This is a genomic window from Stenotrophomonas sp. OVS01A (assembly GCF_019969775.1).
In the GTDB taxonomy this organism is placed as follows: Bacteria; Pseudomonadota; Gammaproteobacteria; order Xanthomonadales; family Xanthomonadaceae; genus Stenotrophomonas; species Stenotrophomonas indicatrix.
Window position 1 is genome coordinate 54,381 of sequence record NZ_JAHXYV010000009.1, and the last position, 52,743, is coordinate 107,123.

A 52,743-nucleotide genomic window follows, 5' to 3' on the forward strand; every position below is an offset into this window, starting at 1 on the left:
ACGGGGCGAGAATAGGCAGCGCATAGCGCTCCGTCGCAAACAACAGGTACCCGGCCATCATGTCCTCCACGACCGCTCCCATCGAACGGCCTCGCATCTCGGCCTGCATTATCGCGTTCAACGAGGCCGGGCGCATCGGCGACTGCTTGGCCTCGCTGGCCTTCTGCGATGAGATCGTGGTGGTGGACTCGCAGTCCACCGATGCCACGGTGGCCATCGCCGAGGCGGCCGGCGCCCGCGTGCTGCAGCGTCCGTTCGATGGCTTCCGCAGCCAGAAGGCGTTCTGCGTCGAGCAGGCCACCCACCACTGGGTGCTGTGCCTGGACGCCGACGAGCGCATCAGCCCGGAACTGCGCACGGCCATCGAGCAGGCCCGCGACGGCGGCTTTGCAGGTCATGCGGGTTACCGCTTCGCCCGCCTGTCGGAGTACTTCGGCAGGTTCCTGCGCCACGGCAATGCCTATCCGGATCGGGTGCTGCGCCTGTTCGACCGCCGCCACGGCGGTTGGCGCGGCAAGCGCGAGATCCATGAGGCAGCCAGTGTCGATGGCACGGTCGGCACCCTGCGCGGGGACCTCATCCACTTCCCCTACCGCTCGCTGCAGCAGCAGCTGGCCAAGACCGAGAAGTACGCACGGATGATGGCCGAACACGAGTTCGCGCGCGGCAAGCGGGCCACCCTCGGCAAGCTGGTGCTGGCCCCGGCCTGGCGGTTCTGGCGCGGCTTCCTGTTCCGTGGCGGCTTCCGCGACGGCTGGCATGGCCTGGTGTATGCCTACGTGCGCGCCAACTACGTACGTCAGAAGACCATCATGCTGTGGATGCTGGGCAATGGTCAGGCTGTGTCCGATCCGCCCAACCCCTGAGTGCGGAGCCGAGCGTGGCTGAACGCTACCGGGCGTTCTTTGCCCGGTGCCGGGCACCTTCCACGATCGACAGGCCGGTCAGCAGGCCGACGATGGTGACGTAGAAGCTTGCGGTCATCTGATGCGCGAACATCGACTGGGTCAGGCCGCACAGGATGTAGGACACCACCACCATCACACCGGCGGCGGCAGGGCCACGGAAGGTAGCGTGTCCACTGCGCCGGTGCAGGCGCAGGAACACCCAGAGTGGCACCCCGTATACCGCCAGCAGCAGCAACATGCCCGGCAGGCCCTGGGTGGCCGACCATTCGGCCAGATCGTTGTGCGCATGGCGCAGGTGGCAGCGGATTTCCTGCGGATTCTCGCGGCAGGCCGGCACACGCTTCATGGCCCTGTCGAAGTGGCCGATGCCCACCCCGGTCAGTGGATGGTCGAGGAAGGTCTCCCACGCCACCTGCAGGCGCTCGACGCGCGCCCCGGCCGAAGAGTCGCTGTCACCCTGCTCCATGCGCTGCACATCGCTGTGCAGTTCGGACAACCGCACCTGGTGGCGCAGTTCGGGCACCGACAGCAGCAGGGTCGCGCCGATGGCCAGCATGCCGGCAAGCACTGAAAGACGCGCCGCGCCGGTGCGCCAGCGCAGGCTCAGTGCCAGCACCACCAGCAGCGCCAGCAGGGCCGCGAACACGCCCCGGCTTCCGGTCAGGATGATGGTTCCGCAGCCGGCGGCCATTCCGACGATCACCAACGACCAGCGCCGCGACGGCCGGCAGAACACCAGCAGCACCATCAGCATCATCACGATGTCGGCGAGCACGATCGCGTTGGTGAACAGTTCGGCGCGTGCCGCACCCTGGAACACCTGCAGCGCCGAAAGCACGAAGGTGCCCACCAGTCCGGCCAACGCACCGCGCCACAGCCAGCGCATGTCCGGGCGCAGCGCACACACCCACAGTGCGATCCACGGGATGACCAGGAAGCGGGATCGATTGTCGACATCGCGCAAGCCCTGTTCGAACAGCGCGACCGACACGATGGCCATCACCAGCACCGCCAGCATCAGCCAGCTGAGGACCTTGATCGGCTGCTTGTCCATACGCCGGGCCTGCCACAGCAGGCCGGGCACCATCGCCGTGCTGACCAGCAGCAGCAGCGCGTAGGGCAACAGGTTGATCGGGATCGTCAGCACCAGTGCCGGCATGCAGAACAGGCCGATCTGCGCCAGCCAGTGCGCCGCGCGCGGGCGCCTGCCTGCGGGGACGCCCAGCGGATCGCCGATCGTGGATTCCAGGTTGTGCTGTGAAGCTGCCACGTCGAAAAAGTTCGCTGCAATCCGGCGGAATGAACGGGATCACCGGCACGGCCAATCCCACGCTGACGTTTTACTGCCTTTGCTGTCGCTTGGGCAGTCTGGACAAGCACGGGCCAGGATGGTTATTCCTCACGTTGCAGCCGTCGTTCACGTTCGCGTTCCTCCGCGCTGGCCACGCAGCGGCCCTGCACGGCAGCAGCCGGTACCAGCCACCAGCGGCGGCGGTTGGCGATCCCGGCCAACTCGGCGTGGTTGCGGTCGATGCAGGGCAACAGCGCGTCTTCGTGGACCAGCAACCAGCGCCGCCGGGGCGCCAACTGCTGCCATTCCACGGCCGCAGCCAGCTGCGCATCCCAAGGCTCGTTGAAACCGAAGGTGGCTGCCGGGCGGTCGGCCATCAGCAGATTCTGCTCTTTCCAGGCCACCAGTCCCAGCTCCGCATCGGCGCCGATACGCTGGCCGGTGTGCCGCATCAGGCCGCGGGCGGAACTTGAATCATTCAGCAGCGGATAGCCGATCAGGCTGTACAGCACCCACACCGCAGTGAGAGTCGAAACCAGCGCCAGTTGACGGCGGCCGCGCCCGAACAGCAGCAGGCTGGCCATACCCCAGCCGCCCATCGCCATCGCCGCCCAGGCCAGGGCGTTCATTTCGCCATTGCCGATGCCCCGCGTCTGCATCAGCCGCACTTCGAAGCCGGGTTTGCCCAGCAGGGCAGACAACCCGGCGGCCAACGTGCCCAGCGACAGCAGCAGGGTGAACGCCCCCAGCAGCCATTGCGCGTCACGCCGGCGCAGCAGCCCCGGCAGCAACGGCGCCAGCGCCAGGCAGAACATCGGCAGCGCCGGCAGGATGTAGACGTCGCGCTTGCCATTGGGGATCGAGAAGAACAACACGATCAGCGCCCACCAGCCCAGCAGCAACAGATAGCGTGCGTCCCGGCGCTGCAGCCGGCGCCGCCAGGCGGGGATCGCCCACGGCACCGCCAGGAAGGCCGGAATCCACATCGACGGCATGGTGCCCAGGAAGTACCACCAAGGCTGGTGGTGGTCCCACGATTGCGCATAGCGCTTGGCGGTCTGCCGGAACAGGATGTCGTCCATGTAGGCCAGGTATTCGCCGGAACGGGTGGCCAGCGCGGTCATCACCATGGGCACCAGCCACAGCGCGATGGCCAGCACGAATGCCAGCGGTGCCAGCCAGAAGCGCAGGTCGCGCGCATGCAGCCGCACCCGTGGCCAGTGCAGGGCCGAGCCGATCACCGCTGGCACGATCATCAGCAGCGCGATCACGCCCACGCCCTTGGTGATCACCCCGATGCCGGCAAAGAACCAGCCCAGCCACCACCAGCGCCAGGCAGGCCCCAGCAACAGGTGGCGAAGCAGGCCATAGTTGGCCAGGGTGATGAACAACACCACCAGCGGGTCGATCTGCGCCTTCTTCGACTGGAAGGTGAACTGCAGGGCGAACAGCAGCGCCCAGCCAGCGTACAGGCCGACCTGGCGTGTCCACAGGCGCCGCCCGAGGTCGACCACGCACCACAGCGTGCCCAGTGCAGCGATCAGCGAAGGCAGCAGGAACGCCACGCGCCAGTTGCCGATCACGCTGTACAGCGTGGCCTGCCACCACATCAGCATCGGCGGCTTGTCCGAGTACAGCTCCAGCCCACGGTGCGGGAACAGCCAGTCGCCGCTGTCCACCATCTGCTTGGCGACCAGGGCGAAGCGCGGTTCGTCCGAGGGCCAGGGATCGCGTAGTCCCAGCCCGGCACCCAACACCAACAGGGCCATCACAACGAACAGCCACGTCTGGCGTGACGCACGGGTTTTCAGCATGGGGGCTCGGACAGCGGTTGGGTCAGCCCTTTTTTAGCAGACGCGCGTAGAAAAATCCGTCAGCATCGTTTTCACCGGGCAGGCGCTGGCGAGCAATACCGTCACAATCCAGACCAAATGCGTCATCCAGCGCGACCGCTTCCGCATCCGCGTGCCATTTCAGGAAGCCCTTTACCTGATCGACGTTTTCCGCGCGCAGGATCGAGCAGGTGGCATACAGCAGCACACCGCCGGGGCGCAGCATCGACCAGCAGGCTTCCAGCAACCGGGCCTGGATGCCGACCAGCGCATCGATGTCTTCCGCACGGCGATGGAACATCACGTCCGGTTGCCGGCGGATGACGCCGGTGGCCGAGCACGGTGCGTCCAGCAGGATCGCGTCGAACGGAACGCCGTCCCACCATGCCCCCGGATCGCTGGCATCGGCCACCAGGACCTGGGCGCCTTCGCCCACACCGGTGCGGGCGAACGTATCCCTGGCGCGCGCCAGACGACGGGCATCGATATCCAGCGCCAGCAATTGCAGGCTGGGGTCACGCTCGAGCAGGTGCGCCGACTTGCCGCCCGGGGCGGCACAGGCGTCGAGCACGCGGCTGCCTGCCGGCGGCGCCAGCGCGTCGGCTGCACACTGCGCCGACAGATCCTGCACCGACAGCAGGCCTTCGCCGAAACCGGGCAGCTGGTTCACCGGAACCGGCACGGCCAGTCGCAGCGCATCAGCGCTCAGCGCGCTGGCTTCGGCGGCAATGCCCGCCTCGGCCAGGGCCGCCATCATCTTGTCGCGCCCGCCCTGCTGGCGGTTGGCACGCAGCCACAGCGGCGCTGGCTGCAGGCTGGCGGCGAAGATCGCCTCGGCCTGTGCTGGCCAGTCGTGCTCGACGGCCTCGGCCAGCCACGCCGGAAATGCGTCGCGCGCCGGTTGTTCGGGGAAGCCTTCGCGCTGGGCCCGTCGCAGGATCGCATTGACCAGGCCAGCCTGGCGTTCGCGGCCAAGTGCGCGTGCAGCATCGACCGTCGCCGACAGCGCCGCATGGGCAGGCAGTTCCAGCACATCCAGCTGGGCGAAGCCCACCATCAGCAACGTGCGCAGGTCGGCATCGCGTGCGGACAGCGGCTTCTGCATCCATCCCTGCAGGGCGGCGTCATAGGTGCTGCGACGACGCAGCACCGCAAAGCACAACGCTTCAAGCAGCGCGCGGTCGCGGGTGTCGGACAGCTTCGGCAGCGCCCAGGCCAGTTCCGCCTTGAGCGAACGACCGCGGGTGAACACCTGCGCCAGCACGCGCGCAGCCAGCATCCGGGTGGCCGCGCCCGGCGCCGCCTTGGCGATGGAAAAATCGTTTGCCTTGCTCACCCGTCAAACCCCCACGCGCAGATCACGGCGCGCATTGAGGTAGTCGGCAGCGGTAATTGCCTTGCCGCCTTCGCGCTGCAGCACGCGCAGGCGCAACGCGCCCTGCCCGCAGGCGATGTCGATGCCCTCGCGGCCCGCGGCCAGCACCGTGCCCGGCGCCTGGCCATGCGTCACATCCAGCGCCACCGCGCCGTGGATGCGCACGCGCTCACCGGCCAGCAGTGCCTCGGCAATCGGCCACGGATTAAATGCACGCACCGTGCGCGCCAACGCTTCTGCGTCCTGCGCCCAGTCAAGTTTTGCCTCGGCCTTGTCCAGCTTGTGCGCGTATGTCACGCCCTGCTCCGGCTGCGGCCGTGCGATCGGCTTGATGCCGGCGCGCAGCAGGCCCAGCCCATCGGACAGCACCTGCGCGCCGAGCTCGGCCAGCTTGTCGTGCAGCTGGCCACCGGTATCGGTAGCGGCGATCGGCAGCTCCTGGTGCAGCAGCACCGGGCCCGTATCCAGGCCGGCTTCCATCTGCATCAGGCAGATGCCGGTCTTGCTGTCACCGGCCTGGATGGCGCGCTGGATCGGTGCGGCGCCACGCCAGCGCGGCAGCAGCGAACCATGCACGTTCCAGCAACCGTGGGTCGGAATGGTCAGCACCGCCTTGGGCAGGATCAGGCCATAGGCCACCACCACCATCAGGTCCGGCTGCAGGTCACGCAGCTGCTGCTGGGCCGCTTCGTCCTTCAGCGTTTCCGGCTGGTACACGGGGATGCCACGGGCGACCGCTTCCAGCTTGACCGGCGAAGGTGCCAGCCCACGGCCGCGACCGGCTGGGCGATCGGGTTGGGTATAGACAGCCACCACCTCGTGATGACGCGCGGCCGCGCGCAGCGACGACACCGCGAATTCCGGCGTACCGGCAAAGACAATCCTCATGGCAACCCCACTTGCAGGATGAAATCGTGCAGGAAAAAAAACGGCGCCGTCGGCCGGCGCCATGCAGCCCGCGCGTCACGCGCAGGCGCGGGCGCGGGCCACCCCGAAGGGCGGCCCGGAGCAGCGATCACGCCACGTGCTTGCGCTGCTTGGCCAGCTTCTTGCGGACCATCTCGCGCTTCAGCGGCGACAGGTAATCGATGAACAGCTTGCCGTCCAGATGGTCCATCTCGTGCTGCACGCAGACCGCCAGCAGGCCGTCGGTGGTCAACTCCTGCGGCTGCCCCTGGCGATCCAGGAACTTGACGGTGATGGTGTCGGCACGGGTCACGTCGGCGAAGATGCCGGGCACCGACAGGCAGCCTTCCTGGTACACCTGGCCCCCGTCCTTGGCGACGATTTCCGGGTTGATGAAGACGCGCGGCTCGTTCTTTTCTTCGCTCACGTCGATGACCATGAAGCGCTGGTGCACGTCCACCTGGCTGGCAGCCAGGCCGATGCCCGGGGCGTCGTACATGGTCTCGAACATGTTGTCGAGCAGCTCCTGGAACGCCGGCGTGGTCACTTCGGCGGCATCGATCAACGCAGCCTTGGTACGCAGGCGCGGATCGGGGAACTCAAGGATGGGGAGTAAAGCCATGGCAGTTTCCGGGGTTGGGGCCGGGGTACGCCGGCATACGTCGCAGATTCTAGCTCCAACGCTTGCCTTGCGCCCCGGTTTCTGGACTATAGTGCGCGAACCTGTTGGGGAATCAGGGCTTCACACCTATGTTGCTTCGTTTTCGTACGGTCGTCGCCGCGGCGATGCTGACCGTGGCTGCCTATGCTACCGCCGTGGAAGTGAATGGCGGGCACCCGGACACCTATGTGGTCCGCAAAGGGGACACCCTGTGGGACATCGCAGGACGATTCCTGCAGAAACCATGGCTGTGGCCGGAGATATGGCAGGCCAATCCGCAGGTCGCCAATCCACACCTGATCTATCCCGGTGACGTCCTCAGCCTGGCCTACCTGGACCGCGTGACGGCCCAGCCCGGCCCGCGCCAGGAAGCCCCGGTAACCGGCGTGCCGCTGGCCCAGGTCGAGCCGTTCCTGAAGCAGCTCAGCGTGGTCGACAGCATCGAACAGCTGCCCTATGTGGTCGGCCTGGAAGACAACCGCCTGCGCGCCACCGGTGGGCAGACCGCCTATGTGCGCCTGGCCGACGCCCAGGTCGGGCAGCGCTGGGCCGTGGTCCGCCCGACCGTGCGCTACGCCCAACCCAAGCCCACCGAGGACCTGACCGCCAACGGCGACGTCACCCCGGGCAGCGGCAATCTCTGGAAGGCCTTCAGCGCGCCCAACCACCGCCGCGGCGTGCTGGGTTATGAGCTGGCACAGGTCGGCACCGGCACCATCACCCAGGTGGCCGGCGGCAAGACCGAAGCGTCGACCCTGGCGCTGGACAACGCCAGCGGCGGCCGTGAAGTACGTGCAGGCGACCGTCTGGTGCCGGTCGAGGCCACGCCGTACGACCTGCAGTTCTTCCCGCATGTGCCCGCCGCCGGCGTGGAAGGCGTGGATGTACGCGTGCTGGCAGTCACCGACATGTTCAGCACCGGCGGTCCGCGCGATGTGATCGCGATTTCCGCTGGCCGCGCCCAGGGCGTGGACAACGGCACCGTGTTCTCGCTGTGGCGCCACGGCAGCCACGTGGCGCACCGGATGAAGTTCCCGGGGTCCTCGCGCATGGACGACTCGGTCAGCACGGGCGCCGGCCGGGTCAGCCTGCCGGATGAGTACGCCGCGCATGCCATGGTCTTCCGCACCTTCGACAACGTCAGCTATGCGTTGGTGATGCAGGGCGTGAAGCCGGTGCGTGTGGGCTACAGCGCGCTGCATCCGGACGCGAAATGATCCGGCGCCGGGCCCCGCCCGGCCTCGGCAGGGAGTGCCGGCCGCATCGGCCGGCAACCTCCGGGATACCCTGACAGCAATACGCGAAGGCGCCCTAGGGCGCCTTTGTTGCGTGAGGCCGATAGTCGGGGGATGACTGAGCATGGACATGAGGCGCTGCTGCGCCTGTTGATCGCGGCTGGTTCCCTGGCACCCAGGCGCGCGCTGCTGCAGACCACCGGCAATGCGGATGCAGCGTTGGCGCTCGGTGTTGCAGGCTGGCGGGCCCACGGCTGCACGGCGGAACAATGCGCTGCGCTGGAGCGTCCCGACACCCGCGCCCTCGCGCTTGCGCAGCGCTGGCTGCAGCAGCCTGATCATCATCTGCTGGCCTGCAACGATCCAGCCTTCCCGCCCCTCCTGCTTGATGCACCCAATCCGCCCCTGGCGCTGTTCGTTGCCGGCGATCCGGCCATCGCCTGGCGTCCTGCGGTGGCCCTGGTCGGCAGCCGTTCACCCACCCCCGCCGGCCGTGCCCTGGCCGCCCGGTTTGCCACCTGCTTCGTCGAGGCCGGGCTGGCGGTGACCAGTGGATTGGCGGCAGGCATCGATGCAGCCGCCCACCAGGCGGCACTGGACGCGGGCGGCTGCACCCTCGCGGTGATAGGCACTGGCCCGGACCGCGCCTATCCCACCAGCCATGCCCGCCTGCAGGCAAGAATCGCCACCGACGGCGCGGTGCTCAGCGAGTACCTGCCAGGTACGCCCGCACGGCCGGGTCACTTCCCCGCGCGCAACCGGCTGGTGGCCGGGTTGGCCCTGGCCACGGTGGTGGTCGAGGCCGCACAACGCTCGGGCGCCCTGATCACCGCCCGGCTGGCAGCCGAAGCCGGCCGCGAGGTCTGCGCGATACCCGGTTCGGTGCTCAATCCGCGTGCCGCTGGCTGCCACCGGCTCATCCGTGAAGGGGTTGCCCTGGTCGAACGGCCCGAAGAAGTGCTGGAACTGCTGGCCCCGGCACTGCGTCACCAGCTTCCGGGCTTGCAAACCCGGCTTGCCACCCCCACTGAACAGGCAGCGCCGGCGGACCTGCCGGCATGCTGGGCGAACGACGCTGACTACCAGCGCTTGTGGCGGGTGCTGGAGCACGACCCAATCAGTATGGATTCACTGATCACGCAGTGTGGATTGACGGCGTCGGAGGTGTCCTCCATGCTGCTGGCCATGGAACTTGCGGGGATCGTGGTGTGCGTACACGGCCGCTACTGTCGACGTCCCTAGTTTCTTCACCTCCACAGCGTCGCGCGACGCAGGCCGAGGGGCAATGAAAGAGAGCATCCTGGATGTACTGTTGTACCTGTTTGAACACTATTTCAGCGAAGATGCGGACCTGATCCGTGACCGCGACTCACTGCAGAATGGCCTGATCCAGGCCGGTTTCAGCCCCACTGAGATCAACAAGGCATTCGAATGGCTCGATGCCCTGGCAGCGCAGCGCCCAAGCGCGGCCCAGGCCCGGGTCGATGGCCCGGTGCGCATCTATCACGGCCCGGAGCTGGACAAGCTTGACGTGGAGTGCCGTGGTTTCCTGCTGTACCTGGAACAGCACGGCATCCTCGATGCCGGCCAGCGCGAGCTGGTGCTGGACCGGGCGATGGCCCTGGACCAGGACGAACTGGACCTGGACGACCTGAAATGGGTCGTGCTGATGGTGCTGTTCAACCAGCCCGGCGCCGAGGCGGCCTACGCCTGGATGGAAACGCAGATGTTCGTGGACGAGCCAGAACCCCTGCACTGACCGTACACTTGGGGACCGTGCGCATTCAGGAGCGTCCCCGTGAGTGAGTGGTTCCATGCCGAAGGCAACCGCCAGCAAGGCCCGTTGCCCTCGGAACAGTTGATCGAGCTGTTCCGCAGCAACCAGATCACCCTGGACACCCTCGTATGGCGCGACGGCTTGCCGCAATGGCAGCCGTTGCGCAACGTGGTCGACGAACTGGGCCTGATCGTGCCCGCCGTTGATGCAGCCGCCACGGCACCACCGCCGCCGCCTGCCGCCCCTCTGCCGCCCACCCTTCCCCCCGCCTCTCCGTACGCGACCACGCCGATGGACGCTGCCCCGGTCGCGAAGAAGGGCCTGTCCGGCTGCGCGTTGACCGCCATCATCGGCGGCGTCGCACTGCTGGTGGTGGTGCCGATCCTGGCCATCCTGGCCGCGATCGCCCTGCCGGCCTACAACGACTACACCATCAAGGCCAAGGTCGCCGGCGCGGTCACCGTGCTGCAGCCGCTGAAGGACAAGGTCCAGCACTTCGCCGATGACCAGGGCCGCTGCCCGGGCGCCAACGACGCCGGCTTCCCGGCGGCGGACGAATTCGCAGGCCAGGGCCTGTCGGCCGTGCATATCGGCCGCTTCAACAATGGCCACTGCGGCATCGAAGCGACGCTGGCGGTTCCCGGCAAGAGCCAGGATGGCGACCTGCTCTGGCTCGAATACGACCGCGACAGCGGGCGCTGGGAATGCAGCGGCGAAAGCGACGACAAGTATCTGCCCACGCAATGCCGCGGCTGAGCCGCGCACCGGGCAACCCACCAAGGACGACCCAACAGGGGACATGCAATGACTGAGTGGTACTACGCCGAAGGACAGCAACGCCAGGGACCGCTGGAGGTCACCGAGATCCGCCAGCGCTTCCAGCGTGGCCAGTTGAACCTGGACACCCTGGTCTGGCGCGAAGGCATGGGGCAGTGGGCGCCGCTGCGGCAGATGGTGGAAGAGCTGGGCCTGCAGACCCTGGCCGATGCCAGCACGTCCACCGCCACCGGTGGCTTCGACCTGCGCAACGACTACGCCGCGATCGACAACGGCACCGCGCCCCTGCCGGGCACCGGCGCCCTCAGCAGCTCGCCGTACACCGCACCCGGTGCAGGTGGCAGTGACTACTCGCAGCCGGTGCAGGGCGGCGAGGTGGTCTATGCCGGCTTCTGGAAGCGCTTTGCCGCCTACCTGATCGACTACTTCGTCCTGCTGATTCCCAGCGGCGTGGTCGGTGGCGTGCTGGGCTTCGTGCTCGGCGCGGGCATGGGCGCTGCCGGCAGCGGCGAAACAGCGGTTGAAGTGGTCACCCAGCTGATCAGTGGCCTGGCCGGCCTGTTCATCGCCGCCGCTTACTACGGCTGGTTCCATGCCTCCCGCGGCGGTGCCACCCTCGGCAAGATGGCCATCGGCATCAAGGTCGTGCGCGGCAATGGCGATCGCCTGACCCTGGGCCGCAGCATCGGCCGCTATTTCGCCACCATCCTCAGTGGCCTGACACTGTGCATCGGCTACCTGATGGCCGCCTTCACCGAGCGCAAGCAGGGCCTGCATGACCTGATCTGCGACACCGTGGTGGTCGACCGCTGGGCCTATACCGACCAGCCGCAGCTGCAGCGCCGCGAGATGGGCACGGTGACCATCGTGATCCTGGTGCTGGGCGGCCTGCTGATGCTGGCCGGTTTCGCCGCGATCATCTTCGCCGTCGGCGTCATCGCCAACATGGCGTCGTGATCGCGGATCGAGGGCCAATGCGCCGTCGCGGACGGCCATCCTCACGCCCCCCTGCTTGACAATGGCAGGCCGGGCGTGATTCCTCTAATAAGGTGAAACCTGAACGCCCGGCACAGTCCCGGGCGTTCAGTTTATTGATTTGCCCGTGGCCGCTTCACTAATGCGGCCGTTTGCTCCACCCTAGCGGCCCTTCCCCGCGGCTTACCCACAGACCCTGCTGCCATGCCCAAGCACCTGCTCATCGTTGAATCGCCGGCCAAAGCCAAGACGATCAACAAATACCTCGGCAAGGACTACACGGTCCTGGCCTCGTATGGGCACGTGCGTGACCTGATCCCGAAGGAAGGCGCGGTTGACCCGGACAACGGGTTCGCCATGCATTACGACGTGATCGAGAAGAACGAAAAGCATGTCGATGCGATCGCCAAGGCCGCAAAGGGCGCCGACGACATCCTGCTGGCGACCGATCCGGATCGCGAGGGTGAAGCGATCAGCTGGCATATCGCCGAGATCCTGAAGGAGCGTGGGCTGGTCAAGGACAAGCCGATGCAGCGCGTGGTGTTCACCGAGATCACCCCGCGCGCGATCAAGGAAGCGATCAGCCAGCCGCGCGAGATCGCCAGCGACCTGGTCGATGCCCAGCAGGCGCGCCGCGCGCTGGACTACCTGGTCGGTTTCAACCTGTCGCCGGTGTTGTGGCGCAAGGTCCAGCGCGGCCTGTCCGCAGGCCGCGTGCAGAGCCCGGCGCTGCGCATGATCGTCGAGCGCGAGGAAGAGATCGAAGCCTTCATCGCCCGCGAGTACTGGTCGATCGCCGCCGAGTGCGCGCACCCCTCGCAGCATTTCAACGCCAAGCTGGTCAAGCTGGACGGGCAGAAGTTCGAGCAGTTCACCGTCACCGACGGCGACACCGCCGAGGCCGCCCGCCTGCGCATCCAGCAGGCCGCACAGGGCGCCCTGCATGTCACCGACGTGGCCAGCAAGGAGCGCAAGCGCCGCCCCGCGCCGCCGTTCACCACCTCCACGCTGCAGCAGGAAGCCTCGCGCAAGCTCGGTTTCACCACGCGCAAGACCATGCAGGTCGCGCAGAAGCTGTACGAAGGCGTGGACATCGGCGGCGACGAAGGCACGGTCGGCCTGATCTCGTACATGCGTACCGACTCGGTGAACCTGTCACAGGACGCGCTGGCCGAAATCCGCGACGTGATTGCCCGTGATTACGGCATCGCCTCGCTGCCCGACCAGCCCAACACCTACCAGACCAAGTCCAAGAACGCCCAGGAAGCGCACGAAGCGGTGCGCCCGACCTCGGCACTGCGCACCCCGTCCCAGGTCGCGCGGTTCCTGACCGACGACGAGCGCAAGCTGTACGAGCTGATCTGGAAGCGTGCAGTGGCCTGCCAGATGATCCCGGCAACGCTCAACACCGTCAGCGTGGACCTGTCGGCCGGCAGCGAACATGTGTTCCGCGCCAGCGGCACCACGGTGGTCGTACCCGGCTTCCTGGCCGTGTACGAGGAAGGCAAGGACAGCAAGAGCGCCGAGGATGACGATGAAGGCCGCAAGCTGCCGGCGATGAAGCCGGGCGACCGCGTGCCGCTGGAGCGCATCGTGGCCGACCAGCACTTCACCCAGCCGCCGCCGCGCTTCACCGAAGCGGCGCTGGTGAAGGCGCTGGAAGAGTACGGCATCGGTCGTCCTTCGACCTACGCCTCGATCATCCAGACCCTGCTGTTCCGCAAGTACGTGGAAATGGAAGGCCGCAGCTTCCGCCCGTCCGACGTCGGCCGTGCGGTGTCCAAGTTCCTGTCCAGCCACTTCACCCAGTACGTCGACTACGACTTCACCGCCAAGCTGGAGGACGAGCTCGATGCCGTCTCGCGTGGCGAGGAAGAGTGGATTCCGCTGATGTCGCGCTTCTGGGGACCGTTCAAGGAACTGGTCGAAGACAAGAAGGAATCGGTCGACCGTGCCGAGGCCAGTGGTGCGCGCGAACTGGGTACCGACCCGAAGACCGGCAAGCCGGTCAGCGTGCGCCTGGGCCGGTTCGGGCCGTACGCGGCCATCGGCAGCACCGCCGAGGATGCCGAGGACAAGCCCAAGTTCGCTTCGCTGCGGCCGGGCCAGTCGATGCACACCATTTCCCTGGAAGACGCGCTGGAGCTGTTCCTGATGCCGCGCGCGCTGGGTGAGGACAAGGGCGAGGACGTCAGCGTCGGCATCGGCCGCTTCGGCCCGTTCGCCAAGCGCGGCAGCACCTACGCCTCGCTGAAGAAGGAAGACGACCCGTACACCATCGACCTGGCCCGCGCCGTGTTCCTGATCGAAGAGAAGGAAGAAATCGCGCGCAACCGGATCATCAAGGAGTTCGAGGGCAGCGACATCCAGGTGCTGAACGGTCGTTTCGGCCCGTACATCAGCGACGGCAAGATGAACGGCAAGATCCCCAAGGATCGTGAACCGGCATCGCTGACCCTGGCCGAGGTGCAGCAGTTGATGGAAGAAACCGGCAAGCCGGTGCGCAAGGGCTTTGGCGCCAAGAAGGCCGCCGCCAAGAAGGCACCGGCAAAGAAGGCGGCAGTGAAGAAGGAAGCCGCGCCGAAGAAGGCTGCTGCCAAGAAGGCGCCGGCCAAGAAGGCGGCTGCGAAGAAGGCCGTGGCCAAGAAGGCACCGGCAAAGAAGGCCGTCAAGAAGGCGGCCAAGTAGATCCACGCCATGCGTGGATGATCTGCCAAGGTGAGCGGACCCACGGTCCGCCCCCACCGCTCCACCCGCTCTGCACGCAGCGGGGGGATAATGAAGGCCCACGCCGGGCCCGGTCGCCGCCATGAAAGAACTCACACTGGACACCGCAGTCGCCACGCTCCGCAGTGGCGGGGTGATTGCCTACCCGACCGAAGCGGTCTGGGGCCTGGGTTGCGATCCTGCGCACGAGGCAGCGGTGCACACGCTGCTGCGACTGAAGCAGCGCCCGATCGAGAAAGGCATGATCCTGGTGGCCGCTGACCTGTCGCAGCTGCAGGGCTGGGTGCGCCTGCAGGCGCTGCCCGATGCACGCCAGCGCGCAGTGCTCGCCAGCTGGCCCGGCGCCAACACCTGGATCCTGCCCGCCGGTACCCGCGCGCCCGGCTGGATCACCGGCGAACACAGCGGCATCGCGGTACGCATCAGCGCCCACCCGCTGGTCGCAGCGCTGTGCCAGGCCTGGGGAGGCCCCCTGGTATCAACCAGCGCCAACCTTGCCGGCGAGCCCCCCGCGCGCAGCCGCGAAGAACTGGACCCACGCCTGCTGCGCCTGCTCGACGGCATCCTCGATGGGCAGACCGGCGGCCTGGCCCAACCCACGCCGATCCGCGACGCGCTCAGTGGCAACGTACTGCGCTCCTGACAGGTCCATTGCGTCGGTGTTGCCGATCGCGCACGCTGCGCCCATGACCCTGCTGCGCCCTGTCCTGTCTCTGGCTCTGCTGCTGTCGTTGCCGGCCCTTGCCGCCGACGACGTGCGGGTCTACCGCTGCGTCGGCAGCAATGGTGCTGTCGCGCTGCAGGACAAGCCCTGCACGGCCGGCCGCCAGCAAGTGCGCGACCTGCAACGGCCGCGCGACCCGCCGCCACGGGTGGTCAGCACCGAGGCCGTGCCGCCCGCACCGGTGCAGACGCCAGCGATGCGCGAGCGCGAGGTGCGCCATGTCTACATCCAGCCGCCACAGCCGATGTACGAATGCGTGAGTGAAGACGGCGACCGCTACACCAGCGACAACAACGAAGGGAATCCGCGCTGGGTGCCGCTGTGGACCACGGTCTGGTACCCGCATGGTCATCCTGGCGGTGCGTACCCCGGACCGCATCCGGGGCCGCGTCCGGCCGGCAGCGGCAACACCATCGGTACCCCCATCGGCGGCGGGCCTGCGGTGTATCGCCCGCCGTCAGTGGGCGTCGGTGTCAACGTGCCTGCCGGCAACATCCTGGTGCGCGATACCTGCCACGCCCTGCCCCCGCAGGAAGTGTGCGCACGCCTGCGTGATCGTCGCTGGGAACTGGACCGGCGTTACAACAGCGCGCTGCAGAGCGAGCGCACCGCGATCAGCAAGGAGCAGCGTGGCATCGACGCGCGGCTGGCGCAGGACTGCGGCGGCTGAGCCCTGTGCTGGGGACGGTACCCCCGCTTTGGTAGACGCCCACCTTGGTGGGCGCTGGCAAACAGCGGTGCCAACCAAGGTTGGCAACTACCGGGGCATCTGAGCCCCGCGCTGGGGGCCATGCCCCCGCTTTGGTAGATGCCCACCTTGGTGGGCACTGGCAAACAACGGTGCCAACCAAGGTTGGCAACTACCGGGGCATGGGCACTGCCAACCAAGGTTGGCAACTACCCGGGCATGGACCACCGCTGTAGGCTGCTCGCATGAGAAGACTGATCTGGCTGGCCATGGCCCTGTTGCCCGGCAACGCGTTGGCCGACGACATGGTGATCTACCGCTGCATGGGCAGCAGCGATGTTCCTACGTTGCAGCGCACCCCCTGCCCCGCCGGCACCCGCCAGCAGATCCAGCGCGTCCCTGCGCCAGCCGCCGCAGCACCCGCTGCGCCGGTGCAGAACAGCCCCACTCCGCCGCCTGCAGCGATGCCGTCCGTGGACGTCGCCGCCGAGCCTGCCGCGACGCAGCCACGTGAGGGCCGAACGATCATGGAAGCACGCATGGTCGAGCACGAAGGCGGCGACGCCATACTCGACAGCGCGGTGCTGCCACGTTCGAGCGACGCCACGTCGGGGGATGGCAACACACCGTCAAAGCCACCGCTGCCGGCGATCTATCAATGCCTCAGCAGCGAGGGAAGCTCGTACCTGCATGAGTACGAGGCTGCACCAGGCCGCTGCGAACTGTTGAACGTGCAGGGCCTGGGTGGAGCGACACCGGTGAACGCCGCCAGCTGCGAGGTGGTCAGGGACCGCTGCACTGAAGTGGCCGAAGCGCAGCGCTGCGGCAGCTGGCAGCAGCGCTTCCGCGATGCACGCGGTCGCGAGCGCTTTGCTGCGCCCGAAAACCAACCGGCAGCGCGCGGCGAACGCGAACGCCTGCAGGCCGTGCTGGAAGCCAGCGACTGCCCCGTACCGAAGTAGAGCATCCACGCCCGCCGTGGATGCCTCCATCCGCAGCGGGCGGTCCCGTCAGAACCCGTATCGCAGGAAGCCGCCATCCACCGCGATGCATTCGCCGGTGACATAGCTCGATGCCGGCAGGCACAGGAAGCCCACGGCCGAGGCCACTTCCTCCGGCTCACCGATGCGCCGCATCGGCGTGCGTCCGATCACTTCCTCGTAGTAGTCGGTATCGGACAGCGGGCCGGACGTGCGACGGGTCCGGATGTACCACGGCGCTACTGCATTGACCCGGATGCCGTCCTCGGCCCACTCCACCGCGAGGTTGCGGGTCATCTGGTGCATCGCCGCCTTGGTCATGCCATAGACCACGCCGCTGCGCACATGGGTCAGGCCGGACACGCTGCCGACGTTGACGATGGCCGACGAAGCGTGGCGCGCGAGCAACGGATGCGCATAGCGCGACAGCTCGAACGCCGAGAACAGATTGGTCTCGAAAATGCCGCGCCACTCGTCTTCGGAATACTCCGTGGCGGGCTTGGTGATGTTGCCACCGGCATTGTTGACCAGGATGTGCAGGCCGTCGGCGTGGTCCTCGACCCAGTCCAGGATCTGCCGGCGATCTTCGTCATCGGACACATCGGCGGCCAAGGCATGCACCTGGTGCTGCGGATACACATCCAGCAGTTCGTCGCGGGCACTCTCCAGCATGTCCAGGTCGCGGCCGACGATCATCAGATCGGCGCCGAGACCCGCCAGTTCATGCGCGATCGCCAGGCCGATACCGGCGCTGGCACCGGTGATCAGGGCCGTCTGCCCATCCAGGCGCCACCGTTGCTGGGTCATATGTCCTCCGGGGCCGCGCCCGCTGTGTTTCGATGCGGCAAGGATACGCGCTCACGACCGTCCGTCGCCCGGGATGCGACACTGGCTGCACGTCCCTCGTGGAGAGCTGCCATGCGCGTCCTGATTCCCGTCCTGCTGTCGGCCGTCGCGCTGGCCGGGTGCCAGCGCCCTGCACCGCCCAATCCCGAACGACCACCGCAACCGCAGGCGATGGCCAAGGCGATCAATCAACCGCTGGACCGCGCAAAGGCCGTGCAGAAGACCCTGGACGAGGCGGCCGAACGCGAGCGCAAGGCAGAGGCCGACGCACAGTAGAACCCCGCATGCAACAACGCCCGGCCAAGGCCGGGCGTTGTGCGTTCAGTAGATCCACGCCATGCGTGGATGGGCCATCAGAACCCGCAGAAGCAATACGCCAGCGACTTCACCGGTGCACCGTTGCCCTTCTCGCGGGCCGCGTTCTCAACGAACCGCAGCTGCGTATCGATTTCCGGCATCGTGCGCGCCAGCATCATCCGGCCCACGCCGGAATCGGCCAGCATCCAGGCGCCGGCGTGGCTGCCAGCGAAGCCGCTGACGAACTGCGCGAACGGCGTCGCTGCCTTCTCGATGTAACGCACGCGGTACTTGTCGGTCGCGCCCAGCTTGGCCCGGCCAGCAGCGTCAGCCACGGCGTCCTTCAGGCCACCGAAGGCATCGACCAGACCGCGCTCCTTGGCCTGCGCACCGCTCCAGACGCGCCCACGGGCCACTTCGTCAATCGCCTCGACCGGCTTCTTGCGGGCCTCGGCAACACGGCCGGTGAAATCGGCATAGCCCTTGTTGATCACCGACTGGATGACCTGGCCCACCGCCGGGTCCATCGGCCGGGTGACGTCGAAGGCACCGGCGAAACGGGTAGTGCCGACGCCATCGGTGTGCACGCCGAACTTGTCCAGCGCACGGCTGAAGTTGGGGATCATGCCGAAGATGCCGATCGAACCGGTGATGGTCGACGGATCGGCATAGATGCGATCGGCGTTCATGCTGATCCAGTAACCACCGGACGCAGCGAGGTCACCCATGGACACAACCACCGGCTTGCCCGCAGCCTGCAGTGCCACCACTTCGCGACGGATCTGCTCGGAGGCGTAGACCTCGCCACCCGGCGAATCCACACGCAGCACCACAGCCTTGACGTCGTCATCGTCGCGCGCCGCGCGCAGCAGCGCCGAGGTCGATTCACCACCGATACGGCCGGCCGGCAGATCGCCGCCGCTGATTTCACCGGAGGCCACCACCACGGCGACCTGCGGACGCGAATCAACCGGGTTGCGACGCGCATCGAGCTGGGCCATGTAGGTGCCGAAATCGATGTTGCGGAAGCCGCCGTCGGCGTCTTCGTCGGCCACGCCGCGCTCGATCATCAGATCCTCGAATTCCTCGCGGGTCTTCAGCGCGGTCACCAGCTTCTGCTGCAGGGCGAACTTGGCCAGGTCGCCGCCGGCGGCAGCGACGCCTTCAGGCAGGGTGTCGATACCGGCCGCCAGCTGTGCCGGATCCAGGCGGCGGGCCTTGGCGATATCGCCGAGGTAGCGCTGCCACACATCGTTCATCCAGAACAGATCGGCTTCCTTGGACGCCGGCGACGCCGCGTCGAGCACGTACGGCTCGGCGGCCGACTTGTACTCGCCCACCTTGAACAGGTGCACGTCCACGCCCAGCTTGTCCTGCAGGCCGGTGCGGAAATACTGGCGGTAGCGACCCAGGCCTTCCAGCACCACCGAACCCATGGGGTCCAGGTAGACCTCGTCGGCCTGTGCGGCAAGCAGATACTGCGACTGCCCCATGCTCTCGCTGAAGGCCACCAGCTGCTTGCCCGAAGCGCGCAGTTCCTGCAGCGCGGCGGACACTTCGCGCAGCGAGGCGAAACCGGACGGCTGCAGCTTGTCCAGTTCCAGCACCACCCGCTCGATCTTCTTGTCATCGCGCGCGCTCTCGATCACCCGGATCAGATCGCGCAGCTGCACTTCCTCGGCACCGTTGTCACCGACGGCCTTGGCCAGCGCGCGACTGACCGGATCGGCACTGTACTGCTCGACCAGGCGGCCTTCCGGCGCGATCACCAGGGTGGTGCGGTCCTGCAGCGCCTTGCTGGCACCTGCGCCCATGCCCGCAGCGACGATGAACATCACCAGCACCAGCAGCAACAGGCCGAAGAACACCAGGTTGAGGATCAACCGGCGGGTGAAATTCATCACGTCCCACAGCCCGATGAAGAAGCTGGCGACAGGATTGCGGTTCGCCGGGGGCAGCGGCGGCACGGGTTGGTTCATGGAGCACTCCGGATGGCTTCTTGCCGTGGTAACAGCATAGCCGGTGCCGCGTGAGGCAGCATCGGACACAAGTCAGGGGATCGCCAGTCACGGTTGCCCGGGACCGGCGTGATGTCAGGCCAGCGTGGACTGGCCAATGCGTTTGCTGCTGCGGCTCAGGCGCCAGCCCATCAGGATGGCGGCGGCGGTCAGGCCGACGATCAGGCCGATCCACATGCCCTGCGGCCCCATGCCCAGGCCCAGGCCGAGCCCGGCACCCAGCGGCATGCCCAGGCCCCAGTAGGCGAACATGGCGATGAACATCGGCACGCGGGTGTCCTTCAGGCCGCGCAGCGCGCCGGCCGACAGCACCTGGATGCCATCGGGGAACTGGAAGGTGGCCGCGTACAGCAGCAGGGTCGAGGCCAGCCCGGCCACGGCCAGGTCGTTGGTGTAGACGCCGACGATGGCGTCGTGGCCGAACAGCAGTGCCGCCGCCGACAGCGTCTGCGTACCCATGATGATCGCGTAGCCGGCCCACGCCGCACGGCGCACGCCGAAGCCATCGCCACGGCCAACCGCATGGCCGACCCGCACGGTGGTCGCCTCGGCCACGCCCATCGGGATCATGAAGCACAGCTGCGCCACGTTGATCGCGATCTGGTGCGCGGCCGCTTCATTGGCGCCCAGGCGACCAATCAGCAATGCGGTGACGATGAACAGGCCACCTTCCATCAGTACGGTGATGCCGATCGGCAGGCCGGTGCGCAGCAGGTCCCAGATCGCTTTCCAGCGCGGCCCCTCGAAGTGCGAGAACAGCTGCAGGTGGGCAAAGCGCTTGGTGAACCACAGGTAGGTACCGAAGGCGATCGCCTGCAGCCACATCATCACCGCCGAGGCGATGCCCAGGCCTTCAGCGCCCATTTCCGGGAAGCCCAGCTTGCCGTTGGCCAGCACGTACCCCATCGGCGCCAGCACCAGCAGGCCACCAAAACCGAGCAGCATGGTCGGCAGCGTCCAATGCATGCCTTCACTGAGATAGCGCATGCAGAAGTACAGCGTCAGCGCCGGGCCACCCCAGCGCACCGCATGCAGGAAGGCCGTTGCGCCGGGCACGATGTCCGGGGCGATGCCGAATGCCGGCAGCAGCGGCGGCACCACGGTGAGGAAGGTGAACATGATCAGGCCCAGGCCCAGCGCCAGCCACAGCGCCTGCCGGAACAGCGGGCCGATCTCGCGCTCACGGCCGGCGCCATGCAGCTGCGACACCGAGGCGGTGAGCGAGATCAGCGTGCCGATCGGGATCAGCATCGGCAGCCACAGCAGCGCAGTGCCGATGGTCACTGCGGCCAGGGTGGATGTCGCATGGTGGCCGGCAATCACGTTGTCGACGAAGGAGATCAGACCGGTGGAGACGTGCCCGAGCACAAGCGGCAGGGCAAGCAGACCGGTAGCGCCGACTTCCTTGCTGAAGCGCGGCGTGGAGGTTGCAGTAGACATAAGGTGCTTGACGCGAACTACGGTTGCGCGCGAAGGGCACAGGCACCGGGTTGCGGCCGGCCATCTTACGCGCGCCGGGCGGTCATTCCCATGACTGCCCCATAAAGGGGACGGGGGGAATTAAGTCGTATCCGGCACAGTCGAGCCAAAAACGACTTAATTCCCTCCGCCCCCTTTTCGCTTATTGGCCGGCCTGGCGCTTGAGCCAGGTGTCGCGTTCGGCGGCGGGGACCGTCAGGAATGCGCTGCGTACGCTGTCGCGTTCCTGCGGCGGCGTGCGCTGGGCGACCAGGGCCAGCTGCGCCAACTGCGACGGACTCAGCTGGCGCAGCACGGCAAGCACGGCGTCGCGCTGTTGCGGCGGTACGAAGCCGAACAGGCCGTGCAGCTTGGGGAATTCTGCGCCCAGTTGCGGGCCCAGCCGCCAGCCTTCGCGGAAGGCTTGGTCCTGTGCCTGGAACTGCGCGCGCAGGCGTTGCTGCTGGTCGGCCGGCAACGCGGCGAAGCGGGCGGCGGCCTGGCGGATGCGTTCGCGCTCACCCTCCGGCAGCGCCCGCCATGCGGCGTAGTCGCTGCGGCGCTGGCGTTGCTGGGCGGGATCGAGTTGCGCGAATGCCGCCGCGGCAGTGGGCGCCGCAGTGGGCGCGGCCGATGGTGTTGCTGACGGTGCGGGCAGCGGCACGTTCACTGATTGCGGAGCGGCCGCGAGCGACAGCGGCAGGGCCAGCAGCAGGCCGGCGAAGAGGAGCTTATTCATCGGCAGCAGAGGTTTCCAGCGCTGCGCCGACCGGTTCCGGGTGGGTCGGCTTGGGTTGTGACTCGTCCACCGGCAACGGGCCGCCGGCGGCACTCCAGGCATGCATGTCGGCCTCGGCCAGCAGCGGGTAATCGCGGTCGGCCAGCATCGCAGCATCTTCGCTGGCCTGCGCATCGCTGCCCGCAGCGGGGCGGACATCGCTGGCTGGCAGCGCCTCGACGGTGACCGGCCCGGCCTCGCCGACCACGCCTTCGGGCAGGGGGCCATCGGCAGTCAGCGCACGGCCCTGCCAATGGCGCCAGCCCAACGCAGCCAGCAGCAGCACCGCCACGGTGATCAACAGGATCACCGGGCCACGCCAGCGCGGCTTGGCATTGGGGCGGCGACGCTTGCCGCTTGCAGATGCGCGTTCGTCGCGCGGCGGTGCACGCCAGCTGGACGCAGGCGCCTGGTTGTTGGCCGCTGGCGCGGACGGTTGCTGCAGCTGCTGCAGGCGCTTGGCCGGCAGGTCGCGGACACGCAGCTGCACCTGTTCGGCCAGAGCGCGCCATGCAGCGGCGTCGGGCTGGCCATCGGCATCGCGTGGGCAGGCCGTGGCCAACAGGCGCTGATAGCCTTCTTCGTCGACATCCAGAACGCGGGTGGCGATGCCCTCGTCCAGACTGCCCCCCACCCGCAGCAGCAGGGCCAGCCGCGGCAAGGGGGCCATCTCGCCCAGCGCGGCCAGCGACGGTGGCCACTGCCCGGTGGCCGGCTCGCGCAGCGCCTGGCGCTGGCCCAGCAGGGTCCAGAAGCGGCTGGGCCACTGCGCCATCGGCAGGTCGCTGGCGACCGCGGCGAAGGCGCGCATCACCGCCACCAGCGTCTGTTCGGCACGGGCGGGGTCACCGCACTGCAGTTCGGCCACGACCAAGGCACGGCGTTCGACGCCACGCAGAAATGCCGACAGCGCGCCGGCCGCGGTCGAGGAAACAGGGGCGGGCACAGCCGTCATCGGTCACTCCAAAGGTCTGCCGGCATGATAGCGGCAGCCCATCACTGCCCGGCAGGACTTGCGATTGCAGACGCTTTCTGCTGCAGGTTGTGCACAGCACCACGCGGGAACCGGGCGATTCCTGCGTGAATGGCTGAATTCACCCTGTTTCAGCAATGTTTCACACTTAAGTTGTTGATTTCAATTGAATTTAAAGTGTGGCTATTTTTTGACCAACCAAAGCGTGAGGCCGTCGCCATCGGCCTCATACGGCGCCATGAGCCGCTAACGCACAGACTTATCCACAGAAGATGTGGATAAGACTGAATCTCCAATAGACACCGATATTTAGGTGACATTTATGATTCGCCGGAGGGCATGCCAGTCGCATCTGCCACTGCCATGCGCCCTCGCATGGGCCGTTACACTGACCCGATGCTCGCCCCTGAATCCGGCCCTGTCCCGACCCTGCAGGTCGCCCTGCCCGTGCCCCTGCCGCGCCTGTTCGACTACCTGCCACCGCAGGGCGAAGGCCCGACGGTAGCGGTCGGCTGCCGGCTGAAGGTGCCGTTCGGCAACCGCGAACTGATCGGCGTGGTGGCAGGGCATGGGCAGGTGGAGGACAGCCAGGGGCTGCGCCAGGCACTGGCCTGGTGTGACACGACACCGCTGCTGCAGGATGAGTTGTGGCAGAGCCTGCAGTGGCTGGCCCGCTATACCCACGCCCCCTTGGGCGAAGTACTGAGCACCGCCCTGCCCGGCCCGCTGCGGCATGGCGAACCGCTGCCCGACACCCATCACTGGGGCTGGCAGCTGACAGCCGAAGGCCATGCCCAGCGCGAGAAGCTGCGCGCCGGCAGCCGACCGCGGCAATTGGCCGAGCTGCTGGCCGAAGCCGTGGTGGACGAAGATGTCCTGTCCGCACGCATGCAGGACTGGCGGGTGGCCGCACGCAGCCTGGGCAAGCGCGACCTGGCCGAGCGCATCGCCCTGAGCGTGGCGCCGCAGCACGCCCAGCCCCTGCCCGGCCCCACCCTCAATGCGGAGCAGGCCGAAGCGGTGGCCCAGATCACCGCCGCCGAAAGCTTCCAGGCATTCCTGCTGGACGGGGTGACCGGCAGCGGCAAGACCGAGGTCTACCTGCAGGCGATCATCCATTGCCTGGCGCAGGGCAGGCAGGCCCTGGTGCTGGTGCCCGAGATCGGCCTGACCCCGCAGACCCTGGCGCGCTTCCGCGGCCGTCTCGGCATCGCCGTGCATGCGTTGCACTCGGGGCTGACCGACAACGAACGCGCGCGGGTCTGGGCTGCGGCCTCGCGCGGCGAAGCACGGGTGATCGTGGGCACGCGCTCGGCGGTGTTCATTCCGCTGCCGCAGCCCGGCCTGCTGATCGTGGACGAAGAGCACGACGGCAGCTACAAGCAGCAGGACGGCATCCGCTACCACGCACGTGATTTCGCTCTGGTGCGGGCCAAGGCGCAGGGCATTCCGGTGCTGCTGGGCAGCGCCACGCCGTCATTGGAAACCCTGCACAACGCCTATGCCGGCCGCTATGCGCACGTGCGCCTGAAACAGCGCGCCGGTGATGCCCGACCGCCGCGTGTGCGCATCCTCGACGTCCGCAAGCGTCCGCTGCGCGATGGCCTTTCCGCCGACGTACTGGCCGGCATCGGCGAACACCTGCAGCGTGGCCAGCAGGTGCTGGTGTTCAAGAACCGCCGCGGCTATGCGCCGGTGCTGCTGTGCCACGACTGCGGCTGGACCGCACCCTGCAACCGCTGCGATGCACCGATGACCGTGCATGGCGGTGGCCGTCGCCTGCAATGCCATCACTGCGGTGCGCGGCAGCCGGCACCACTGGCCTGCCCCGCCTGCGGCAGCCTGGCCCTGCAGCCACAAGGCATCGGCACCGAGCGGCTGGAAGAACACCTGGTCAGTGCCTTCGCCGATTTTCCGGTGGTGCGCATCGACCGTGGCACCACCGCCCGTCGCGATGCGCTGGAGCAGCAGCTGGCCAAGCTCGGCAACGCGCCCGGCATCCTGGTCGGCACGCAGATCCTGGCCAAGGGCCACGACCTGCCCAAGCTGACGCTGGTGGTGGTGGTGGGCATCGACGAAGGCCTGTTCTCGGCCGATTTCCGCGCCAGCGAAAAACTGGCGCAGCAGCTGATCCAGGTGGCCGGCCGCGCCGGTCGCGCGCGCGATCCGGGTGAAGTGTGGCTGCAGACCCATCATCCGGGCCATCCGCTGCTGGAGACGCTGGTCAACGGTGGCTACCACCCGTTCGCCCAGGCCGAACTCAACCAGCGCCAGGCAGCCGGGTTCCCGCCCTTCGCGCACCTGGCATTGATGCGTGCCGAAGCGCAGCAGGTCGAGCATGCCAACGCGTTCCTGCTCGCTGCGCGGAAACTGCTGGGTGAACAGGACATGGTGGAGGCCTACGGGCCGATGCCGGCGCCGATGCCACGCCGTGCCGGTTATCAGCGCACGCAGCTGCTGCTGTCGGCGGCACAGCGGCCGCCGCTGCATGGGGTACTGGCACAGCTGGTGCCGCAGTTGTACGCGCTGCCGGAGGCACGCAAGGTGCGCTGGTCGCTGGATGTGGATCCGACGGATCTGTACTGAGGGCAATGCGCTGGGATCAGAGCCCACCCGCTGGGTGGGATCTGACCCCGATGGCTTGAGGTCGGATCCCTTTCCGCAGAAAAGGGTTCTGACCCCGAACGTCGCGCCTTCGCTTACGTCATCGGTGACATCACGCCGCGCTGGTACGCCGGGCGTTCGCGCAGGCGTGCATACCACTCGGCCAGGTGCGGCAGGTCCGGGCGCTGGATCGGCAGTTCGAACCAGGCGTAGATCAACGAGCCCAACGCGATGTCACCCATGGCGAACGTGTCGCCCGACAGCCACGGCTGCTTGGCCAGGGTTGCGTTGGGCAGCGCCAGGAAATCACCGGCGCGCACGATCGCTGCATTGATGCGCGCCTCATCGCGGTCGGCCGGTGCGGTGCGCATGATGCCCCAGATCAGTTCGGAGTACAGCGGCGCCATCCGCGAGGTGCTCCAGTCCATCCACTTTTCGGCCTGGGCGCGCTCCATCGGATCTTCGGCATACAGCGTGCCCAGCGAATAGCGCGCACTGAGGTAGCGCACGATGGTGTTCGACTCCCACAGCGGCAGGCCGTGGTCTTCGATCACCGGCACCAGGCCGTTCGGGTTCATCGCCACGTACTCCGGCGATTGCGTGCCACCGTGGCTGCCACCCACTTCGATGGACTCGTACGGCAGGCCGATTTCCTCGGCGCACCACAGCACCTTGCGGACGTTGCTGGAATTGCGGCGGCCCCAGATCTTCAACATGCGGGTTTCCTTGCGTGCAGCAGTGCGCCGCGATGGCGCGGAGCCGCTACGATACGCCCATCCACAGGGAGAGACGACATGACCGCATGGGATGCAGTGAACTACACGCTTCTGGCAGCAGGACTGGTGATGCTGGTGCTCGGGTACCGGCGCTCGAACCGCAACATGCTGCTGTGCGCCGGCGTGCTGCTGCTGGCCTTCAATGGCGTTGAAGACTTCGCCAACGGATTTGCGGAAGGCTACGCCGGCTCCAGCGCACGTACGCTGTAGCCACACCATGTCTTCTGCAGTGCTGCGCGACCGGCACACGCTGGGCAACGCCCGGCGCTACCGGTTCTTCTTCGGCAGCGCGCGTACGTAGGAGGACTTACCGTCCTTCTTTAGTTCGAACAAACCGATCGCCGCCAGCAGGTCACTGAGTTTGCCGTAACCGTAGTTGCGCGGATCGAACGAGGCCTGGTTGCCGATCTGGCTGCCGACCGGACCCAGGTGCGACCAGCCATCCTCGCCTTCTGCCGAGGACACCGCACGGCGCAGCATCTTCACCAGACGCGTGTCGCTGCGCATTTCCGCCCCGCTCTTGCGTGGGCGCGCATCATCGCTGGTGGCCTGCTCGCTGGGCGCCTGTCCGTTCGATGATTGTTCGTTCGCTGCCTGCTCCACATCCTGCACGCTGGCGTGGGTCTGGCCCAACGCTTCGAGGTAGGTGAACTTCGAGCACGCGTTGACGAAGGGTTCCGGCGTTTTCTTTTCGCCGAAGCCATACACCTTTACGCCATCGGTCAGCAGGCGCATCACCATCGGAGTGAAGTCGGCATCGCTGGACACGATCGCGAAGCCATCGAGGTTGCGCGCGTACAGCAGATCCATCGCGTCGATCACCATCGCCATGTCCGACGCGTTCTTGCCCTTGCTGTAGGCGAACTGCTGGATCGGGCGGATCGCGTACTCGTGCAGCACCGCCTCCCAGCCCTTCAGTCGTGGGCTCTTCCAGTTGCCGTAGGCACGGCGGACGTTGGCCACACCGTAGCGCGCGACCTCGGCCAGGACTTCGTCGATCTTCGAGGCCGGTGCATTGTCGGCGTCGATCAACAGGGCGATGCGCTTTTCCGGTTCGCTCATGGACTCCTCACGGGCAGTTGCCTGAACCCGAGTATCGCCGATCCCGATGCACGCTGACGTGACAAGGAGCGGCCGTGCGAAGATGCCAGGCACTTCCCCCATGCCCCCCTGGAGTGAGTCGATGAGTCGTGATCGCGTCCCCCACCTGGTCGTTGTCGGCGGCGGTTTCGCCGGCCTGTGGGCCACCCGTGCGCTGGCCCGCGAACGCATACGCATCACCCTGGTCGACCGTCGCAACCACCACCTGTTCCAGCCGCTGCTTTACCAGGTGGCCACCGCTGGGCTGTCCGCTCCGGATATCGCCGCACCGCTGCGCCACATCCTCGGCCACCAGCGCAACGTGGAGGTGCGGCTGGGCGAAGTGGTGGCCATCGACAAGCAGGCCCGCCAGGTGCGCATGGCCGATGGCAGCACGCTGGACTACGACAGCCTGCTGCTGGCCACAGGCGCCACCCACGCCTACTTCGGCCACGACGAATGGGCCGACGATGCGCCCGGCCTGAAGACGCTGGACGATGCCATCGCCCTGCGCCGCAAACTGCTGCTGGCGTTCGAACGCGCTGAAGCCGAACCGGACCCAGAAAAGAAGGCGGCATGGCTGAGCTTTGCCGTGGTGGGGGGTGGCCCGACCGGGGTCGAGCTGGCCGGCACCCTCGCGGAAATCGCCCGGCATACGCTGCGCAATGAATTCCGCCACATCGATCCGGCCAGCGCCAAGGTGCGGCTGGTCGAGGCCGGTCCGCGCGTGTTGTCCACCTTCCCCGAAGTGCTTTCGCTGAAGGCACGCCGGCAGCTGGAAAAGCTGGGCGTGGAAGTGATGACCGGCACGCCGGTGAGCCACATCGATGGACAGGGCTTCAAGCTGGGCGACCAGTTCGTGCCCGCGCGCACCGTGGTCTGGGCCGCCGGCGTGGCCGCCTCACCGCTGGCGCGCACGCTGGACGTGCCGCTGGACCGCGCCGGTCGCGTGCAGGTGCAGCCCGACCTGACCCTGCCTGGTCACCCGGAACTGTTCGTGGCCGGCGATCTGGCCGCACTGAACCAGGCCAACGGCAAGCCGGTACCGGGCGTTGCGCCTGCCGCCAAGCAGATGGGCAAGTACGTGGCGGACGTCATTCGCGCGCGCCTGCATGGCAAGGCAGCACCCGGGCCGTTCAAGTACGCCGACTTCGGCAACCTGGCCACCATCGGCCGCATGGCCGCGATCGTGCACCTGGGCAAGCTGCAGCTGTCCGGCGTGCTGGCCTGGTGGTTCTGGCTGGCCGCGCACGTGTTCTTCCTGATCGGGTTCCGCAACCGCGTCGTGGTGCTGTTGAACTGGGCGGTGGCGTACTGGAGCTACCAGCGCAGCGCGCGGATCATCTTTGGAGATGATCAGGAAGACCGGCGGCCGAAGCGGTAGGGTGCACGTGCAATGGGGTCGGATCCCTTTCCGCAGGAAAGGGCTCTGACCCGCCCCAGCAGTAGATCCACCCCATGCGTGGATGAGTTCCCGCACCTCCCCCATCTTCAGCCACGCGTCAGCCCCCCGTGCATTTTGAGCAGCCGCAGTCAGGAATGATGGCTGTGCCTTCCGCCGCACTCATCAAGCAACATATCGAATCACCTTTCCGTTGCAACTGAAGCCCAATTCAAACGCCATGTCGATAGCACGTTCCGCGCTACCCACGACATATTCCTGTAGCCCCTGATACTTTGAATACTGCGGGCTGATGACATGGAACTTCGCATCATTCACGGGAGAGAATAAGCCCTTTCCACATAGGGCATTGCCAGGCAAACCGTACTGCGCATCGTCGACGCCGGGCACGGGGATGGAGATACTCAGTTCGAATTCCTTATCGGAAGGAAATCGCCTCGCGCGCTTGAAGATTCCAATGGCGTTGGTGTTGCGGATCGTCACGCCCACCAGCAGTCGCCATCCTTCCAAGTCAATGACGTTTACCTGTTGGATCCTGGCATTCAGAAACTGATTCACCTTGTTGGTGGCTTCAACATCATCCAGTGCACCAGCGATGTTGGGTGATTCGCTCGAAATGATAGATCTGATCTGCGATTGCATCGACGTCCTACGGGGCAACACCGGACACCAAAGTTTGCCGAAAATCGATCGATCAAACGAATCTGCCACCCCGCGCACGAAGACCTATGCCGATATGGTCTGTGGGACAGCATGTGGAGATATCTCGATTTTCAACGGTTGCAGCCATCCGACAGACCAATCGACAGCGGGCAGCCCATACGACCTGAGTGCAGATTCGAGTGCCGGAAACGACATAGATCGCAGCGCGGTCATCATCTTCGGTGATGATCAGGATGATCGGCGACCGAAGCAGTAGGGCCACGACTCTCAGGAGTTCTACGCCTGAGAGTAGATCCACGCCATGCGTGGATGAATCCCCTTGCAGGCTGCATGAGGCGCGGCCTCGCGCGGCGTGGCTCTACTGCCTCACGGGACCGCCCGGGACCCGCCGTTTCGACCATGCCCGGCAGAAATCTTCCTTCCTCGCGGTATCGGCAATCTGTGCGGCACTCCAATGCCGGGTGATCCAGATCGCCAACGCGGTGCTGCTCAGATGCCAGCGCAGCATGTCGTGCTGCGGCTGCCGCCACAGGTGGCGGCGGGCAATCCAGTAGGCCTCCCGCTCGACATCCGGCACCTTCTTCTTCATCGCATCCTTGTCGAAAAACTGCGCGGTGAAGCTCCAGGGGTTGATCGGTTGGTGCCCCATGCGCGGCTCACTGCTGCATGCCGCCACACCACTGGGCGCGCGGTCGGCGGGCTGCGGCCAGCCCTCCACCCAAGCGAGCCCAAGCAGGTACAACAGCCCCGGTAGCAGGGCAACGAAGGCCAGCAACAGCAGTAGCGCGATCCATGCACGGCCCGCAGCACGCATGCGTCACTCCGCCTTCGGCTTCGGGTACCACAGCGCGTTGACGATGACCCAGCGCTGCTCGAAGCGGCCCATGTGGAAGTAGTCGACGAACCACGGGGTTTCCAGCCGCACCGATGCGGCGTTGCCGGTCACGTCCAGCACCGTGCAGCGGCGATCCCATTGATCTTTCGGGGACTTCAACGCGCCCTGCTTCGTCAGCGCAACCAGCTCTTCCTTCGACATCCGGCGCAGGCCCAGGCGCTCGTCCGGTGTATCACCGAGCACCGCACGTTTGGCCAGGTCCGGATGCAGGGAGCGGGCGACGCGCTGCGGGTCGGCTTCCAGTTGACCGTCGACGTAGTCGTGGCAGGTGGCTTCGATGGCTGCGATCGTGGCGGCGTCGGCGGCGGGGCTTGCTGCTGCGGAAAGTGCGAACAACAGGGCAACGGTGGACATCCGGGTCTCCAGCGCTGAGGGCTGGGCGATCATGGCATGGCCGGATGCGCCCCATCCACGCATGGCGTGGATCTACTGCAACAGCCACGCCAGTTTGCGTTCGCGCGGCTGCCGCTTGAGCTCCCATTCGGCACGCGAGGCCGCTGCCCGGTCCGGGTACTCACGCACCGCCAGGACCCGCAGTGGCGGCCGCGACCGGGTGTAGCGGGCCCCCTTGCCGGCCTGATGGGCAGCAAAGCGGGCCTGCACGTCGGTGCTGATGCCGGCGTAATAGCTGCCGTCGCGGCATTCGAGCAGGTACAGGAACCACGGGCGGGAGGGCGAAACCATTGCCGGATTATGCCGTGCTGCACTGCAGCGGATATACTGGCGACCGAATGCAGGAGAGAGGCGCCGCGCTGGCGCCCGCCGAAGGCGCAGGCTCCCATGATCGCTCAGGCCGGTGGGCTGGAATCCCACCAACCATGCATTCGACTCGCCGAGCTGGAGAGAGGTCACCGGGCACGCCCGGGACGATCCGCCGAAGGGGCACGCGGCTCACGCCGCTGAACTCTCAGGCAAAAGGACAGCGGGAGCGGCACCGGTCATCGTCATCCCGTCATTGCGCAGGCAGTGGCGGTATATGCGCATGGCCGGCCCCACCGCGCCCGGAGCCTGTCCCATGCTGCTGTCCGTCATCTACCTGATCGCCATTTCCGCCGAAGCCATGACCGGCGCCCTGTCTGCCGGCCGCCGCCGCATGGACCTGTTCGGCGTGGTCATGATCGCCTGTGTCACTGCCCTCGGCGGCGGCTCGCTGCGCGACATCCTGCTTGGCCACTATCCGCTGGGCTGGGTGAAACACCCTGAGTACCTTGGCTTCACTGTGTGCGCCGCACTGATCGCCACCTGGCTGGCGCGCTGGATGCACCACTTCCGCCGCACCTTCCTGGTGCTCGATGGCCTGGGCCTGATCGCCTTCACCCTGATCGGCTGCTCGATCGCGCGCGAGGCCGGCCATGCACTGCCGATCGTGCTGATCGCCGGCATGCTCACCGGCGCCTTCGGCGGCGTGCTGCGCGACATCCTCTGCAACGAGGTGCCGTTGATCTTCCAGAAAGAGCTGTACGCCATCATCTCGCTGCTGACCGGTGCGGTGTATCTGCTGTTGCTGCACTGGGGCGTGGCCGATGCCACGGCGATCCTGTGCTGCCTAGGTGGCGGGTTCGCCGTGCGCCTGCTGGCGATCCATTACCGCTGGGAAATGCCGAAGTTCGTGTACCACGACGAAGTGCATTGAGCGCTGGCCGGCACTACCGGCGGGGTGGCATGACCAAGGTCACGCGGCGACGGCCTGCGTAAACCGCTACCATTGGCGCCCCGTCGCACGCGCGACGGCATCCAGCCACGCCGCGCCTGCGGCCCCGCCAGACAATCCCCTCCCCCGCTGCCCGTGGCCCTTCGTGGTGCCGACGGGCCCGCATGACCCTGCGTGCGCGCAGGGCGCAGGATGCCCATGTCTGTCGCCGAAAATTCCCGCTCACGTCGTGCCCGCCTGTTGCTGGTCGTTGCCGGTCTTGCCCTTGTCGCTGGCCTGGCGTGGTGGCTGTGGCCGCAGGCCGAGGCGGGCAGTGGCGAAGCCGGCAGCGGCAAGACGGTGCCTGTACGCATCGCCCTCGCCAGCGCCGAGCCGCTGGTGCTGCGGATGAAGGCGGTCGGTACGGTCACTCCGCTGCACAGCGTGGTGGTGCGCAGCCGCGTGGACGGCGAACTGATGCGCCTGCATTTCCAGGAAGGTCAGCAGGTCAACGCCGGGGACCTGCTGGCAAAGATCGATCCCCGCCCCTACCAAGTGAAGCTTGCGCACGCACAGGGTACGCAGCAGCAGAACCTGGCCGAGCTGGAGAATGCCGAGCGCCAGCTGCAGCGCTACCGCGAACTGCAGCGACAGAACTACGTGTCGGCACAGGAACTGAGCGACCAGCAGAGCAAGGTGCGGCAGCTGCAGGGGCGCCGCCTCAGCGACCAGGCATCGGTGGACGAAGCACGCCTGCAATTGCAGTACACGCGCATCATCGCCCCGGTCAGCGGCCGTGTCGGCCTGCGCCGGCTGGACGTAGGCAACCTGGTGCACGCCAGCGATACCGAAGGCCTGGTCACGCTGTCGCAGACGGCGCCGATCAGCGTGCTGTTCACCGTGCCCGAGCCGGAGCTTCCCGCCCTGCTCGATGCGGTGCAGGCGCAGCCGGCGCTGGCGGTGGAAAGCTGGGACCGCGAAGAACGACGGCAGCTCGCCAGCGGCACCCTGTCCAGCGTCGACAACCGCATCGATACCGCCACCGGCACGCTGAAGCTGCGCGCGCAGTTCGACAACACCGACCAGGCGCTGTTCCCCAACCAGTTCGTCAATGTGCGCCTGCAGCTGGGTGAGCATCCCGCGCTGCTGATTCCCGATGCCGCCGTGCAGTTCGGCAGCCAGGGCAACTACGTGCACATCGTCGACAAGGACAACAAGGCACAACGTCGCTCGGTGGTGCTCGGTCCGGCCGACGACGGACGCGTGGCGGTGCGTTCCGGCCTGGTGGCTGGTGACAAGGTGGTGATCGAAGGCATCGACGGGCTGGAAGACGGCACCGCGGTGGAGATCATCACCGAGGAGGCATCGACCAGGGCCGGCGCATGAACCTCTCGCGCGCCTTCATCCTGCGCCCGGTCGCCACCACCCTGCTGATGGTGGCGCTGCTGCTGTCCGGGGTACTGGCCTATCGCCTGCTGCCGGTGGCGGCGCTGCCGCAGGTCGACTATCCGATCATCCAGATCACCACGCTGTACCCCGGCGCCAGCCCGGAGCTGACCACGCGCACCATCACCGCGCCGCTGGAGCGCCAGCTCGGGCAGATCCCCGGCCTGAAGCAGCTGTCGTCCACCAGTTCCGGGGGGGCATCGGTGATCACCCTGCAGTTCGGCCTGGAGGTGTCGCTGGGCGTGGCCGAACAGGACGTGCAGGCGGCGATCAACGCCGCCGGCAGCTTCCTGCCCGGCGACCTGCCGGTGCCGCCGGTGTATCGCAAGGCCAATCCGGCCGACACGCCGATCCTGACCCTGGCGGTGACCTCGCAGGGCCTGTCACTGCCCCAGGTGCATGACCTGGTCGATACCCGCATCGCCCAGCGCTTGGCGCAGTTGCCGGGTGTGGGCCTGGTCAGCCTGGCTGGTGGCCAGCGCCCCGCCGTGCGCATCCAGGTCAATCCGGCCGCGCTGGCCGCCAACAACCTGGGCATGGACCACATCCGCACTGCGATTGCCGCAGCCAACGTCAACCTACCCAAGGGCAGCTTCGATGGCCCGATCCGTGCGGTGATGCTCGATGCCAACGACCAGATGCGCAGCGTTGCCGAATACCGCGCACTGGTGCTGGCCTGGCGTGAGGGCGCACCGCTGCGGCTGGGCGATGTCGCCACCATCACCGACGGCGCCGAGAACCGCCAGCTGGCGGCATGGAGCGGCACCACCCCGGCGGTGCTGGTGAACATCCAGCGCCAACCCGGCGCGAACGTCATCGCCGTGGTCGGACAGGTGCGTGCGTTGCTGCCGCAGCTGCAGGCCACGCTGCCGGCCGGCGTGCAGATGACCGTGCTCAGCGACCGCACCGAATCGATCCGCGCGTCCGTGCGCGGCGTACAGAAGGAACTGGTGCTGGCCATCGCGCTGGTGGTGCTGGTCACCTGGGTATTCCTGCGCAACCTGCCGGCTACGCTGATTCCCAGCGTGGCGGTGCCGCTGTCGCTGATCGGTACGTTCGCGGTGATGCTGCTGGCCGGCTATTCGCTCAACAACCTCACGCTGATGGCGTTGACCATTGCCACCGGCTTCGTGGTGGACGATGCGATCGTGATGCTGGAGAACATCGCCCGCCACTTGGAAAACGGCGAAAGCCCGCGCGAAGCGGCGCTGAAGGGCGCCAGCGAGATTGGCTTCACCCTGGTGTCGCTGACGGTCTCGTTGATCGCCGTGCTGATCCCACTGCTGTTCATGGCCGACCTGGTGGGCGCGCTGTTCCATGAGTTCGCAGTGACGCTGGCGGTGGCCATCGGCATTTCGCTGCTGGTGTCGCTGACCTTGACGCCGATGCTGTGTGCGCGCTTCCTGAAACCACATGCCAAAGGGTCAGCGCCCCACGGGAATCTGACCCCGCCCGGGTCGGATCCGGTCAGGGCTCCGACCCCGAAGCGCGACGTGTTCGATCGCATCATCGCCCTCTACGACCGCCAGCTGCGCTGGGTACTGCAGCGCCAGCCACTGATGCTGTTGGCAACCGTGGCCACGCTTGCGCTGACGGTGGCGCTGTATTTCGCCGTGCCGAAGGGCTTCTTCCCGGTGCAGGATGCCGGCCTGATACAGGGCATCAGCGAAGCCCCGCAGGCGATCTCGTTCCAGGCCATGCGCGAGCGCCAGCTTACCTTGGCCACGGCCATTGAACAGGACCCGGCCGTGGCCAGCCTGTCTTCCTACATCGGCGTGGACGGCAACAATGCCGCCCTCAACACCGGCCGCCTGCTGATCGAACTGAAGCCACACGGCGAGCGCGAGGGCGCCGACGTGGTGATGGCGCGGCTGCAGCAGCGCGTGGCGAGGATTCCCGGTATCACCCTGTACCTGCAACCGGTGCAGGAGCTGGGCATCGAAGACCGCATCAGCCGCAACCAGTACCAGTTCACCTTGACCACGCCGGACCTGCAGACGCTGGAAACCTGGACGCCGAAACTGTTGCACGCGCTTCGCCAATCGCCGGCGCTGCGTGATGTGGCCAGTGACCTGCAGATGCAGGGCCGGCAGGCCAGGGTGAGCATCGACCGCGATGCCGCCACACGCCTTGGCGTGAGTGTGGAAGCGGTGGCCGACGCACTGTACGACGCCTACGGGCAACGGCAGATCTCGACCATCTTCACCCAGGCCAGCCAGTACCGGGTGGTGCTGGAGGCCGATCCCGCGCGGCAACCGGGGCCGGAGGCGATCAGCGGCCTGCGCGTGCGCAGCAGCAACGGCCAGACCGTGCCGCTGGGCGCGGTGGCGCGCGTCGAGCAGGGGCCAACGGCGCTGCTGCGCAACCATGTCGGTCAGTTCCCGGCGGCCACGCTGTCGTTCAACCTTGCGCCCGGCGCATCGCTGGGCGAAGCGGTGGATGCCGTGCATGCCGCGCAGGCACAGGTGGCATTGCCGCAGAGCATCGAGCTGCGCCTGCAGGGCGCGGCGGCGGCCTTCAGCAGTTCGCTGTCGAGCACGCTGTGGCTGATCCTGGCGGCGGTGGTGGTGATGTACATCGTGCTGGGCGTGCTCTACGAGAGCTTCATCCACCCCATCACCATTCTCTCCACCCTGCCCTCGGCGACCGTGGGCGCCCTGGCCGCGTTGTGGGTGAGCGGACGCAGCCTGGACCTGATCGCAGTGATTGGCATCGTGCTGCTGATCGGCCTGGTGAAGAAGAACGCGATCATGATGATCGACTTCGCGCTGGACGCGCAGCGCACGCGCGGCATGAGCCCGCGTGAGGCGATCCACCAGGCGGCGCTGCTGCGCTTCCGGCCGATCCTGATGACCACCCTGGCCGCGCTGTTCGGCGCGGTACCGCTGATGCTGGCCAGCGGCTCGGGCGCCGAGCTGCGGCAGCCGCTGGGCTGGGTGATGGTGGGTGGCCTGATGGTCAGCCAGGTGTTGACCCTGTTCACCACGCCGGTGATCTACCTGACCTTCGACCGTCTGCAGCGTCGCCGTGCGACAGCACCGGCAACCGCTGGCGAGGCCAGCGCATGACCCCTGTGGCACGCCTGGCACAGGCCTGCGTGCAGCGTCCGGTGGCGACCCTCCTGCTGGCGGTGGCACTGGTACTGGCCGGCCTGCTGGCGCTGCGCCTGCTGCCGGTGGCACCGCTGCCCCAGGTCGACTATCCCGCCATTGAAGTCAGTGCCAGCCTGCCCGGCGCCTCGCCCGAATCGATGGCGGCCACCGTGGCCACGCCGCTGGAGCGTGCGCTGGGCAGCCTGCCCGGCATCTCGCGCATCGATTCGGCCAGCACCCAGGGGCAGACCGAGATCGAACTGAAGTTCGTGCTCGGCCGCGACATCGACGAGGCCGCGCGTGAAGTGCAGGCCGCGATCAACCTCGCCCGCGGCCAGCTGCCCAGCGGCATGCCGGGCATGCCGCAGTACCGCAAGGTCAACCCGTCGCAGGCGCCGATCCTGGCGCTGGCGCTGACCTCCGATACGCTCTCGCCGGGCCAGCTGTACGACCTGGGTTCGACTGTGCTGGCACAGAAGCTGTCGCAGGTGCCGGGCGTGGGCGAAGTGCAGGTGGGCGGCAGCGCGCTGCCGGCGGTTCGCGTGTCGCTGGACCCCAATGCTCTCAATCACGCAGGCCTGGCACTGGAAGACGTGGCACAGGCGATCAGCCGCGCCAATGCAGTACGCCCACTGGGTGCGGTCGCAGGCGCGCAGCAGCACTGGCAACTGGAAGCGCCGCTGCAGCTGCGCCAGGCCGCGCAGTATCGCCAGCTGGCGCTGAAGTCCAGCGATGACCGCCTGCTGCGGCTGGGCGATGTCGCTGCCGTCGCCGATGGCGTGGAGGACCGCTATGCCAGTGGCTTCCACAACGAACGCCCCGCCGTGCTGCTGATCGTCAGCCGCCAGCCCGGCGCCAACATCATCGCCACCGTCGATGCCATCCAGGCGCAGTTGCCGCAGCTGCACGCCCTGCTGCCCAGCACGGTGGACATGCAGCTGGTGATGGACCGCTCGCCGGTGATCCGCGCCACCCTGCACGAAGCAGAAGTGACGCTGCTGCTGGCGATCGCGCTGGTGGTACTGGTGGTGCTCGGCTTCCTCGGCCACTGGCGTGCGGCCCTGGTACCCAGCGTGGCGATTCCGGTGGTGCTGTTCGGCACGCTGGCGTTGATCGCGCTGATGGGCTTCTCGCTCAATACGCTCTCGCTGATGGCCCTGATCGTGGCGGCGGTACTGGTGGTGGACGACGCCATCGTGGTGCTGGAGAACATCGCGCGCCATCGCGAGCTGGGCGCCGACCGCTGGCAGGCGGCGGTGCGTGGTGCATCGGAAGTGGGCGCTACGTTGCTGTCGATGAACCTGGCGCTGGCCGTGGTGTTCGTCTCTATCCTGTTCCTGGACGATTTCGTCGAGCGCCTGTTCCGCGAATTCTCGCTGACCCTGGTAGCGGCGATGACGGTGTCGGTGCTGGTGGCGCTCAGCCTGGTGCCGATGCTGTGTGCGCGCCTGTTCGTCGATGACGCGCAACAACCCTCGCGCTGGCAGCGCGGCAGCAATACGCTGTTCGAGCGCGTGCGTGGCGCCTATCTGCGCACCCTGCAGGCCAGCCTGCGTCACCTGCGCTGGCCCTTGCTGGCCTTCGTGGCAGTGATCGCACTCAACGCCTGGCTGTTCGAGCAGGTACCCAAGGGCATCGTTCCGCAGCAGGACACCGCACAGCTGCGCGGCTTCGCGCGTGGCGATGACGGCCTGTCCTTCCAGGCGATGCAGCCGAAGATCGATGCCTACCGCAGACTGCTGCTGTCCGACCCGGCCATCGAGGACATCATCGGGTATATCGGTGGCAGCAACGGGGTCAACAACGCCTTCATCATGATCAAGATGAAGCCGCTGGCCGAGCGCGGTGTCTCCAGCCAGCAGGTGATCGATCGCCTGCGCGCGCGCCTGCCCAAGCTGCCCGGCGGTAATCTGTACCTGTGGGTGGACCAGGACATCCGCCTGGAAGGCGCCGGCAGCAGCGGCAAATACGAATTCCAGCTGCTGTCAGCGGACACCGCACCCTTGCGCCAATGGGCACCGAAGGTCGCTGCTGCGCTGCGTGGCCTGCCGGAACTGGTGGACGTGGAAGCGCAGGGCGAGGCCGGCATGCGCCAGGTGATGCTGGACATCGACCGCGAGGCAGCGGCGCGCCACGGCGTGGACCTGCGCATTGTGGCCAACATGCTCAACAACGCCTTCAGCCAGCGCCAGGTCGCCACGTTGTACGACAGCCTCAACCAGTACCGGGTGGTGATGGAGCTGGACCCGAAGCACACCCAGGACCCGGGCACGCTGGCACGGCTGCAGGTGATCGATGGCAGCGGCCAGCGCATTCCACTATCGAGCATCGCCAGCTGGCGCTATGGCATGGCGCCGGACCGCGTGTATCACAGCGAGCAGTTCGCCTCGATCTGGATCGAGTTCGCGCTGGCGCCGGGCGTGGGCCTGGAACAGGCCACCCGGGCCATTGATGCGGCGATGGCCAAACTGATGCTGCCGCGCTCGGTGCAGGCCAGGCTTTCCGGCGAGGCCGGTGGCCTGGAGCAGCTGCGTTCGCGCCAGTTGTGGCTGGTACTGGGTGCGACGCTGGCGGTGTACCTGGTGCTGGGCATCCTCTACGAGAGTTTCCTGCAGCCCTTGGTGATCCTGTCCACGCTGCCGTCGGCCGGCATCGGGGCGTTGCTGGCGCTGTGGCTGTTCGGCAACGAACTGAACCTAATCGCCCTGCTCGGCCTGTTCCTGCTGGTGGGCGTGGTGATGAAGAACACGATCCTGCTGGTCGACTTCGCCCTGGCCGGCGAACGCCGCGGGCTGAGCGCGCAGGATGCGGTGATGGAAGCGGCACGACTGCGCCTGCGGCCGATCCTGATGACCTCGCTGGCGGCACTGCTGGGCACATTGCCGCTGATGCTGGCCAACGGTGAAGGCTGGGAACTGCGGCAGCCGCTGGGTATCGCGATCGTGGGCGGGTTGCTGGTCAGCCAGTGGTTGACGCTGTACACCACGCCGGCGATGTATCTGGCGTTGGCGCGAGTACGGGCGGGGCGGTGAGCGAGGTGGCTTCATCCACGCATGGCGTGGGTCTACTGCGGCCATCGCCGGAGCGGGTTTCACACCACCCCGGCGATGTACCTGGCGCTGTCGCACATACGCAGCGCCAGGCGCATCGCCGGTGCAGACGGGCCGGTCTCCAACTCCGACCGGCCCTGATCGCGGCCGCACCCCCGCAGGCGCTGGCCGCCATCCACACACGTGCCGCACTCAAGCGGCTTCGGACACCTTTACCTCACGGCGGGCGCGCACGGCAGCGGCAAGCCGCTCCAGCACCTGCACGGTGGTGTCCCAATCAATGCAGCCATCGGTGATGCTCTGGCCGTAGACCAGCGGCTGGCCTTCCACCAGTTCCTGGCGACCGCCGATCAGATGGCTTTCGACCATCACACCGACGATGCGCTGCTCGCCATCTTCCAGCTGGATGGCGATGTCTTCGATCACCTTCGGCTGGTTTTCGTGGTTCTTCAGGCTGTTGGCGTGGCTGGCATCGATCATCAGGCGCGTCGGCAGCTTGGCCTTGGCCAGCGCCTGGCAGGCATCGGCCACGCTGGCCGCGTCGTAGTTCGGCTGCTTGCCACCACGCAGGATCACGTGGCAATCCGGGTTGCCGGTGGTGGAGACGATGGCGGTGCCGCCCTGCTTGGTGACCGACAGGAAGTGATGCGGATTCGAGGCTGCGCCCACGGCATCGGCGGCGATCTTGACGTTGCCGTCGGTGCCGTTCTTGAAGCCGACCGGGCACGACAGCCCCGACGCAAGTTCACGATGCACCTGGCTTTCGGTGGTGCGTGCGCCGATCGCGCCCCATGCCACCAGGTCGGCGATGTACTGCGGCGAGATCACGTCGAGGAACTCGACGCCAGCCGGCAGGCCCAGCTTGTTGATGTCGCGCAGCAGGCCACGGGCAATGCGCAGGCCCTTGTCGATCTTGAAGCTGCCGTCCAGGTCCGGATCGTTGATCAGGCCCTTCCAGCCCACCGTGGTGCGCGGCTTCTCGAAGTACACGCGCATGACGATTTCCAGCTCGCCGGCCAGCGCATCGCGCAGCGGCTTCAGGCGCTGTGCGTACTCGATGGCGGCTTTCGGATCGTGGATCGAGCACGGCCCGACCACCACCGCCAGGCGGTCGTCGCGGCCATGCAGGATTTGGTGCAGGGCGGCGCGCGAGGCGCTGACGGTGTCGGAGGCTTCGTCATCGCAGGGCAGCATCGCCAGCAGCTGGGCAGGCGGTGTCAGCGGTTCGATGGTGCGGATACGCAGGTCGTCGGTGTGCGGGGGCATGGTAAGGGGTCTCTACGGAACGTTGGGGGTCCGCAGCGTGGCGACATGAAAAAAGCCGCCAGGTTCGCTGGCGGCTTTCGGGAATGCGTCTGAAGCTTTCTTCAGGGTGAGCGCAATCCTTCCTCCGCCGGGGGCTTCGGAAAGTAATACCAATAAAAGCTGGCGTGGGCTGCGTTCATGGGATCTATTGATAACACAGGGTTTTGGCGGGTGCCAACTGTTTCATCCGCAACTGCGGGCGCGGTTCAGCGGACTATCGGCCGCCATGCACTTCCACATCCAGCAGCAGCGTCTCGTGGATGTCGACCCAACGCTCCACCACGCGGTCCAGTTCCTGCCTGGCCTCATCAAGCTGTTCGGGGTTGAGCATGGACCTGGCCGTATACAGATCGGACACCAGCTGCCGCAGGGTGGCTTCCTGGATGGCCACCACCGGCCCTTCCAGGCCGGGCACCTGCAGCGCTGGACTGCTGCCCAGCGCTCCGTACAACGTCACCTGGATCTTGCTCTGCATGCTCGACTTCCCTGCGGGTGGACACGGCCGAACGCCATCTTTACCCGGAATGGATGACACGCGCATGTGCCACGAGGGTGCCGGAATGCAGTCCGATGGAGCGGGGGCGCATGGGGTCTCCCTTGAAGGTCATGGGGTTGCCGGCCAGCGGCCGGCACTACCGGGAAACGCGGGTGAACGGTACGGCGCTACAGCGAGCGCAGCGCGCGCTTGCGGATGTATGTATTGGCTGCGCTGTCGTGCGTTGACTGCCACCGTGCGCATACATCGCGCACCCATCCGGGCTGGCTCTTGCCTGCGTCGTTCAGCCAGTTGCCGACCGAGTCCTGCACATAGCGCTCGGGATCGTCAGCGAGGGCTTCCAGCAGGGGCAACGCGTGCTCGGGTTGCTGCTTGAACAGCGCAATGTGCGTGGCCCATACACCGCGCGGGCGAAGCGCCTCACAGGCGAAGCGGCGCTGATTCGGCGAGCGCTGCAGCGTCCAGGGTTGCAGCAGGGCAAGCGCTTCCAGCGGCTCGGCGACGATATCGCTGCGCAAGGCCAACCATGCCCATTCGCGCACACCGAAGTGCGCATCATCTGCCAGAGGACGCATGGCCTGCAGCTTGTCGGCCAATGCCGCCTGCGGGTCACTGCCAATCAGATAGCACGCCCATCCGCGCACGGTATCGGATGGATGCGCCTGCCTGCGCTGCACGTCGCCCTGCCCTGCCTCGCGCAGTAGCGCTGCGGCCAATGCCATGCGCTGGGTGATTCCCTTGCCTGCAGCGGCGCGCATGCGCTGCATGGATGCCTGGGGCAAGGTTGGTGCCACCGCCTGCAGCAGTGTGGCGAAATCCACTGCGAGGCACTCGGCCAGGTGCGTGCTGGATACGCTGCCCGCATTGAGTGCCTGCAGGCGTGCCGTACCGATGGTGCCGATCATGTGCCTGTTTCCTGGCCTGCGTCGGTGTGTCGCCAGACTTTTTCCAACAGCAGCGACAACTGCACCTGTTCGCTGGAATCAAGACCGTTGAACAGTCCGCCGATCCATTGTGTGTGCTGGTCGAACAGATCGCCGGCCAGGCGCTTGCCGCGCGCGGTCAGCACGATCTGCAGACGGCGGCCATCCTCGGCATCGTTGCGCCGCTGCAGCAGGCCATCACGCTGCAGGCCATCGAGCAACCCGCTGATGGTGGCGCGGGTGACGCCAGCGCGCTCGGCCAACGCGTGCGGAGGCAAGGTGCCGCCAGCCCCGTGCAGCAGGAACAGCACCACGAAGCGGCCTTCGCTGAGGCCGTGCGGCGCCAGGCGTGAAGCGCAGTCACGGTCGATCGCGCTGGACAAGGCCAGCAGCTGGAAGCACAGGCGCAGCTGGGCCAGGTGGGGATCGCCGCGACGGCCAGCCTCCTGGAGGAGAGCCGTGTGTTTTGCTTCAAGCATCCATCAAATCCATGATGATTAGGCGCCTTATTATATTTTCTAACCCGCAGGGCGCAAGTCCGGACCGGGCTGCCGCAGGGCATGACGCGGCGCCGCCCCGGGGCCTGGATGGGGTCGACAGGCGCCGGCAGCCAAAGCTGCGGTAGCATCGCGCCACGTCCCGCCAGGAGTTCCACGCATGTGCCGTGTCGTCCTGTTGTTGCTGACGCTGTTGCCGATGGCCGTAGTCGCTGCGCCACCACCGCTGCCATCGCCAGCCCGCATTGATGCCCAGGCGCAACGGCTGATGCAGGCCGCACACGCACGTGGCATGGCGCTGGCGGTGATCGACGCTGGCAAGGTGGTGCACGTGGCCGCCTATGGCGAGCGCAACGCCGCCGGCGAACCGCTGCGTACCGACACCGTGATGTACGCCGCTTCGCTGACCAAGATGGCCTTTGGCCACCTGGTCGCGCAGCTGGCACAGGACCAGGTGATCGCGCTGGACGCCGGCATTGCCACGTATCTGGACAAGCCATTGCCGGACTACCCCGTCGATACGAAGCACTACGCCGATTACAGCGTATTGGCCGGCGACGAACGCTGGCGCCGGCTCACCCCGCGCCTGCTGCTCAATCATGGCAGCGGCTTTGCCAACTTCGCGTTTCTGGAACCGGATGGCAGGCTGCAATTCCATTTCGATCCGGGCAGCCGCTACGGCTATTCCGGCGAAGGCTTGATCCTGCTGCAGTTCGTGCTCGAACGGGGGCGCCTTGGCCAGGACATCGGCGCGCTGATGCAGCGCCGCGTGTTCGACCGCTTCGGCATGCCCCGCACCAGCATGATGTGGCGCGAGGATTTCGCCACCAACCTGGCCGACGGCTGGACCGCCGATGGCACGCCCGAGCCGCATGACGAGCGCAGCCGGGTGCGGGCCGCCGGCTCGATGGATACCACCATCGCCGACATGGCCAACTTCGCAGCGGGCTATGTGCGCGGCGAAGGCCTTTCAGCGGCGATGCGGCAGGAGCTGGTACGTCCGCAGCTGCCGATCACCACGGCCAGCCAGTTTCCGACCCTGCAGGCGGAACTGCCGGTAGCGGAGCGGCGCAGGGACCTGGCAGCCGGCCTGGGCGTGGTCACCTTCCGCGGGCCGCAGGGGCCCGGCTTCTACAAGGGCGGCCACGATGACGCGGTGGGCAACACCCTGGTGTGCATCGAGCAGGGCCAGCGCTGCGTGGTGATGCTGGGCAACGATGTCCGCGCCGAGGCGGCGTTTCCGGCACTGGTGGCGTTCGTGCTGGGCGATACCGGAGTGCCGTGGGACTGGGAGTACGGCGCGGAGAAGGTGTTCGTGCGCTGACGCCATCCACGCATGGCGTGGATCTACTGGCGTGGACCCATGGGCATGGATTCATTGGCATGGACACATGGGTATGGACCCATTGGCGTGTGCCCATTGGCGGCAACACGCCACCCACAAAAAAACCCCGCCTTGCGGCGGGGTTTTTTCATTGCAGCAGTGCAGCGGACCTTAGAAGTCCATGCCGCCCATGCCACCCATGCCGCCCATGCCACCAGCGCCACCCATGGCCGGCTCGTCCTTCTTCGGAGCGTCGGCAACCATGGCTTCGGTGGTGATCATCAGGCCAGCGATCGAGGCTGCGTTCTGCAGCGCCGAACGGGTCACCTTGGTCGGGTCCAGGATGCCGAACTGCAGCATGTCGCCGAACTCGCCGGTGGCGGCGTTGTAGCCGAAGCTGCCGGTGCCTTCCTTGACCTTGTTGACGATGACCGACGGCTCTTCACCGGCGTTGGCAACGATTTCGCGCAGCGGGGCTTCCATCGCGCGCAGGGCGATCTGGATGCCGTGGTTCTGGTCTTCGTTGGCACCCTTCAGGCCAGCCAGTGCGGAGACCGCACGGACCAGGGCAACGCCGCCGCCCGGGACCACGCCTTCTTCAACGGCTGCACGGGTCGCGTGCAGGGCGTCGTCGACGCGATCCTTCTTTTCCTTCATTTCGATTTCGGTCGACGCGCCGACCTTGATCACTGCAACGCCACCGGCCAGCTTGGCCACGCGCTCCTGCAGCTTCTCGCGGTCGTAGTCCGAGGAGGTGTCTTCGATCTGGGTCTTGATCTGCGCAACGCGCGAATCGACCGCAGCCTTGTCACCCACGCCATCGATGATGGTGGTGTTTTCCTTGGAGACCTGCACCTTCTTGGCGCGGCCCAGGTCCTTGATGGTGGCCTTTTCCAGCGACAGGCCGACTTCCTCGGAGATCACGGTGCCGCCGGTCAGCACGGCCATGTCTTCCAGCATCGCCTTGCGACGGTCGCCGAAGCCCGGAGCCTTGACGGCCACGACCTTGACGATGCCGCGGATGGTGTTGACCACCAGGGTCGCCAGCGCTTCGCCTTCGACTTCCTCGGCAACGATCAGCAGCGGCTTGCCAGCCTTGGCGACGCCTTCCAGCACCGGCAGCAGGTCACGGACGTTGGAGATCTTCTTGTCGTGCAGCAGGATGTACGGGTCATCCAGGTCAGCGGTCTGCGACTGCTGGTTGTTGATGAAGTACGGGGACAGGTAGCCGCGGTCGAACTGCATGCCCTTGACCACGTCCAGCTCGTTGTCCAGGCCCGAGCCTTCTTCAACGGTGATCACGCCTTCCTTGCCGACTTCCTTCATCGCGTTGGCGATGATCTGGCCGATCGACTCGTCCGAGTTGGCCGAGATCGTGCCGACCTGGGCAATGGCCTTGTCGTCAGCGGTCGGCTTGGAGATGTTCTTCAGCTCGGCGACGGCAGCCACGACGGCCTTGTCGATACCGCGCTTGAGGTCCATCGGGTTCATGCCGGCAGCAACGGCCTTGGCGCCTTCGCGGATCAGGGCCTGGGCCAGCACGGTGGCGGTGGTGGTGCCGTCGCCGGCGTCGTCGTTGGTACGCGAGGCGACTTCCTTCACCATCTGCGCGCCCATGTTCTCGAACTTGTCAGCCAGTTCGATTTCCTTGGCGACGGACACGCCGTCCTTGGTGATGGTCGGGGCGCCGAAGCTCTTCTCGAGCACGACGTTGCGGCCCTTCGGGCCCAGGGTGGCCTTGACGGCATTGGCGAGAACGTTGACGCCGCGCACCATGCGCGAACGGGCGTCTTCACCGAAACGAATATCCTTGGCAGCCATTGCGTTTACCTCATTGGTAGCGCCGGGCCATGCCCGGCGGCTGGGTGTTGGAATCAGGGGATGAAGCAGGTCGCGCCGACGCTCAGCCGATGACGGCGAGCACGTCGTCTTCGCGCAGGACCTTGTACTCGACGCCTTCGCTCTTGTACGAGCTGCCGGCGTACTGGCCGTAGATGACCTTGTCACCGACCTTCAGCGACGGAGCGCGCACGTTGCCGTTGTCCAGCGGCTTGCCCGGGCCCACGGCCACGACTTCACCCTTGGTGGACTTTTCCTTGGCGGAGTCCGGGATCAGGATGCCACCGGCGGAAACTTCGTCGGCTTCGATCGGCTTGACCACAACGCGGTCGTGCAGCGGCTTGATGCTCATGTGGGACCTCTTAAGTTATTGATTGGTCTGAAAAAGTCCGGCGATGTTAGCACTCGCACCAGGCGACTGCCAGCAACGCGCGTGAAAAAGCCCGACAGGTCGGGAGCACGACAGAGATGGAGACCTCCGGAGGCCTTTCAAGGCCCGCCCCCGAAATTTTTCCCGGCGGCCCGGCGGCACTCCATCCCCGCGCGGACGCCTTTATAGGGATGCGTCGCGGCAAGCCAAGGGGGAATTGGCCACCATTTGGTGACCGCCGTCGCACTGTCAGATATCTGGCGTTCATTTACGACAAAGTGTCACCGGATCGGCTTTAGGGTGGCCCGGCATTCCCAATCACAAGGAGTAGTCGATGCGATTGCTGTCCCCGCTCGCCGCCGCCTGCCTGCTGGCCCTGGCTGCCGCGCCGGCCCAGGCCGAGGTCTTCATCAACGAACTGCACTACGACGACAGCACCGCTGCCGGTGACGTCGGCGAAGCCATCGAAGTGGTCGCCACCGCCGGCGAAGACCTGTCCGGCTACCGCCTGTACCTCTACAACGGCAGCAACCCGTCGGCCGCCACGGTCTACGCCAACAACGCGGTGCCGGCCGGAACCGCGGCCAGCTGCGGCAGCGCCACCCTGGCGGTGGTCACCTACCCCAGCAACGGCCTGCAGAACGGTGCCAACGACGGCATCGCCCTGGTCGACGCCAGCGGCAAGGTGGTCCAGTTCCTCAGCTACGAGGGCGCGATCACCGCTTCCGGTGGCCCCGCCGCCGGCATGACCAGCCAGAACATTCCGGTTGCCGAAACCAACAGCACCGCGGCGGGCACCTCGCTGCAGCTGACCGGCAGCGGCAGCCAGTACGCGCACTTCACCTGGGCCGAATCGGCCAGGCAGACCTTCGGCAGCTGCAACAACAACCAGACCTTCAGTGGCGGCGGTACCCCGGGCCCGAACACGCCGCCGTCGGTGTCCACCACCACGCCGGCACAGGGCAGCAGCACCTTCCCTGCCGCCGCCGACCTGGAAGTGGTATTCAGCGAGACGGTCAACCTCGCCAGCGGCGCCTTCGCACTGACCTGCGGCACTTCGGGCAGCGTGCCGCTGACCTGGCCGGCCAGCGGCAAGAGCGTGAAGCTGTCGACCAACACCGCGCTGGTCGCCGGTGAAGCCTGCCGCTTCGACATCCGTGCCGCACGCATCACCGATGCGCAGGGTGCCCGCCCGGCGACCGACAGCCGCATCGCCTTCACCGTGGCCACCACCACCGGCAATCCGGACCCGGGCAATCCCGGCGGACCGGCCGGTTACTACTCGAAGGTCAACACCAGCAGCCCCAGCCAGCTGCGCTGCTCGCTGCACGCCACCATCAAGGGCCACACCGCGTATCCGTACAGTGGCTCGGGCACCAGCACCTGGACCATCCTGGAAATCGCCGACGAAGATCCGAACAACAGTGGCCGGATCCTTGATGCCTACCGCAACCACAGCTTCGCCAAGGTGACCGACCGTGCAGGCAGTGGCGGTGGACTGAAGTACAACCGCGAGCACACCTGGCCGAACTCGCTGGGCTTTGCCAGCACCACCGGTGACAAGGGCCTGCCGTACGCGCCCTACACCGATACCCACATGCTGTACCTGACCGACGCACAGTGGAATGCCGACCGCGGCAACAAGCCGTTCGGCAAGTGCGATGCCAACTGCGGCGAGCGTGCCACCGAAGCCAACAACGGCCACGGCGGTGGCAGCGGTGGTTACCCGGGCAATTCGAACTGGGTACGTACACCGGATGGCAATGCCGGTACCTTCGAGGTGTGGGGCCATCGCAAGGGCGACATGGCACGCGCGGTGATGTACATGGCCATCCGCTATGAAGGTGGCAAGGATGCGGCCACCGGCCAGTCCGAACCGGACCTGGAACTGACCGACGACCGCAGCAAGATCGTCAAGACCAGCAGCTCGCCGGCCTACATGGGCCTGCTGTCGACCCTGATCGACTGGCACCTGTCCGATCCGCCGGATGCCGCCGAGCAGGCGCGTAATGACGTGATCTACTCGTTCCAGGGCAACCGCAACCCCTTCATCGACCACCCCGAGTGGGCCACCCCGGGCCTGTTCACCTCGGCCAAGCCGGCCACCTGCCAGCTGGCCAACTGACCGCGCAACGCTGCGGTTCACTGCCGTCGCCGGGCCCTGCCCCGGCGACGGCCCTATACTCGACGGTCATGTCGACCGTCGATCCCGTCCTGCTGCTGTTGACCACCTGCCCGGACCGGGCCAGTGCCGAGCGCATCGCGCATGCGCTGGTCGCCGAGCATCTGGCTGCCTGCGTGACCCGCCTGGACGGCGCTCAGTCGACCTACCGCTGGCAGGGTGAGGTCACCACCGACACCGAGCTGCAGCTGCTGGTGAAGACCACCGCAAGCCGTGTCGATGACGCCATCGCCCGGATCGTCGAACTGCATCCGTATGAACTCCCGGAGTGCATCGCGGTCGAAACCCGGGCCGGCCTGCCGGCGTATCTGGACTGGATCCGGGCACAGACCCGGGAGGACACTGATTGAAGACTCTGTTTGCGCGTGGCGCCGCCTTGTGCGCTCTGTTGTGGCTTTCATTGCCGGCCTTCGCGCTGGATGAGAAGGATCTGCTGCCGGTGGACCAGGCGTTCGCGCTGACCGCCAGCGCGCCCGAGCGTGGCCAGATCCAACTGCAGTTCAAGATCGCCCCGGGCTACTACCTGTATCGCCACCGCACCACGGTGAAGGCCGATCCGGCGTTCAACGCCGCTGCGCTGCAGATGCCCGCAGGCAAGAAGCACCACGACGATTTCTTTGGTGAGGTGGAGACCTACCGCGAGCGCCTGCAGGCCACCCTGCCCGGCGCGCCCACCGATGCCGCCGGCACCATCAGCCTGGAAGTGCGTTACCAGGGCTGCGCCGATGCTGGTGTGTGCTACCCGCCGCAGAAGCGCGTGGTGCAGGTGACCCTGCCCGGTGCAGGCGGTGCGGCGGCCACGCTGCCGACCGCACGCGCCACCGGCGCCAGTGCATTCAACAACCCGCTGGCCGGCGCCGGCAGTGGCGGTGGCCTGCGGCTGCCGGGCACCAGCAACAGCCAAGCACTGCCGCTGCCGTCGGATCAGGCATTCGGCTTCGATGCCATCACCAGCGATGGCAATACCCTGCTGCTGCGCTTCAGCCCGGCACCGGGCTATTACCTGTATCGCGACCGCACCTCGCTGAAGCTGGAAGGCAGCGCCGGGGTACTGGCCGACAAGCCGCGTTGGCCGGCGGCGCAGTCGCACCGCGACGAGCACTTCGGTGATGTGGCGGTCTATTTCAACCAGGTGGAAGTGCCGGTGCTGCTGCGCCGCAGCCGCGCCGAGGCGGTCGACAGCACGCTGGTGGTGACCTTCCAGGGTTGCCAGACCGATGGCATCTGCTACCCGCCGATGACCCGCCGGGTGAAGTTGTCGATCCCCGCCGGCAAGGCCAACGCCACCAGTGATGCACCTGCCGCACGCGACGAAGTGATTCGTTCGCTGCCGGCTTCGGCCACTGCCGGCACCCGCGAGGGCGCCAACGGCACACCGCTGCGCCTGCTTCCGACCGTGCCCAACGACGCGCCGGCCGCCACGGGTGGTGCCGACGCCAGCAACGGCTCGCGCGATGCCTTCGCCGCCGACGCGCAGCAGGACAATGCGCTGCGTACCAAGGCTCCGAGCCGCGTACCGAAAACCGACAGCTCGCTGCTGTGGGTACTGCTGCTGGCACTGGGCGGTGGCCTGGTGCTGAATCTGATGCCCTGCGTGCTGCCGATCCTGTCGCTGAAAGTGCTGAGCCTGGCGCAGAGCGGTGAAAGCGCCGAGCGCGCCCGCAGCCATGCCATGTGGTACACGCTGGGCGTGCTGGTCGCCTTCGCGGTGATCGGCGCGCTGATGGTCGGCCTGCGCATGCTCGGCAATGCGGTCGGCATCGGTTTCCAGCTGCAGCATCCCGGCGTGGTCGCGGCGTTGGCCTACATCATGTTCGCGGTGGGCCTGAGCCTGTCCGGCGTGTTCACCATGGGCGGCGGCATCGGCAACTTCGGCCAGTCGCTGGCGCGACGCAGTGGCCCGGCCGGCGATTTCTTCACCGGCGTGCTGGCCTGCGTGGTCGGCAGTGCCTGCGTGGGACCGTTCTTCGGCCCGGCGGTGGCCTATGCCTTCGTTGCACCGCCGGTGGCGGCGATGCTGGTGTTCCTGTTCCTCGGCCTGGGCCTGGCCCTGCCGTTCCTGCTGATCGGCTTCGTGCCGGCGCTGGCCCGTCGCCTGCCCAAGCCGGGCCAGTGGATGGAAACCCTCAAGCACGTGCTGGCCTTCCCGATGTACGCCGCCGCGTTGTGGCTGCTTTGGGTGCTGGGCAAGCAGCGCGGCGTGGATGGCATGGCGCTGGCGCTGGGTGGCCTGCTGCTGCTCACCGGCGGCCTGTGGCTGTTCGAGCGCAGCCGCTGGCGCAGCCAGCGCGCGGCCGGGCTGCTGGGCGTGCTGCTGGTGATCGCCGCGCTGGTGCCGGTGTGGGCGGTGACCCAGCTGGCACCGCCGGCACGTGCCGCGCAGGCGAGCAGCGAGAACGTGGTGGATTACTCGCCGCAGATGCTGGACCGCCTGCGCGCCGACAACCGCGTCGTGTTCGTCAACATGACCGCCGACTGGTGCGTGAGCTGCAAGGCCAACGAGCGCGCGGTGCTGTCGCGCCCGGAGTTCAAGGAACTGCTCAAGCGCACCAACGCGGTGTACATGCGTGGCGACTACACCAATGTCGACCCGCAGATCACCGCGTTCCTGGATGAGCACAAGGCCGTGGGCGTGCCGCTGTACGTGGTGTACGGCCCCGGCGCCCCGCCGACGGTGCTGCCGACCCTGCTGACGCAGGCGCTGGTGGAAGAAGCACTGCTGCGCACCGCGCGATGAAGTGGCAACGGCCAGCGCTGCTGTGGACAGCAGTGCTGGCTGCCGGTCTTGGCCTGTGGGCCGGCAACCGGCTGGCGCCGGAGCCGGCGACGGAAGCTGCAGCGCCTGTGGCAGTATCGCCGCCGGCGCTGCCGATGCTGCGGCCCGGTGATCCGCTGCCGGCGCTGGTGCTTGCCGATGCTGAAGGTCACGCGCTGGATATCCGCGAACGCTTCAAGGGCCACCCATTGCTGGTCAATGTGTGGGCCAGCTGGTGCGGCCCCTGCGTGGAAGAGATGCCCGAACTGGCCCGCTTTGCCGAGGGCCAGGGCGCGCACGGCGTGCAGGTGTTGGGCCTGGCACTGGATACGCCGGACGGCGTGCGTGATTTCCTGCAGCGAGTGCCGGTGGACTATCCCATCGTGCTCGATACCCCCGGCCCACGCGATGCCAGCGTGCAGTTGGGCAACGCGCAGGGTCTGCTGCCCTACAGCGTGTTGTTCGACGCACAGGGACGGATGATGAAGGCCAAGCTCGGACCGTTCGCGCACGGCGAAATCGAAGGCTGGGCGAAGTAGGGCTGCGCCCTGCACCTGCAGATGCTTTCAAGCAACAGCAACAGCAACCGCTACAGCTACAGCGGGCTTCCGTGGGATGGCGGGGCGGTGTCGGACTGCGGGGACGCCGCAAGTACGTCCTTGTAGGCTTGGCAGCCGCTTGCTCGTGTGCGCTGTCCTGCGCACACGGCAAGACCGGGGTTGGGCGTCCTGCCCAACCCGCCCGAGGCATGCCTCGGGCCCATGCCGCGGACACCCCGCACTCCGACACCGCCCCACCTCTGACAGATTTCCGGTGTCTGATGGATCCACCTCGTGCGTGGATGAATCTTCATCGGAATCGAATATCTCGACAATTGAAACGAAGAGCATCCACGCGTGGCGTGGATCTACGTGTCGACCAAGGTCGACACCCACCAAGAGCATCACAGAACGCCGTCCCGACAGGTCGCGGACAACTGTCGAAGGCGGGGTGGGTCCGGTTGCGGGGGTGTAAGCGCCATGGATGGCGCGCCCAAGCCTTATCTGATTGGAATCTGGCACCGTAGGTGTCGAGAGCCGGCGTGGGCCGCCGTGTAAGCCTGGATCTCGACGATCGCCATGGAGCTTGGCGCCCACGCCGGAATCTCCCTTGATCCGCCCGAACAGTTGCTGGAGCTGACACTCGCAG

General features: G+C 67.0%; 46 protein-coding genes and 2 riboswitches (1 of these 48 cut by a window edge). Of the genes, 23 read left to right on the forward strand and 23 right to left on the reverse strand.

Going from position 1 to position 52,743, the window contains the following annotated elements:
- On the reverse strand, nt 1-61 hold the start of the coding sequence (locus LC407_RS20130) for a CDP-glycerol glycerophosphotransferase family protein (RefSeq protein ID WP_223483504.1). It extends 998 nt beyond the left edge of the window; the window shows 61 of its 1,059 coding nt (coding positions 1-61); it begins with the start codon at nt 59-61; its stop codon lies beyond the left edge, outside the window.
- Between LC407_RS20130 and LC407_RS20135 the strand changes: the two genes are divergently transcribed.
- Nucleotides 60-866: a glycosyltransferase family 2 protein gene (locus LC407_RS20135; RefSeq protein WP_032976680.1), complete on the forward strand. Its 807-nt coding sequence runs from the start codon at nt 60-62 to the stop codon at nt 864-866. The two genes, LC407_RS20130 and LC407_RS20135, sit on opposite strands and share 2 nt — an antisense overlap.
- A gap of 25 nt (nt 867-891) precedes the next feature.
- On the opposite strand, the gene LC407_RS20140 is transcribed toward LC407_RS20135, so the two are convergent.
- From LC407_RS20140 to def, 5 genes are all read right to left on the reverse strand, one after another.
- A complete protein-coding gene (locus LC407_RS20140) occupies nt 892-2,178 on the reverse strand; it encodes an O-antigen ligase (RefSeq protein ID WP_223483485.1) in 1,287 nt (428 codons plus the stop codon).
- Nucleotides 2,179-2,300: 122 nt separating this feature from the next.
- On the reverse strand, nt 2,301-4,013 hold the full coding sequence (locus LC407_RS20145) for a glycosyltransferase family 39 protein (RefSeq protein ID WP_223483486.1): 1,713 nt from the start codon (nt 4,011-4,013) through the stop codon (nt 2,301-2,303).
- A gap of 22 nt (nt 4,014-4,035) precedes the next feature.
- Nucleotides 4,036-5,367, reverse strand: a complete 1,332-nt coding sequence (gene rsmB, locus LC407_RS20150; RefSeq protein WP_223483487.1) for a 16S rRNA (cytosine(967)-C(5))-methyltransferase RsmB — start codon at nt 5,365-5,367, stop codon at nt 4,036-4,038.
- Between the two features lie 3 nt (nt 5,368-5,370).
- Nucleotides 5,371-6,294, reverse strand: coding sequence for a methionyl-tRNA formyltransferase (gene fmt / locus LC407_RS20155; RefSeq protein ID WP_025879058.1), 924 nt, complete (start codon nt 6,292-6,294; stop codon nt 5,371-5,373).
- Nucleotides 6,295-6,421: 127 nt separating this feature from the next.
- On the reverse strand, nt 6,422-6,934 hold the full coding sequence (def, locus tag LC407_RS20160) for a peptide deformylase (protein WP_025879059.1): 513 nt from the start codon (nt 6,932-6,934) through the stop codon (nt 6,422-6,424).
- Between the two features lie 128 nt (nt 6,935-7,062).
- On the opposite strand from def, the gene LC407_RS20165 reads away from it, so the two are divergent.
- The 9 genes from LC407_RS20165 (at nt 7,063) to LC407_RS20210 (ending at nt 16,838) form a co-directional block, all read left to right on the forward strand.
- Nucleotides 7,063-8,190, forward strand: coding sequence for a LysM peptidoglycan-binding domain-containing protein (locus LC407_RS20165; protein WP_140227722.1), 1,128 nt, complete (start codon nt 7,063-7,065; stop codon nt 8,188-8,190).
- Nucleotides 8,191-8,322: 132 nt separating this feature from the next.
- Nucleotides 8,323-9,450, forward strand: a complete 1,128-nt coding sequence (gene dprA / locus LC407_RS20170; protein WP_223483488.1) for a DNA-processing protein DprA — start codon at nt 8,323-8,325, stop codon at nt 9,448-9,450.
- Between the two features lie 43 nt (nt 9,451-9,493).
- Nucleotides 9,494-9,967, forward strand: a complete 474-nt coding sequence (locus LC407_RS20175; RefSeq protein ID WP_025879062.1) for a DUF494 family protein — start codon at nt 9,494-9,496, stop codon at nt 9,965-9,967.
- A 39-nt stretch (nt 9,968-10,006) separates the two neighbouring features.
- Nucleotides 10,007-10,741, forward strand: a complete 735-nt coding sequence (locus tag LC407_RS20920) for a GYF domain-containing protein (protein WP_032976674.1) — start codon at nt 10,007-10,009, stop codon at nt 10,739-10,741.
- 48 nt (nt 10,742-10,789) lie between these two features.
- Complete coding sequence (locus LC407_RS20190; RefSeq protein WP_059065258.1) at nt 10,790-11,719, forward strand: RDD family protein; 930 nt, start codon at nt 10,790-10,792, stop codon at nt 11,717-11,719.
- 222 nt (nt 11,720-11,941) lie between these two features.
- Entirely contained in the window at nt 11,942-14,425 is a 2,484-nt protein-coding gene (locus LC407_RS20195) for a DNA topoisomerase I (protein ID WP_099785546.1), read from the forward strand.
- Nucleotides 14,426-14,546: 121 nt separating this feature from the next.
- Complete coding sequence (locus LC407_RS20200; RefSeq protein ID WP_032952114.1) at nt 14,547-15,107, forward strand: Sua5/YciO/YrdC/YwlC family protein; 561 nt, start codon at nt 14,547-14,549, stop codon at nt 15,105-15,107.
- A 43-nt stretch (nt 15,108-15,150) separates the two neighbouring features.
- Nucleotides 15,151-15,858, forward strand: coding sequence for a DUF4124 domain-containing protein (locus tag LC407_RS20205; protein WP_223483489.1), 708 nt, complete (start codon nt 15,151-15,153; stop codon nt 15,856-15,858).
- A gap of 263 nt (nt 15,859-16,121) precedes the next feature.
- A complete protein-coding gene (locus tag LC407_RS20210) occupies nt 16,122-16,838 on the forward strand; it encodes a hypothetical protein (protein ID WP_088101470.1) in 717 nt (238 codons plus the stop codon).
- Nucleotides 16,839-16,886: 48 nt separating this feature from the next.
- On the opposite strand, the gene LC407_RS20215 is transcribed toward LC407_RS20210, so the two are convergent.
- Nucleotides 16,887-17,663, reverse strand: a complete 777-nt coding sequence (locus LC407_RS20215) for an SDR family oxidoreductase (protein WP_025879399.1) — start codon at nt 17,661-17,663, stop codon at nt 16,887-16,889.
- A 111-nt stretch (nt 17,664-17,774) separates the two neighbouring features.
- Here LC407_RS20215 and LC407_RS20220 point away from each other — a divergent pair, with 111 nt between their 5' ends.
- The gene (locus LC407_RS20220) at nt 17,775-17,978 is read left to right on the forward strand and encodes a hypothetical protein (RefSeq protein WP_025879398.1); all 204 of its coding nucleotides are present in this window, start codon (nt 17,775-17,777) and stop codon (nt 17,976-17,978) included.
- 77 nt (nt 17,979-18,055) lie between these two features.
- Here the strand turns inward: LC407_RS20220 and sppA are convergent, their stop codons facing one another.
- The 4 genes from sppA to LC407_RS20240 form a co-directional block, all read right to left on the reverse strand.
- Nucleotides 18,056-19,978: a signal peptide peptidase SppA gene (sppA, locus tag LC407_RS20225; protein ID WP_025879397.1), complete on the reverse strand. Its 1,923-nt coding sequence runs from the start codon at nt 19,976-19,978 to the stop codon at nt 18,056-18,058.
- 114 nt (nt 19,979-20,092) lie between these two features.
- Entirely contained in the window at nt 20,093-21,457 is a 1,365-nt protein-coding gene (locus LC407_RS20230) for an MATE family efflux transporter (protein WP_025879396.1), read from the reverse strand.
- Nucleotides 21,458-21,638: 181 nt separating this feature from the next.
- On the reverse strand, nt 21,639-22,214 hold the full coding sequence (locus LC407_RS20235) for a DUF3106 domain-containing protein (protein ID WP_033832341.1): 576 nt from the start codon (nt 22,212-22,214) through the stop codon (nt 21,639-21,641).
- A complete protein-coding gene (locus LC407_RS20240; protein ID WP_033832342.1) occupies nt 22,207-23,208 on the reverse strand; it encodes a hypothetical protein in 1,002 nt (333 codons plus the stop codon). The genes LC407_RS20235 and LC407_RS20240 overlap by 8 nt, the downstream gene beginning before the upstream one ends.
- Before the next feature lie 393 nt (nt 23,209-23,601).
- Here LC407_RS20240 and LC407_RS20245 point away from each other — a divergent pair, with 393 nt between their 5' ends.
- Nucleotides 23,602-25,812, forward strand: coding sequence for a primosomal protein N' (locus LC407_RS20245; protein ID WP_223483490.1), 2,211 nt, complete (start codon nt 23,602-23,604; stop codon nt 25,810-25,812).
- A 113-nt stretch (nt 25,813-25,925) separates the two neighbouring features.
- Here the strand turns inward: LC407_RS20245 and LC407_RS20250 are convergent, their stop codons facing one another.
- Nucleotides 25,926-26,546 (reverse strand): glutathione S-transferase family protein, encoded by a 621-nt coding sequence (locus LC407_RS20250; protein ID WP_025879392.1) that lies wholly within the window; start codon nt 26,544-26,546, stop codon nt 25,926-25,928.
- A gap of 78 nt (nt 26,547-26,624) precedes the next feature.
- Here LC407_RS20250 and LC407_RS20255 point away from each other — a divergent pair, with 78 nt between their 5' ends.
- Nucleotides 26,625-26,816, forward strand: a complete 192-nt coding sequence (locus LC407_RS20255; protein ID WP_025879391.1) for a hypothetical protein — start codon at nt 26,625-26,627, stop codon at nt 26,814-26,816.
- Nucleotides 26,817-26,873: 57 nt separating this feature from the next.
- On the opposite strand, the gene LC407_RS20260 is transcribed toward LC407_RS20255, so the two are convergent.
- The gene (locus LC407_RS20260) at nt 26,874-27,668 is read right to left on the reverse strand and encodes an NYN domain-containing protein (RefSeq protein WP_025879390.1); all 795 of its coding nucleotides are present in this window, start codon (nt 27,666-27,668) and stop codon (nt 26,874-26,876) included.
- Nucleotides 27,669-27,789: 121 nt separating this feature from the next.
- Here LC407_RS20260 and LC407_RS20265 point away from each other — a divergent pair, with 121 nt between their 5' ends.
- Entirely contained in the window at nt 27,790-29,070 is a 1,281-nt protein-coding gene (locus LC407_RS20265; RefSeq protein ID WP_140225409.1) for an NAD(P)/FAD-dependent oxidoreductase, read from the forward strand.
- Nucleotides 29,071-29,253: 183 nt separating this feature from the next.
- On the opposite strand, the gene imm9 is transcribed toward LC407_RS20265, so the two are convergent.
- The 4 genes from imm9 to LC407_RS20285 form a co-directional block, all read right to left on the reverse strand.
- Nucleotides 29,254-29,730, reverse strand: coding sequence for an Imm9 family immunity protein (gene imm9 / locus LC407_RS20270; protein WP_223483491.1), 477 nt, complete (start codon nt 29,728-29,730; stop codon nt 29,254-29,256).
- Nucleotides 29,731-30,109: 379 nt separating this feature from the next.
- The gene (locus LC407_RS20275; RefSeq protein WP_223483492.1) at nt 30,110-30,565 is read right to left on the reverse strand and encodes a hypothetical protein; all 456 of its coding nucleotides are present in this window, start codon (nt 30,563-30,565) and stop codon (nt 30,110-30,112) included.
- Nucleotides 30,566-30,568: 3 nt separating this feature from the next.
- A complete protein-coding gene (locus LC407_RS20280) occupies nt 30,569-31,000 on the reverse strand; it encodes a nuclear transport factor 2 family protein (RefSeq protein ID WP_223483493.1) in 432 nt (143 codons plus the stop codon).
- 72 nt (nt 31,001-31,072) lie between these two features.
- On the reverse strand, nt 31,073-31,330 hold the full coding sequence (locus LC407_RS20285; protein ID WP_032952084.1) for a GIY-YIG nuclease family protein: 258 nt from the start codon (nt 31,328-31,330) through the stop codon (nt 31,073-31,075).
- A gap of 40 nt (nt 31,331-31,370) precedes the next feature.
- A riboswitch (glycine riboswitch) is annotated at nt 31,371-31,460 on the forward strand.
- A 13-nt stretch (nt 31,461-31,473) separates the two neighbouring features.
- Nucleotides 31,474-31,577: riboswitch (glycine riboswitch) on the forward strand.
- Nucleotides 31,578-31,661: 84 nt separating this feature from the next.
- Here LC407_RS20285 and LC407_RS20290 point away from each other — a divergent pair.
- The 4 genes from LC407_RS20290 (at nt 31,662) to LC407_RS20305 (ending at nt 39,846) form a co-directional block, all read left to right on the forward strand.
- Nucleotides 31,662-32,279: a trimeric intracellular cation channel family protein gene (locus LC407_RS20290; RefSeq protein ID WP_223483494.1), complete on the forward strand. Its 618-nt coding sequence runs from the start codon at nt 31,662-31,664 to the stop codon at nt 32,277-32,279.
- Nucleotides 32,280-32,495: 216 nt separating this feature from the next.
- A complete protein-coding gene (locus tag LC407_RS20295; RefSeq protein ID WP_223483495.1) occupies nt 32,496-33,662 on the forward strand; it encodes an MdtA/MuxA family multidrug efflux RND transporter periplasmic adaptor subunit in 1,167 nt (388 codons plus the stop codon).
- On the forward strand, nt 33,659-36,790 hold the full coding sequence (locus LC407_RS20300; protein WP_223483496.1) for a multidrug efflux RND transporter permease subunit: 3,132 nt from the start codon (nt 33,659-33,661) through the stop codon (nt 36,788-36,790). Before LC407_RS20295 ends, LC407_RS20300 begins: the two co-directional genes overlap by 4 nt.
- The gene (locus tag LC407_RS20305) at nt 36,787-39,846 is read left to right on the forward strand and encodes an efflux RND transporter permease subunit (protein ID WP_223483497.1); all 3,060 of its coding nucleotides are present in this window, start codon (nt 36,787-36,789) and stop codon (nt 39,844-39,846) included. The genes LC407_RS20300 and LC407_RS20305 overlap by 4 nt, the downstream gene beginning before the upstream one ends.
- A 210-nt stretch (nt 39,847-40,056) precedes the next feature.
- Here LC407_RS20305 and LC407_RS20310 read toward each other — a convergent pair whose 3' ends face one another.
- The 4 genes from LC407_RS20310 to LC407_RS20325 form a co-directional block, all read right to left on the reverse strand.
- Complete coding sequence (locus LC407_RS20310; protein ID WP_223483498.1) at nt 40,057-41,130, reverse strand: 3-deoxy-7-phosphoheptulonate synthase; 1,074 nt, start codon at nt 41,128-41,130, stop codon at nt 40,057-40,059.
- A gap of 253 nt (nt 41,131-41,383) precedes the next feature.
- Entirely contained in the window at nt 41,384-41,644 is a 261-nt protein-coding gene (locus LC407_RS20315; RefSeq protein ID WP_025878654.1) for a hypothetical protein, read from the reverse strand.
- A 188-nt stretch (nt 41,645-41,832) separates the two neighbouring features.
- The gene (locus LC407_RS20320; RefSeq protein WP_223483499.1) at nt 41,833-42,570 is read right to left on the reverse strand and encodes a DNA alkylation repair protein; all 738 of its coding nucleotides are present in this window, start codon (nt 42,568-42,570) and stop codon (nt 41,833-41,835) included.
- Complete coding sequence (locus tag LC407_RS20325; protein WP_223483500.1) at nt 42,567-43,067, reverse strand: MarR family transcriptional regulator; 501 nt, start codon at nt 43,065-43,067, stop codon at nt 42,567-42,569. The genes LC407_RS20320 and LC407_RS20325 overlap by 4 nt, the downstream gene beginning before the upstream one ends.
- Before the next feature lie 178 nt (nt 43,068-43,245).
- On the opposite strand from LC407_RS20325, the gene LC407_RS20330 reads away from it, so the two are divergent.
- On the forward strand, nt 43,246-44,409 hold the full coding sequence (locus LC407_RS20330) for a serine hydrolase domain-containing protein (RefSeq protein WP_099843869.1): 1,164 nt from the start codon (nt 43,246-43,248) through the stop codon (nt 44,407-44,409).
- Between the two features lie 171 nt (nt 44,410-44,580).
- Here LC407_RS20330 and groL read toward each other — a convergent pair whose 3' ends face one another.
- Both groL and LC407_RS20340 read right to left on the reverse strand, forming a co-directional pair.
- A complete protein-coding gene (gene groL / locus LC407_RS20335; protein ID WP_025878650.1) occupies nt 44,581-46,230 on the reverse strand; it encodes a chaperonin GroEL in 1,650 nt (549 codons plus the stop codon).
- An 82-nt stretch (nt 46,231-46,312) separates the two neighbouring features.
- The gene (locus LC407_RS20340) at nt 46,313-46,600 is read right to left on the reverse strand and encodes a co-chaperone GroES (protein ID WP_025878649.1); all 288 of its coding nucleotides are present in this window, start codon (nt 46,598-46,600) and stop codon (nt 46,313-46,315) included.
- A 352-nt stretch (nt 46,601-46,952) separates the two neighbouring features.
- Between LC407_RS20340 and LC407_RS20345 the strand changes: the two genes are divergently transcribed.
- The 4 genes from LC407_RS20345 to LC407_RS20360 all read left to right on the forward strand — a co-directional run bounded on the left by LC407_RS20345 (nt 46,953) and on the right by LC407_RS20360 (nt 52,094).
- The gene (locus LC407_RS20345) at nt 46,953-48,743 is read left to right on the forward strand and encodes an endonuclease (protein WP_032976462.1); all 1,791 of its coding nucleotides are present in this window, start codon (nt 46,953-46,955) and stop codon (nt 48,741-48,743) included.
- Nucleotides 48,744-48,811: 68 nt separating this feature from the next.
- Nucleotides 48,812-49,150 carry a divalent-cation tolerance protein CutA gene (cutA, locus tag LC407_RS20350; RefSeq protein WP_134833160.1) on the forward strand — a complete coding sequence of 113 codons (339 nt, stop codon included), beginning with the start codon at nt 48,812-48,814 and terminating at the stop codon, nt 49,148-49,150.
- Nucleotides 49,147-51,537 (forward strand): protein-disulfide reductase DsbD domain-containing protein, encoded by a 2,391-nt coding sequence (locus LC407_RS20355; protein ID WP_223483501.1) that lies wholly within the window; start codon nt 49,147-49,149, stop codon nt 51,535-51,537. Before cutA ends, LC407_RS20355 begins: the two co-directional genes overlap by 4 nt.
- Nucleotides 51,534-52,094: a TlpA disulfide reductase family protein gene (locus tag LC407_RS20360; protein ID WP_223483502.1), complete on the forward strand. Its 561-nt coding sequence runs from the start codon at nt 51,534-51,536 to the stop codon at nt 52,092-52,094. Before LC407_RS20355 ends, LC407_RS20360 begins: the two co-directional genes overlap by 4 nt.
- Nucleotides 52,095-52,743 lie beyond the last annotated feature (649 nt).

Coding starts and splice junctions, on each gene's coding strand:
- LC407_RS20135 (WP_032976680.1), top strand. CDS start 60: ATGTCCTCCACGACCGCTCCCATCGAACGGCCTCGCATCTCGGCCTGC.
- LC407_RS20145 (WP_223483486.1), bottom strand. CDS start 4,013: ATGCTGAAAACCCGTGCGTCACGCCAGACGTGGCTGTTCGTTGTGATG.
- fmt (WP_025879058.1), bottom strand. CDS start 6,294: ATGAGGATTGTCTTTGCCGGTACGCCGGAATTCGCGGTGTCGTCGCTG.
- def (WP_025879059.1), bottom strand. CDS start 6,934: ATGGCTTTACTCCCCATCCTTGAGTTCCCCGATCCGCGCCTGCGTACC.
- LC407_RS20165 (WP_140227722.1), top strand. CDS start 7,063: ATGTTGCTTCGTTTTCGTACGGTCGTCGCCGCGGCGATGCTGACCGTG.
- dprA (WP_223483488.1), top strand. CDS start 8,323: ATGACTGAGCATGGACATGAGGCGCTGCTGCGCCTGTTGATCGCGGCT.
- LC407_RS20175 (WP_025879062.1), top strand. CDS start 9,494: ATGAAAGAGAGCATCCTGGATGTACTGTTGTACCTGTTTGAACACTAT.
- LC407_RS20190 (WP_059065258.1), top strand. CDS start 10,790: ATGACTGAGTGGTACTACGCCGAAGGACAGCAACGCCAGGGACCGCTG.
- LC407_RS20195 (WP_099785546.1), top strand. CDS start 11,942: ATGCCCAAGCACCTGCTCATCGTTGAATCGCCGGCCAAAGCCAAGACG.
- LC407_RS20200 (WP_032952114.1), top strand. CDS start 14,547: ATGAAAGAACTCACACTGGACACCGCAGTCGCCACGCTCCGCAGTGGC.
- LC407_RS20205 (WP_223483489.1), top strand. CDS start 15,151: ATGACCCTGCTGCGCCCTGTCCTGTCTCTGGCTCTGCTGCTGTCGTTG.
- LC407_RS20210 (WP_088101470.1), top strand. CDS start 16,122: ATGAGAAGACTGATCTGGCTGGCCATGGCCCTGTTGCCCGGCAACGCG.
- LC407_RS20215 (WP_025879399.1), bottom strand. CDS start 17,663: ATGACCCAGCAACGGTGGCGCCTGGATGGGCAGACGGCCCTGATCACC.
- LC407_RS20220 (WP_025879398.1), top strand. CDS start 17,775: ATGCGCGTCCTGATTCCCGTCCTGCTGTCGGCCGTCGCGCTGGCCGGG.
- sppA (WP_025879397.1), bottom strand. CDS start 19,978: ATGAACCAACCCGTGCCGCCGCTGCCCCCGGCGAACCGCAATCCTGTC.
- LC407_RS20230 (WP_025879396.1), bottom strand. CDS start 21,457: ATGTCTACTGCAACCTCCACGCCGCGCTTCAGCAAGGAAGTCGGCGCT.
- LC407_RS20235 (WP_033832341.1), bottom strand. CDS start 22,214: ATGAATAAGCTCCTCTTCGCCGGCCTGCTGCTGGCCCTGCCGCTGTCG.
- LC407_RS20240 (WP_033832342.1), bottom strand. CDS start 23,208: ATGACGGCTGTGCCCGCCCCTGTTTCCTCGACCGCGGCCGGCGCGCTG.
- LC407_RS20245 (WP_223483490.1), top strand. CDS start 23,602: ATGGGCCGTTACACTGACCCGATGCTCGCCCCTGAATCCGGCCCTGTC.
- LC407_RS20250 (WP_025879392.1), bottom strand. CDS start 26,546: ATGTTGAAGATCTGGGGCCGCCGCAATTCCAGCAACGTCCGCAAGGTG.
- LC407_RS20255 (WP_025879391.1), top strand. CDS start 26,625: ATGACCGCATGGGATGCAGTGAACTACACGCTTCTGGCAGCAGGACTG.
- LC407_RS20260 (WP_025879390.1), bottom strand. CDS start 27,668: ATGAGCGAACCGGAAAAGCGCATCGCCCTGTTGATCGACGCCGACAAT.
- LC407_RS20265 (WP_140225409.1), top strand. CDS start 27,790: ATGAGTCGTGATCGCGTCCCCCACCTGGTCGTTGTCGGCGGCGGTTTC.
- imm9 (WP_223483491.1), bottom strand. CDS start 29,730: ATGCAATCGCAGATCAGATCTATCATTTCGAGCGAATCACCCAACATC.
- LC407_RS20275 (WP_223483492.1), bottom strand. CDS start 30,565: ATGCGTGCTGCGGGCCGTGCATGGATCGCGCTACTGCTGTTGCTGGCC.
- LC407_RS20280 (WP_223483493.1), bottom strand. CDS start 31,000: ATGTCCACCGTTGCCCTGTTGTTCGCACTTTCCGCAGCAGCAAGCCCC.
- LC407_RS20285 (WP_032952084.1), bottom strand. CDS start 31,330: ATGGTTTCGCCCTCCCGCCCGTGGTTCCTGTACCTGCTCGAATGCCGC.
- LC407_RS20290 (WP_223483494.1), top strand. CDS start 31,662: ATGCTGCTGTCCGTCATCTACCTGATCGCCATTTCCGCCGAAGCCATG.
- LC407_RS20295 (WP_223483495.1), top strand. CDS start 32,496: ATGTCTGTCGCCGAAAATTCCCGCTCACGTCGTGCCCGCCTGTTGCTG.
- LC407_RS20300 (WP_223483496.1), top strand. CDS start 33,659: ATGAACCTCTCGCGCGCCTTCATCCTGCGCCCGGTCGCCACCACCCTG.
- LC407_RS20305 (WP_223483497.1), top strand. CDS start 36,787: ATGACCCCTGTGGCACGCCTGGCACAGGCCTGCGTGCAGCGTCCGGTG.
- LC407_RS20310 (WP_223483498.1), bottom strand. CDS start 41,130: ATGCCCCCGCACACCGACGACCTGCGTATCCGCACCATCGAACCGCTG.
- LC407_RS20315 (WP_025878654.1), bottom strand. CDS start 41,644: ATGCAGAGCAAGATCCAGGTGACGTTGTACGGAGCGCTGGGCAGCAGT.
- LC407_RS20320 (WP_223483499.1), bottom strand. CDS start 42,570: ATGATCGGCACCATCGGTACGGCACGCCTGCAGGCACTCAATGCGGGC.
- LC407_RS20325 (WP_223483500.1), bottom strand. CDS start 43,067: ATGCTTGAAGCAAAACACACGGCTCTCCTCCAGGAGGCTGGCCGTCGC.
- LC407_RS20330 (WP_099843869.1), top strand. CDS start 43,246: ATGTGCCGTGTCGTCCTGTTGTTGCTGACGCTGTTGCCGATGGCCGTA.
- groL (WP_025878650.1), bottom strand. CDS start 46,230: ATGGCTGCCAAGGATATTCGTTTCGGTGAAGACGCCCGTTCGCGCATG.
- LC407_RS20340 (WP_025878649.1), bottom strand. CDS start 46,600: ATGAGCATCAAGCCGCTGCACGACCGCGTTGTGGTCAAGCCGATCGAA.
- LC407_RS20345 (WP_032976462.1), top strand. CDS start 46,953: ATGCGATTGCTGTCCCCGCTCGCCGCCGCCTGCCTGCTGGCCCTGGCT.
- cutA (WP_134833160.1), top strand. CDS start 48,812: ATGTCGACCGTCGATCCCGTCCTGCTGCTGTTGACCACCTGCCCGGAC.
- LC407_RS20360 (WP_223483502.1), top strand. CDS start 51,534: ATGAAGTGGCAACGGCCAGCGCTGCTGTGGACAGCAGTGCTGGCTGCC.